Here is a 57035-nt window from a genome sequence, read left to right as displayed (position 1 = left end):
GCGGCACGACGATCCGGCCGACGGCGACCTTCGACGTGCGGTCGGGGCGCAACGCGGCGAAGCGCTCGCGGTACGCCACGATCTGGTCCGCCTGCGCCTCGGCGAAGGGTGCGCCGGTGTCCTCGGTGTTGAGCGTCGAGCAGTGCAACAGCAGACCCTTCTCGGCCGTGCGCACCGCGGTGCCCATGCTGCCGCCACCCCACCAGACCCGGTTCCGGAGCTCGGGGCTGAGTGGCTGGAGCGTCAGGTCGGCACCGGCGGGGATGCTCTCGTAGCCCTTGCCCGCGCTTCCGAGCGGCTCGCCCTGCAGTACCTCGAGCAGGCGTGCGGCCCGCGCCTCGGCCTCGTCGCGGAAGCTCCGCTCCGATCCGCCGAACACCGGGTCGAGGATCGGTCCGTAGCCGGCGATGCCCGTGCTGATGCCGAGCTGCACGCGACCGCCGCTGAGCAGGTCGACCGTGCTGGCGTCCTCGGCGAGGCGCACCGGGTCCTCGTAGCGCATGCCGAGCACGGCGGTGCCGAACCCGATCGTGCTGGTCCGCTGCGCCGCCGCCGCGAAGAACGTCATCGGGCTCGTCAGGAACGGCTCGAAGTGCCGCCCCCGGACCCAGCCGGTGCCGTAGCCGAGGGACTCGGCCGTCTCGAACAGGCGAAGCCCGTCCTCGAGCGCGGCAGCCGCGCCGGCGGTACCGCCGTGGTTCGGGACGAAGGAGAGGAAGCCGAGTTCGCGCACGACGCGAGTCTATGCGCACGCATCGAGGGACGCTCTGGTCCGTCACGGATCGGACTGGAGGCGCGGGGCGGCCCCGACCCGCGCCTCCCGTCCGCCCCGGTGGTACCTGGGAGGATGGACGCATGACGGACGTCACCACCCTGCCACCGCTCGTCGCGGCGCTCCCCGCGGCCGACGGCGGCGCCGTCGACCCCGACGAGGTCTACGAGGCCTTCGCCGCGTGGGCCGCGGAGGGCGGACGACCGCTCTACCCGGCGCAGGACGAAGCACTCATCGAACTCGTGTCCGGCAACAACGTGGTGCTCAGCACCCCCACCGGCACGGGCAAGTCGCTGGTGGCCGCCGGAGCGCATTTCGCGGCGCTCGCCGAGGGGAAACGCAGCTACTACACGGCACCGATCAAGGCGCTCGTCTCGGAGAAGTTCTTCCAGCTCGTCGACCTGTTCGGTGCCCAGAACGTCGGCATGGTCACGGGCGACTCGAGCGTCAACGCCGACGCGCCCATCGTCTGCTGCACCGCCGAGATCCTGGCGAACCTCGCGCTCCGACAGGGGTCGGACGCCGACGTCGACGTCGTCGTGATGGACGAGTTCCACTTCTACGGCGACCCCGACCGCGGCTGGGCCTGGCAGGTCCCGCTGCTCGTGCTCGAGCGGGCGCAGTTCCTCCTGATGTCCGCGACCCTCGGCGACGTGACGACCATCGCCGACGACCTGTCGCGGCGGACCGGACGGCCGACGGCCCGCGTGACCGGTGTCTCGCGCCCCGTGCCGCTCGCGTACGAGTACGTGATGACGCCCGTGCAGGAGACCGTCGAGCGGCTGCTGGAGGAGGGCAAGGCGCCGATCTACATCGTGCACTTCGCGCAGGCCGCGGCGCTGGAACGCGCACAGTCGCTCATGTCGGCTCGCGTCGCTGATCGGGCGCGTCGTGACCAGATCGCGGAAGCGATCGCGGGCTTCCGGTTCAGCGCCGGCTTCGGACAGACCCTGTCCCGCCTGATCCGCGCCGGCATCGGCGTGCACCACGCCGGCATGCTGCCCAAGTACCGACGGCTCGTCGAGCAGCTCGCCCAGCGCGGACTGCTGCCGGTGATCTGCGGGACCGACACCCTGGGCGTCGGGATCAACGTGCCGATCCGCGCGGTGCTGTTCACCGGGCTGACCAAGTTCGACGGCACGAAGATGCGGCAGCTGTCCGCGCGCGAGCTCCACCAGATCGCCGGACGTGCCGGACGTGCCGGGTACGACACCGAGGGTGACGTCGTCGCCGAGGCCCCCGAGCACGACATCGAGAACGCCCGGGCCGTGGCCAAGGCCGGCGACGACCCGAAGAAGAAGAGCAAGATCAAGCGGAAGAAGGCCCCCGAGGGGTTCGTCTCCTGGGGGCAGGCGTCGTTCGAGCGGCTGATCGGCGCCGAGCCCGAGCCGATGGTGTCGCGGATGCGGATCACCCACGCGATGGTGCTCTCGGTCGTCGCCCGTGGAGGGGATGCCTTCGCGGACGTCCGGTCGCTGGTCTACGACAACCACGAACCGCGCTCCCGGCAGCTCGCGATGGCCCGGCGGGCACTCGTCATCGCCCGGACCCTCATCAACGCGCGGGTGATCGAGAAGGTCGACGGCGCCTACCGACTCACGGTCGACATCGCGCCCAACTTCGCGCTCAACCAGCCGCTGTCACCGTTCGCGCTCGCCGCGTTCGAGCTGCTCGACCCCGATTCCCCCAGCTACGCGCTGGACATGGTCTCGATCGTCGAGGCGACACTGGACGACCCGCGAGCGATCCTGTCGCAGCAGCAGTTCAAGGAGCGCGGCGAAGAGGTCGCCCGCATGAAGCGCGAGGGCATCGAGTACGAGGAGCGGATGGAGCTGCTCGAGGAGGTCACGTGGCCCAAGCCGCTCAACGAGCTGCTCGAGGCCGCGTACGAGGCGTACGCGGCCGAGCAGCCCTGGGTCCTCGACTTCCAGCTGTCCCCGAAGGCCGTCGTGCGCGACATGTACGAGCGGGCGATGACCTTCGGTGACTTCGTGCGGTTCTACCAGCTCACCCGGTCCGAGGGGCTCGTGCTCCGCTACCTGTCCGACGCCTACCGCACCATGCGGCAGACCATCACCGAGGAACAGCGGACCCAGGAGCTCGACGACCTGATCGAGTGGCTCGGCGAGGTCGTGAAGCAGACCGACTCCTCGCTCGTCGACGAGTGGGAAGCGCTCATGAACGGGGACGTGCTGCTCGCCGCTGAGGAGCACGAGGAGATCGCGCCGCCACAGCCCGCGCGGCTCACCGGCAACGTGCGGGCCTTCCGCGTGCTCGTCCGCAACGCGCTGTTCCAGCGGGTCCTGCTCGCCGCCGCGGACGACCCCGACGGTCTCGGTGAGCTCGACGCGCAGGACGGGTTCGACCGGTCCGCGTGGGACACCGTGCTCGAGGAGTACTACGAGTCGCACGACGAGGTCGGGACGGATGCCGACGCCCGGTCGATGCAGTACCTGGCGCTCGATGAGACGGGCGCGGCGTCGAGCCCGCGCGTGTGGCGGGCGCGGCAGACCTTCGCCGACCCGTCGGGTGACCGGGACTTCGGGTTCTCGGCGACGATCGACCTCGACGCCTCGGACGAAGCGGGCGAGGCCGTCGTGCGGGTGACCGAGATCGGCCGGTTCGACGGGTGGTCCGAAGTGGACGTGGACTGAACCCCGTGGCGGTGACCGTGCGTGACCTCGGCGCGGACGACGTCGATGCGCTGCAGGAGTTGCTGGAGAGCATCCCCGACTACGCCGAGCGGATCACCGGGTACCCGCCCGGGCCGTCGGACGGGCTCAGCGCGCTGCTGTCGGTGCCGGACGGGTTCGGGGCCGGCGGTCCGGGCGTCGGCGGTCGCGACGCCTCTGGGAAGTACGGCATCGGACTGTGGGACGGCGCACAGCTGGTCGCGTTCGCGGACGTGCTGATCGGGTACCCGTCGGCGTCGTTCGCCTTCATCGGCCTGCTCGTCGTGCGGGGCGACCGGCAGCAGGAAGGGCTCGGGGCGGCGATGCACGAGGCCGTCGTCGATCGTGCCCGCTCGGCACCGGGAGTCGCGCGGCTCCGGCTCGGCATCGTCGCCACGAACGCGGAGGTCGCGGAACCGTTCTGGCGGGCACTCGGCTACGAGCCGACGGGGGAGCGGAAGCCGTACCGGTACGACCACCTCGAGAGCACCGTGGCGCTGTGGGAACGGCTGCTCTGACGACCGGGTAGGTTCGACGCCAGCCCCGGGCCGCCCGGTCACGGGGCCATCGAGAGGACACCCCACCGTGCGCATCGGATCGAGCATCGCCCTGATCGTCATCGGCGCCATCGTGGCGTTCGCCCTGAACATCCAGCTCGCCGGCGTCGACCTGCGACTGATCGGCTACATCCTGATGGCGGCCGGCGTCGTGCTGCTCATCATCAGCCTCGCCGTGGCCTTCGGCGGGCGCCGGACCACCACGACCACCCGCTCGGGCGTCGACCCGGCGTCGGGGGAGCAGATCACGCGGCAGGACCGCCGCGACGGCACGTACTGAGTGACGCGCTCGCCGCGGTCGGTCGTTCGAGCGGACGCGGCGGGCGTTCAGGTCGTTGCGGCGCTGGTCAGAACGTCGCGGCGCTGGTCAGAACAGGGTCGCGGGCGGGGTCGCCTCGGGGAGCGCGGCGGGTTCGGTGACATCGACGCCGGGCCAGCCCGGGCCGTGCGGCACGTCGGTGCCCTGCTGGTACGCCGTCGCGGCACCGCGGGCGCGGACGTCAGCGGCCTCGTTCATCTCGTGACCCATGTGGCCGCGCACCCACTCGAAGGTGACCTTGCGGCCCTGCAGCTCGGCGTCGAGCTCCTTGATGATCTCGACGTTGAGGACCGGCTTGCCGTCGGCCTTCCGCCAGCCCTTGCGCTTCCAGCCGGCGAGCCACTCGGTGCAGGCCTTGATGGCGTACTGGCTGTCGCAGAGGATGTGCAGCGGCTCGCCGGTGTCCTTCGTGGCACGCAGGAGCTGCAGCACGGCGGTGAGTTCGCCCTGGTTGTTCGTCCCTCGGGGCCAGCCGCCGGCTGCCCACCGGTCGTCGTCGACGTACCAGGCCCATCCGGCGGGGCCGGGGTTGCCGAGGGCTGAGCCGTCTGCTGCGGCGACGATCGTCACGGGGGACCTCCTGCTGGTGCGAGTGCTGGTCAACCGTAACGGACGGCACCGACCCCCATCGCTCAGCGCGCGGCCGGGTCCAGGTCGAGGACGGTGTCCTCGTAGATCCAGCCGTCGTTCCCGATCTGCATGGTCGGGTTCAGCCAGCGGAGCTCCGGGACGGTGATCCCGAAGCGCTTCGCGACCGTCGTCTGGTCGTCACCGTGGGCCACCTGGTACCGCGTGGGCGTGCCGTGCTGCCCGTCGTAGTGCTCGCCGTCCTGGTCGAACACGTACCCGTAGGCGCCGGGACGGGCCTTCCCCACGGTGACCCGCATGTCCGGGAACGGGTTCGGGATCTTCCAGTCGAGCGTGCCGAGCCCGAGGACCGACCCGACCCACGGCCGCTCCGCGTCGACGCCGTTGCCGGACGGAGCGGGGACCAGGACCACGTCGTGCAGGAAGTCCGGGTGCTGCCCGGCGGTGCGCAGGCTCACACCGGTGGGGACCGGCCCGGCGACGTCCCAGGTCGTCTTCCCCATCGCCTGGTTGTCCCAGTAGTCGCCGTACGCCGCTTTCCGCCGGAACTCGACCGTCATCGGCTGCGGCTCGGTCGTGTGGTAGCCGGAGAACTCCGCTTCGAACGTCCCTCGGTCGTCGGCGACGACGCGCACGTGGATCCGGGTGTCACCGCTCTTCGACACCGCCTCGGTCTCGGCGACGACGGTCCCCTCGGGGAACGCCTGATCGGAGCTGGCCTGCTCGGTGCCGGGCGTCGCGTTCGGCCCAGGCGTCCCGCCGCCGCCGTCGACCGAGGCCTGCCGGGTCGGCTTCGGCACGCTGCCGTCCCCACCGAACGCCGTGCACCCGGTGAGCAGCAGCCCCGTCACCACCGTCCCGACGGCCAGCGCCGTGGCCGTGCGTCCCCGTCGCGTCGTTGCTCGTTGCATCGTCGTTCCCCCTCGCCGAGATCGTAGCGAGCATCCCGGCCCCGACCCGGACGTCGTGACCGAACTGGTACCCGGGACCCACGGACTACCGTCCGTGCCATGAGCGACAGCATCCCGAACGCACCCGGGCCCGAACCGTCCGACGACCGAGCCCGCACCGACGCCCTGCGCGAGCGGACGCAACACGACGACGAGCAGGGTTCGGGGGAGCGGGAGCAGCGCGCGGCGGACACCTCCTACAGCCCGTCGAGCGAGCGGGAGACGGAAGCGTCGCAGACCCAGCAGCGCGATCGAGCCGACCTGGAGGAGGACGGCATCGACCCGTCGCGGATCGTCGCGGCACCGGGGACCGGTGGCGCTGACGACGCGGGCGACGTCGAGCCGGAGCCGGGCGACCTCAACCTGCCGTGGCAGTCCGAGGAGGACCGGAAGGGCTAGCGCGACACCCGGTCGAGCTCCCGCACGAGTTCCTCGCCGTCGCGGACGTCCCAGAACGCGAACACCTGCGGGCCGAACAGTCCGTCGAGCCCGGTGTTGGCGTAGATCCGGGCGGTCGCAGCCCATCCGAACAGGGCCGACACCCCAGCGGCGCCGTCGGAGTTCCACTCGACAGAGCAGTGGCGTCGGCCACTGGTCCAGGTGACGGTCCGATCGGTCCGTCCGACCGGTACCTCACGCGAGCCGCGGGGCGTGATGATGAGCGCTCGGCGGTTCGTGAGGGCGTAGGTCGTCGAACGCTTCCGGTGTCGCTTGACGAGGAAGCGCCCGAACACGAGGTGCAGGCCGATGAGCACGAAGGCGCCCCCGAAGAGGGCGAAGAAGACTGGCGCGCCCGACGTCAGCGCGTTCGCCTCCCAGAACACGGCGAAACCGCACCACAGCACGGAGAAGGGGACGAGGAGTCCGTCTCTGCCGGAGAAGACCTTCGACGGATCGCCCGCGCCGGCCCAGTAGAGCTGCTCGTCGGGCCGGAGATGCTCCCGGGCAGTGCGCTGAGGATCGTTCACACTCCGAACCTACGGATGCGCAGCGGACCGTGTTCGGCGCTACGCCACCGAGTCCGGGTGCGATCCCGTCCGCTGCCCGGACTCGAGCGACGCGATCGCTGCGAGGTCGTCGTCGCTCAGCACGAAGCCGTCGACGTCGAGGTTCGACCGGATCCGTGACGGCGTGACGGACTTCGGCAGCACCACAACGCCCTGCTGCACGTTCCACCGCACGAGCACCTGTGCGACGGTCACCCCGTGCGCGTCGGCGATGCGGGTGAGGACCGGCTCGTCGATGAGGCGCCCGCGCCCGAGCGGCGACCACGCCTCGGTCACGATGCCGTGCCGCTGGTGGAAGTCCATCAGGTCGCGTTGCGGCAGCCACGGGTGCCGCTCCACCTGGTTGACGGCCGGCACCTCGCCGGTCTCACCAATGATCCGCTCGAGGTGCGGCACCTGGAAGTTCGAGACCCCGACGCTGCGCGCGCGGCCGGACTCCCGCAGCTCGACGAGCGCCCGCCAGGTGTCGACGTAGCGGTCGTTCGCGGCGGCCGGCCAGTGGATCAGGTAGAGGTCGACCGCGTCGAGCCCGAGGCGCTCGAGGCTGCCGTCGAACGCCCGCAGGGTCGCGTCGCGCCCCTGGTGGTCGTTCCACACTTTGGTGGTCACGAAGACGTCGTCACGGTCGAGCCTGGAGGCACGGATCGCCTTCCCGACGCCGGTCTCGTTGCCGTACATCTCTGCTGTGTCGACGTGCCGGTAGCCGGAGTCGAGCGCCAGACCGACGGCTGTCTCCGCCTCGGCGTCGTCGACCTTGTAGACGCCGAAGCCGATCGCGGGGATCGTGGCGCCGTCGCGGAGGGGGACTGAGGTGACCATGCACCCATCCTGCCGATCGTGGCGGGGGTGCGCCGCGCCTCCAGGTCGGCTCGTCCGTTCCGTTCGGGGGTACCTGGTGCTTTCGGGCGTACCTGGTGAGAAGAAACGACCCTCTACGCCTGATTCGACCAGGTGCGCGGGGGAGCCGGGTCAGGTCGGGAGGTTGACCGGCTCGGTGTCGGGGATGGGGCTGGCGTCGCGACCGCGCAGGTCGGGCAGCCACCGCTTCATGACGAGGGGCAGGACGACGCCGACGGCGGCCATGACAGCGCCGACGGTCATGCCGCCGCTCGCACCGTGCATGTCGATGAGGAAGCCGGCCACGGCGGATCCGCCGGCCGCACCGATGAGCTGCCCGGTCCCCATCCAGCCGTAGGCCTCGGCCGTGTCCGAGAACTTCACCGTGGCGGACACCGAGCCGAACATGACCGCGAGGGCCGGGGCGATTCCCGCACCCGCGATGACGAGGGCGAAGCAGAGCCACCAGAAGTTCGTGCCGCCGACGGCGAGTGCCAGGCCGGCGAAGACGATCGCCATGCGGGTCCACAGGGTGTTCCGCGAGATGGGGCGGTGTCCGAGGGCCAACCCGCCGATCAGGGAGCCGACCGCGAAGACGGCCAGGACGATGCCGGCGTTCGGGCTGCCCTCGCCGAAGACGCTCGTCACGCTCGCCTCGACCGCGGCGCACGCCCCGATGAGCAGGAGGCCGGTGAGGGTCGCCACGACCACGGACGGGCGCTTCAGCACGACGCCGAACGCGCGCTTGGAGCGGGGGATGCGGACGCGACCGAGCTCGGGGGAGGCGATGAACCACGTGCCGCCCACGACCAGGAAGACCATCGCGACGACGATCGCCTGGACCGTGCCGACCTGCGTGGCGACGAACGTGGTGATGACCGGGCCGGCGACCCAGATGAGCTCCTGCGCGCTGGCGTCGAGGGAGAAGAGGGGAGTGAGCTGCGACGAGGTCACCATCTTGGGGTAGATGGTGCGCACCGCGGGCTGCACGGGCGGGACCGCCAGGCCGCCGAGGAAGCCGACGACGACGTAGCCCCACAGCGGCATGAGGACGAACGCGATGACGCCCATGCTCACGAGCGCGACGAGGCTGGTCAGGACGAGGACGGGCCGCATGCCCCAGCTGCCCATCCACCGACTGGTGAGCGGGCCGGCGAGTGCCTGCCCGACGCTGGTGGTGGCGAGGACGAGCCCGGCCGCCCCGTAGGAGTGGAAGACGTGCTCGACGTGGAGCAGGTAGGCGAGCGACAGCATGCCGAACGGGAAGCGTGCGGTGAGCTGCGCGGCGATGACGCGACCGACTCCGGGGGTCTTCAGCAGGGGTCCGTACGTGCTCACGGGACGAGTGTACGGACCGGGCGGAGCAGGGTGTCACCCGTCCGGGGGCGGCGGTGGATCGTCCGTCCGGAACGCCCCTGTGGAGGACGAACGCGACACGCCGTCGTCCTGTCTCCACACCGGGGGACAATCTGCTCCACAAGGTGTGGATGGATGTCGGAGGTCGGTGCGAGAGTGGCGGAAAACCGGCCTTCGGGACGGGCCCGCAGACCATCCACACTGTGGACGGCCTGTGGAGAACTACACGGCTGTAACACTTTCTCTTGTGGTCGCTCGCGGTGTCGGCCACTAGATGTAGTATCGAGTCACCGGAAAGCACTCGCCCCGGAACTGCGCCCAGTCGGCTTCGACGGGCACCGTTCACCAGGCGCAGGGACACCGGTCCACAGGCACCAGAACAACCACCACAGCATCAGCAGAACCAGGGGAGATCATGGCCGTCACCGTCTACACCAAGCCGTCCTGCGTCCAGTGCACCGCGACGTACCGTGCGCTCGACAACAAGGGCATCGAGTACGAAGTGCACGACGTCTCCACCGACGAAGCCGCGCTCGAGCACGTCAAGAGCCTCGGCTACATGCAGGCCCCCGTCGTCGTCACCGATGACGACCACTGGTCGGGCTTCCGCCCCGACAAGATCGCGACCCTCAGCGCCGAGCTGGCGTAAGGCGTCTCCCGTCCGGCGGACGGTGACCGAGCTCGTTCAGGACGCTCGACTCATCGCCGCCGGGCACCCCGGTCCGTCTGTCCGCACCTTCTCACCCGGAGGGGCACCATGAGCCGACTGGTCTACTTCTCGAGCGTGTCCGGGTACACCGCGCGCTTCGTCGAGAAGCTCGGCCGCGACGCGGACCGGATCCCGCTCTACCCGAGCGAGCCCTTCCTCCACGTGGACGAGCCGTACGTGCTGTTCCTGCCCACCTACGGTGGCGGCAACGGTGAGGGCGCGGTCCCCAAGCAGGTCATCAAGTTCCTCAACGACGCCCACAACCGCTCGCTCATCCGCGGGGTGGTCGTCGGCGGCAACACGAACTTCGGCGAGGCCTACGGTCTCGCCGGGGACGTCATCGCGCGGAAGTGCAACGTCCCCCTTCTCTACCGTTTCGAACTCTTCGGGACCCCTGACGACGTGTCGGCGGTCAACTCAGGATTGGATGCATTTTGGACGCAGCAGTTGCAGACGTCGATCTGACGTCGCCGCAGACGGGGATGGACTACCACTCCCTCAACGCGATGCTCAACCTCTACGACGCGGACGGGAACATCCAGTTCGACAAGGATCGTGAGGCCGCCAAGCAGTTCTTCCTGCAGCACGTCAACCAGAACACCGTCTTCTTCCACAACCTGAAGGAGCGGCTCGACTACCTGGTCGAGAACGAGTACTACGAAAAAGCCACGATCGACATGTACTCGCTGGACTTCATCCAGCGACTCAACGACCTGGCGTACTCGAAGAAGTTCCGGTTCCAGACGTTCCTCGGCGCGTTCAAGTACTACACGAGCTACACGCTCAAGACGTTCGACGGCAAGCGCTACCTCGAGCGCTTCGAGGACCGCGTCGTCATGACCGCCCTCGGCCTGGCACAGGGCAACGAGCAGCTCGCCATCGACCTGGTCGAAGAGATCGTCGCCGGCCGCTTCCAGCCCGCGACCCCCACGTTCCTCAACACCGCGAAGGCCCAGCGCGGCGAGCTCGTCTCCTGCTTCCTCCTCCGCATCGAGGACAACATGGAGTCGATCTCGCGCGGCATCAACTCCTCGCTGCAGCTCTCGAAGCGCGGCGGCGGCGTGGCCCTGCTCCTCTCCAACATCCGCGAGGCCGGCGCACCGATCAAGCAGATCGAGAACCAGTCCTCGGGCATCATCCCCGTGATGAAGCTGCTGGAAGACTCCTTCTCCTACGCGAACCAGCTCGGTGCGCGTCAGGGTGCCGGTGCCGTCTACCTGTCGGCGCACCACCCCGACATCATGAAGTTCCTCGACACCAAGCGCGAGAACGCCGACGAGAAGATCCGCATCAAGACGCTGTCGCTCGGCGTCGTCGTGCCGGACATCACGTTCGAGCTCGCGAAGAACAACGAGGACATGTACCTCTTCTCGCCGTACGACGTCGAGAAGGTCTACGGCGTCCCGTTCGGCGACGTCCCGATCTCCGAGAACTACCGCGCGATGGTCGACGACTCGCGCATCAAGAAGACGAAGATCAAGGCGCGTGACTTCTTCACGACCATCGCCGAGATCCAGTTCGAGTCGGGCTACCCGTACATCGTGTTCGAGGACACGGTGAACAAGGCCAACCCGATCAAGGGTCGGATCAACATGTCCAACCTGTGCTCGGAGATCCTGCAGGTCAACACGCCGACCACCTTCAACGAGGACCTGTCCTACAAGGAGATCGGCAAGGACATCTCCTGCAACCTCGGCTCGCTGAACATCGCGCTGACGATGGACTCGCCGGACTTCGGCAAGACCATCGAGACCGCCATCCGCGGCCTGACCTCGGTGTCGCAGATGTCGCACATCAACTCGGTGCGTTCCGTCGAGGACGGCAACGACAAGTCGCACGCCATCGGCCTCGGCCAGATGAACCTGCACGGCTACCTCGCTCGTGAGCGCGTCTACTACGGCTCCGAAGAGGGCATCGACTTCACGAACATCTACTTCTACACGGTGCTGTTCCACGCGCTTCGTGCGTCGAACAAGATCGCGATCGAGACGGGCGAGACCTTCGACGGTTTCCGCGACTCGAAGTACGCGTCGGGCGAGTTCTTCGACAAGTACACCGACCAGGCGTGGACGCCGGCGACCGCCCGTGTCGCGTCGCTGTTCGACAACGCGAGCATCACGATCCCGACGCAGGACGACTGGAAGGCGCTGAAGGCGTCCATCCAGCAGTACGGCATCTACAACCAGAACCTGCAGGCCGTCCCGCCGACCGGTTCGATCTCGTACATCAACCACTCGACGTCGTCGATCCACCCGATCGCGTCGAAGATCGAGATCCGCAAGGAAGGCAAGCTCGGCCGCGTCTACTACCCGGCGCCGTTCATGACGAACGACAATCTGGACTACTACCAGGACGCGTACGAGATCGGCCCGGAGAAGATCATCGACACGTACGCCGCGGCGACGCAGCACGTGGACCAGGGCCTGTCCCTGACGCTGTTCTTCAAGGACACCGCCACCACGCGCGACATCAACAAGGCGCAGATCTACGCATGGCGCAAGGGCATCAAGACGATCTACTACATCCGTCTGCGCCAGCTCGCGCTCGAGGGCACCGAGGTCGAGGGCTGCGTTTCGTGCATGTTGTGACGCCTCCGGCGTCGTGCATGCTGCGGCCCACTGGTCGCTGACGCGACTGCCCACATCCTGGAGGCGCGGTGCCAGTCCGCACCGCGCCTCCAGTCCGTCATCAGATCACCATCTCGAATCCGGAAGACAATCCCATGACCCTCACCGACCCGGTCCACGCCACGGGCAAGTCCATCCCGCTGATCAGCGCGGTCAGTGCCATCAACTGGAACCGCATCCAGGACGACAAGGACGTCGAGGTCTGGAATCGGCTGGTCAACAACTTCTGGCTGCCCGAGAAGGTGCCGCTGTCGAACGACGTGCAGTCGTGGAACACGCTCACGCCGGAGGAGCAGCAGCTCACCATGCGGGTCTTCACCGGCCTGACGCTGCTCGACACCATCCAGGGCACCGTCGGCGCGATCAGCCTGATCCCCGATGCGATCACCCCGCACGAAGAAGCCGTCTACACGAACATCGCGTTCATGGAGTCGGTGCACGCGAAGAGCTACTCGTCGATCTTCTCGACGCTGGCGTCGACGCCTGAGATCGACGACGCCTTCCGCTGGTCCACCGAGAACGTGAACCTGCAGAAGAAGGCCCAGATCGTCCTCGACTACTACACCGGCGACGACCCCCTGAAGCGCAAGGTCGCCTCGACGCTGCTCGAGTCGTTCCTGTTCTACTCCGGTTTCTACCTGCCGATGTACTGGTCGTCGCGCGCCAAGCTCACCAACACCGCTGACCTGATCCGCCTGATCATCCGCGACGAAGCCGTCCACGGGTACTACATCGGGTACAAGTTCCAGAAGGGCCTCGAGGGCCTTTCCGAGGAGCGCAAGCAGGAGATCAAGGACTACACGTTCAACCTGCTGTTCGAGCTCTACGAGAACGAGGTGCAGTACACGCAGGACCTCTACGACGGTGTCGGCCTGACCGAGGACGTCAAGAAGTTCCTGCACTACAACGCCAACAAGGCGCTGATGAACCTGGGCTACGAGCCGATGTTCCCCAAGGAGACGACGGACGTGAACCCGGCGATCCTGTCGGCGCTTTCGCCGAACGCGGACGAGAACCACGACTTCTTCTCGGGGTCCGGGTCGTCGTACGTCATCGGCAAGGCCGAGAGCACTGAGGACGAGGACTGGGACTTCTGATCCTGGTTTGACTCGTGGGGACGCCCCGCTGGCTTCGGCCGGCGGGGCGTTCCTGTGCTCGTCGGCCTTCGGCGGCGTCAGGCCCGGCGTGCGTCGCGGAACCACGCGGGCGTGCGCGGGGCGGGAGGTGCCAGGGAGTCCGCCGCGGTCGGGATCAGCCTCTCGTTCAGGATCGGTGGCTCCTGTTCAGTCCCAGATGGCGATCCAGTCAACTGACACACGCCCGGACGCGTTCTTCGGGACGGCACCCCTGTTGGTCCACGTTTCGCCTTGCAGGGTCACACGCATCGGCTTCGTCGGGACGGCCGACGTGGTGGAGGACACGAGCTCGTTGTCCCAGTAGAACCGGACGATCCCACGGTCCCACTCGGTGGTGGCGACGTGGTACGCGGTGGTGTCCGTCTTCGCGGGGATCTGCGCCGCGCGGTCGTACCGCATACTGCGGTTCGCGTACGTACCGGGGATCGCGGATGCGGGGCGCGGCTTGGCTCCGAGCGTGAGTGACTCGGGCCAGTCGATCTCGCCGTCGTTCCACTGGTCGGATGAGGGCCACAGCATCCCGACGAACTTGTACCCGTCGGTGGTGGTGGTCTTGTACCGGATGGAGACCCGTGCGGTGGTGTGTGGGGCGTATCCATCGGGCATGACTGCTGCGACGAGGGGTTTGCCGTTCTCCGTGTGGAAGTCGAAGTCGAGGTTGCCGTCAGCGACGGACAGCACTTTGTCGGGGGCGTACGTGCCGAGCCCGCTGGTGTCCGTGAAGCCGTCGTAGAAGCCCATGCCGGGGTAGACGGACGGGACCTGGCCGAGCGCGGCAGGCTTCGTGAAGTCCTCGGTGAACGACTGCCGCCACTCGCGTCCGTTCGACACGACGTCGCCCACTGGGAGAGCAGCTGCGTTCGTGGCTGCGGTCGGCGTCGGCGTGCCCACCGGTGTCGGGGTGGCGGTCACGGTGTCACCGGGTGCGGCCTGTGGTGGTGCAGTGGTCGGTGCTGCGGTCGGACCCGGTATCACGGTGGATGAAGCACAACCAGCGAGTGTGCAAGCAACGACAAGGGCGGCGACGACTCCGTTCGCTACGGCGGTGTATGTGCGAATCGTCACGACACGTTCCCTGGTGAGTTGGTAGAACTCCTGATCATGGTAATGAAGGAGCACCCCTCGGCGTGATGCCCGTGAGCGCCCCAGTTCGAGGGTGCCAACCACGAAGGCCCTCGACGTGGGACCCCAGACTCACCAGCTCCGCGCTCGGACACGGACATCCGAGAGCGGAGCGGGAACTGCGAGCCGTCACGGTACCCGGCAGGGATGTTCGGATCGCAGGCGTTCGCCGAACAGCCGGTGGGAGCCGTTCTCGCTGCGCGTGCGAGAACGTTGCAGGATCTGTCCGGCATCACCACCGGTCACGTCGAGAAGCCGTGACCGGTGCATGAGACGATGCCAGACGTGGGGAACAGATGATCGAGCGGCAGGCACAGGGCGCGTCACAGGGGCGGTCGAACGCGTGCCGGTGCGTGCCGGTGCGTGCCGTGAGCATCCTCCAGCGAGTCACCCGCTTCCGGGAACGACGCACGCTCGAGCGGTTCGCCGTCGCGTGCATCCGCCTGGACGACTACCTCACCGCGTTCGATGGCGCACCCACCCGGTACGGCACCCTCGCCGTCGCCGCCACGGAACTCATCGAACACGGGTGGATCCACGACGACCTCCGCGACCTCGGCGTCGCCGGCATGCGCCCTCGTCCCTGGCCCACCGGGAAAGCCGAAGACGCCGGTGCCGACGTCCCCAGCTGGGTCGCGAACGCCAACCCCCTCGCCGACGACGTCGAGAAGGCAGCCCTCAGTCTTCGGGCGCTTTGAACAGGGCTGCTGGGCGTGCGGGGCGGCGCGCCACGTAGCCGCGGTTCGGAAGGCCGTGTTGCGAAGGTCGTCGCCAGGCACTGTTCACGCCGGCGGCGTCGTTCCCGCGCCCTCGGTGTCGTCAGCGCCCGCCGGACCGGCCCCGGCCTGATCGAGGTTCTCGTGCGGGTCGCCCATGTCCCCGGTCGCGTTACCGGCGGGGGACAGCCCGAAGTGCTTGCGGACGGCGTTCGCCTCAGCAGGGGACAGGGTCTGTCCGGCGCCGAGTGACGGCGCGCCCTTGATCGCACTCTTCGTGTACCCGACGTGCAGATCCGTGCCGTCGAACGTCGCGTCCTCGACCGGGACGAGCGCGTGGTGACTCCCGAGCAGTCCCGTTGCGACGCTGACGAACGCCGCGCTGCCGTCCTCGTCGGAGGGGAACACCCGCGCCACCTTGCCGACCGACGCGCCGTCGCGATCTCGGACGGTCGCGCTCTCGACCTCGTGGATCTTGCTCTTGGTGATCATGGGCGTAGTCAACGCCCTTCCGGCTGACGCTTCGATCGGACGCTCGAGTCAGGCTGAGGTGTCGTTCTCCGTGTTGCAGCGGCGCACAGCGCGATGCGCCACCGGGATGGACAGGAGCGCGCCGCCGAGGAGCACCGCCGTGGCCACGAGCACCGAGACCGGATTGCGGAGCGGCGCGACACCGATGCTCGCCAGGCTCCACAGCACGGTCAGGATTCCGGCAATGACCGTCGGGCGGAGTGCTGCTTGGTGCCCGGTCCGCCAGGCTTCATCGCTGGACATCGTGACCCGCGTTCGGACGCCAGCGAGATCGTTCCGAGGCAGGGATCCGTTGGCAGCCCTCCACGTCAGCCAGGTCGCGAGGACGGCGCCGCCGATCACGAGTGCCAACGCGAACGCCATTGCTCCGACCATGCAACCAACGCTAATGTCACGGAATTGAAACGGCAATGTACTACCGCCTCGTCGGTGTGACGATACGACGGAGTGGTGCCCTCGACCAAGGAGCAGAGCGTGAATCCACTCGTCCCCACGGCACTCGACGGCGCGCTGACGGCGGTCTCTCTCGTCGCGCTGATGCTGGCCCTCGCAGCCTTCATCTCGCTGATCCGCTCTCCGTCGCCTTCCGGATGGCGTTTGCTCACATGGGCGGTCGTCGTCCTCATCGTCCCGTTCGTCGGGCCCGCGATGTGGTTCGTCGCCCGACAGCGCGATCGGTCAGTGACGCCCACGCGGGCCGGCAACGACACATGAGGGGCACGGACGCCTCCCGGATCTACCGGGCAGCCCGAGTGATCGTCCGCACGATCCGCTCCTCCGCCACTGCCCGCACCGCCGCATCCGGATGGTGCCCGACGATCGCCAGCTCCACCCACAGGTCGTAGAACGCCAGTCGCGCCCGGAGCGACGGCCGAGCGAACAACTCCGGGTACGCCTCCTCCAACCACCCGGGCACCGGTGCCAGCGAAGCGGCGTCGAGCCCCCGCGACGACGGCGTCGGCGGGAACTCCTCGGGCCGAGCGCACCACCGCAGGATCGTGTCGAGCTCGACGTCCGCCGGCTGCGCCACGGCCTCGGCGAAGTCGATCAGCCCCGTGACCCGTCCGTCGTCGACCATGATGTTCGACCCGTGCAGATCCCCGTGGACGAGCGCGTGCGGATCGGCATCGAACAGGGGCAAGTGGGATGAAACCCAAGAAGTGAGCGACGGCGAGGAAAGCCCGGCAGCCGCCGCATCCTCGACGAGCGACAGCGCCGCACCCACGACGGGCGGGTGGTACGCCGGCCACGACCCGCCGGCCAGGGCCCCACGAAGCCACGGCGGCATCAGCCCAGCGGGAGCCGGCACGCGGTGGAGGGCGCGCAGTGCGTCCCCGAGCGAGTGGATGATCGACCGACGCTCGGCGACCGAGGCGGTCGGCCACGTGTCGTGCAGTGTCCGCCCGGGCAAGCGGGAGGACACGTACCAGGCACCCTCAGCCGTGGTCCCGTGCGCGATGTGCCGGGCGTGCGGGACATCCGTGCCGGCAAGCGAAGCCACGACGGATGCCTCGTGTTCGTACGCGTGCGCAGCCGCGTCGTCGCCGACCCGCACGACGTACGTCGACCCCACCCACGCTCGACTGACCCACCCGCCCTTCGCCTCGTAGTGCCCATCGGTCGGCAGACCTGCCGCGGCGAGGACCTCCTCCAACACGATCACGTCGACTGCCGCGGCACGAGGAAGCACTCCGCTGTCCGGACCCCGCCCTCGACGGCCTCCCCGGCGATCTTCCGCATGAGCAGGTCCGCCGCCTGCCGCCCGACCTCGCGCAGGTTCAGGTCGACCGACGTGATCGAGGGCCGTGCGGCGTCGGTGATGACGCTCCAGTTGTCGACCCCGACGACCCCGACCTGCGTCGGCACCGCGATCCCGGCTTCGCGCAGGCAGTCGACGACGCCCCGTGCGATCTGGTCACTCGTGCAGAACACCCCGTCGAACTCGGTGCCGAGCAGTCGCGTGGCGGCTTCGTACCCCCACCGCTCGCTCCACTCGCCGTACAAGGCGTCGCCACCGGCGAGCGTGGCTCCCCCCGCGGCGATCGCGCGCTTGGCGCTCTCGACGCGGTGCGCGCTCGCGGTGTGCCGTCGCGCGCCCGAGATCACCGCGATGGAGCGTCGGCCGGAGCCGATCAGGTGGTCGATCGCGCGCGCGGCGCCGGCTTCGTCGTCGGGCACGATGGAGACGTCATCCGGGTCGAGCGACGGCGAGAGGGCGTACACGGCGGGCACGCCGAGCAGTCCGGTGATCGAGGGCCGCGGATCGCTCGAGCGACCGGTCACGACGATCCCGTCGACGCGCTGGTTCAGGAACGTCTGCACGTAGTGCGCCTCGCGGATGGGGTCGCCGCGGCTCTCGGCGAGCAGCATCGACACCTCGCCCGGCCCGAAGGTGTCCTCGGCTCCGGTGAGGATCGGGATGGTGAACCGTCCGTAGGCGTCGGTGGAGAGCACCCCGACCAGGAAGGACCGGCCGGGAGGCACGGCTCGCGTCTCGGCGCGCACGCTCAGTCCCAGCTCGGTCGCCGCTGCAGCGACGCGTTGCCGCGTCCCCTCGGCGATCTGCCCGCGGCCGTTGAGGACCTTCGAGACCGTGCCGACGGAGACGCCGGTCTGGGCGGCGACGTCGGCGAGCGTCACTTCACGACGATTGACCATCACGTCCTCCTTGCACTCCGAGCGTACGGCACTCGGCAAACCTTGCCGTATCACGATTCCGGCGTCAAGCATTGACACGGCTCGAACCGCACTCTAGCGTCGGCAAACACAGCAAACCTTGCCGCAACGGTGCGGCAAGTAGTGACTTGGAGATGACGATGAAGACATCCACGATCCGGCGGACCGCGACCCTGGCCGCCGCCCTCACGGTCGCGGCACTCGGGTTGGCCGGGTGCTCCTCGAGCGGGACGGCCGACAGCGGAGGCTCCGCGAAGGGCACGGTGACGCTCTGGCAGCGCGACGGAGGCGTCGACCTGACCGACCAGGTGAAGGCCTACGAGAAGGCGAACCCCGGCATCACGGTGAAGCTCTCCACGATCCAGGCCGACCAGTACCTCACGAAGCTCGCGAACTCCGCTCGTGCGGGATCGGTCCCGGACCTCGTCAGCTACGACATCGTCAACACCCCGCTGCTCGCGACCCAGGGGCTGCTCGCTGACGTCACCGACAAGGTGAAGGGCCTGTCGAACAAGGGCGACCTCGCGCCCGCCGGTGTCGAGATCGGCACGCTCGACGGCAAGAACTACGCGCTGCCCGTGGCGCTCACCGGTTCCCAGATGTTCTGGAACAAGTCACTGTTCACGAAGGCCGGCCTCGACCCGACCAAGCCACCGACGTCCCTCGCCGAGGTGAAGGCCGCGGCCGAGAAGATCCAGGCACTCGGCGGCGGCGTCACCGGGTTCTCGACCCTCGGCGGAGTCGGGCAGGCGTGGACCGGCTTCCCGAGCTCGTGGGCGAAGAGCGGCAGCGTCCTGACTGCTGCCGGCAAGAGCCAGAAGGCGGAGTTCACCAGCCCGGAGCTCGTCGGGATGGTCGACTGGTACCAGGAGATGTGGAAGTCCGGGCTCATGCAGAAGACCGACCAGCCCAACCAGGACCCGGGCAACGTGGGGCAGGAGAACGCCCTCAACGGCAAGGTCGGCATCGTCTTCGGCGGCGCGAATACCCTCACCGCCAAGAAGGCGGACTTCGGCAGCGCGGTCGGGATCCCCGGCGTGGACGGCGGCTCGGGGTCGTTCCTCGGCGGCGACGAGATCGGCATGACCGCCGGTGCGAAGAACGCCGACGGCGCGTGGTCGCTCATGAAGTGGCTCGTCAGCTCGAAGAAGGCCGCCGAGATCGACCTGTCGCAGGGCTGGATCGCGCCGGACCTCACGGTGGCGAAGAGCCTCGCGACGGACGACTGGTCGAAGGACATCGTCGACACGCTCGCGATCGGCAAGCTCCCGAAGAGCATCGCGTACAACGCGGTGATCAACGACCCGAACGGCCCGTGGGCGCAGCAGTCCCAGAAGGTCATCTTCCAGGGCGCTGAGGCGAAGACCGCCCTGGCGAGTGCCGAGAAGCAGGCCAATTCGCTCATCGAGCAGGCGTACAGCCAGGTCGGACAGTGACAGCCGTCACCTCCTCGGCGCTCGCCGGGGTCGCGGACGGGGGCAAGCGCTCCCGTCCGCGGTCCGCGAGCCGTCGTCGCCAGACGCTCGCGTGGGTGCTCGTCGCGCCGGCGCTCGTCCTCGCGGTCGTGTTCTTCGTCGTGCCGATGGTGCTGCTCGTCGGGATGTCGTTCTCGAACTGGCCGCTGCTCGGCAAGGTCAGCGTCGCCGGCGTCGCGAACTACACGCAGGCGTTCCAGGACACCGCGTTCTGGCGCTCCCTCGGGTTCTCGCTGCTCTTCACCGTGGTGTCGGTGCCGCTCGGGATGGCCGCGAGCTACGCCGCCGCGACGATGGTCCGCGGCGAAGGGCGACTCGTCTCCTTCGTGCGGACGGCGTTCTTCATGCCCGTGGTCATCGGGTTCACCGCCGCCGCGTACATGGCGAACGTGCTCCTCGTGCCGGGAACCGGCGTGATCAACGTGCTCCTGAAGTCGATCGGCCTGACCAACGGGGACACCGCCTGGTTCACGTCCCCGGACACCGCGTTCTGGGCGGTCATCGTCCTGACGGTGTGGAAGTCGATGGGCGTCGCGATGATCCTGCTCATGGCCGGCATGCAGGCCGTGCCGACCGAGGTGATCGAGGCGGCGAAGATCGACGGTGCCGGGTGGTGGCGACGCGAGGGCTCGGTGGTCTTCCCGCTCGTCCGGCGACAGTTCGCGCTGTGCATGCTGCTCGCGGTGTCCGGGTCGATCCTGGTGTTCGACCAGTTCTACGTGCTGACCAAGGGCGGCCCGAGCGGGTCGACCACGACGACCGTGATGTACACGTACCAGCAGTCGTTCGTCCGCTACGACCTCGGCTACGGCGCCGCCCTGTCGATGATCCTCACCGTGATCATCCTCGTCATCGCGATCGTCCAGCTCCGGGCCCTGCGCTCCACCGGACAGGAGGACGAGCGATGAGCGCCACCGACGTGACCAGACGGACGACCGCAGCGTCCCGACGCGACGCGAGCCGCGCCTCCAGACCGGACTCGCCGGGTGCGCCGGGCCGGACCGACCTGCCGGGCGTCACCCCGCCGCGACGTCGTCGGGTGCACGCGAGCGGCGTCGCGTACGTCGTCGTGGGGACGGTGCTCGCACTGCTCTTCATCGCCCCGGTCCTGTACATCCTGTTCCGGTCGTTCCTGCCGGCCGACGCCGACGCCCGGGGGATCGGGTTCGAGTCGATCGCGACGCTCACGCTCCGGAACTACACGAAGGTGTTCGACCCCTCGGTCGACCTGCGGCAGAACATCGTCAACTCGTTCGTGGTCGCGATCTCGGTCGCCGTACTCGTCGCGATCGTGTCGACGCTCGCCGCGTACGCGCTGTCGAAGATCCGGTTCCGCGGGTCGACGCTCGTGTTCGTGCTCCTGCTGGCGCCGCTCGTCGTGCCGTTCCAGGGGCTGCTCACGCCGCTGTCGATCGTGCTCGGCAAGCTCGGGCTGCTCGACTCGCTCGCCGGGGTGGTGCTGGTGCTGGTGACGCTCCAGCTGCCGTTCTCGGTGTTCGTGATGCGGAACACGTTCGACGGCATCCCGTCGGAACTCGAGGACGCCGCGGCCATCGACGGTGCCGGCACCGGGCGGATCCTGCGTTCGGTGATGCTCCCGCTCGCGTGGCCGGGGCTCGTCACGACCGCACTGTTCGGCTTCATGGCCGGCTGGAACGACCTGCTCAGTTCGGTCACGTTCCTGTCGACCGACAGCAAGTACACACTCCCGCTCGCGCTGTCGAGCATCAGCACGTCCTTCAAGATCCCCGGCGTGCCGGTGATCGACCCGGGGCTCCTCACCGCCGTCGCGTGCGTCGCGACCGTCCCGGTGGTCGTGCTGTTCCTGGCACTGCAGCGGTACTACACCAGAGGTCTCATCGGAGGATCCATCAAATGACCATCACGGACACCCCGACCACCGGCACCGCTGCCGACGCTCCCAGCCCCGGCGGTCGGCCGCACCGGCCCCTGCCGCTCGGGAGCATCACACCCGGCGGCTGGCTGCTCGACCAGCTCCGGCTGCAGGCCGACAACATCACCGGGCAGCTCGAGGCGCTCTGGCCCGACGTCGGACCGGACAGCGGCTGGCGCGGCGGAGCAGGTGAGAACTGGGAACGCGGGCCGTACTACCTGGACGGACTCGTGCCGCTCGCGCACGTGCTGCACGACGACAGACTGCTGGCGCTCGCGTCTCCGTGGATCGAGTGGATCCTCAGCTCGCAGCGCGAGGACGGGTTCTTCGGTCCGACCGGCAACGACGACTGGTGGCCGCGGATGGTCGCGTGCAAGGTGCTCACGCAGCACGCCGACGCCACCGGGGATGATCGCGTCGCACCGTTCCTCTCGCGCTACTTCCGCCACCAGCTGTCGCACCTGCCTGCCCGGCCGTTGACGTCCTGGGGGCGTGCCCGCGGCGCCGACAACGTGCTGTCCGTGTGGTGGCTGTACGAGCAGACCGGCGAGGACTGGCTGCTCGACCTCGTCGACGTGCTCGCGGCCCAGACGATCCGGTGGGACGAGTACCTGACCGGTGACCTCATCACCGGCGCCGCACGAGTGTTCTCGCACCGCACCCACGGACCGAACGTCGCGATGGGGCTGAAGACCGGCGCCGTGGACGCCCTCCGTGACCGCGACCTCACCGGACACGCCGCCCGTACGGAGTCGGCGTTCGGGAACCTCGATCGGTGGCACGGGCAGGCCCACGGATGGTTCTCCGGCGACGAGTGGCTCGGGGGACCGACTGCGACGGCGGGCGTCGAGACGTGCCAGGTCGTCGAGATGATGTTCACGCAGGAGGTCCACGCGCAGGTGTACGGCCGGGCGATCGACGGCGACCGGCTCGAGCACCTCGCGTACAACCTGCTGCCGGCGTCGAGCGACCCGGAGATGCGCGGACACCAGTACCACCAGCAGGCGAACCAGGTGTCGGTGTCGGTGGCCCGTCGGGAGTGGAGCTTCTCGTCCGACGACGCCGGGATCTTCGGCCTCGAGCCGCACTTCGGCTGCTGCACGGCGAACCTGCACCAGGGGTGGCCGAAGTTCGTCGCGAACTCCTGGTTGCGTGATGACGACGGGCTGCGGGTCGTGGCCTACGCGCCCGTGACCGTGCAGACGGCCGTCGGGCCTGACCCGGTGACGATCCAGGTCGACACGACGTACCCGTTCGACGAGACCGTCACCATCCGTGTGGCGACTGAGCGGACAGCACCGTTCGCGCTCCGACTCCGGATCCCCGAGTGGGCGGACGACGCCCGGCTGACGGTCGGCGGTGCCCCGGTGGCGCTCGCCGGTGAGGCGCGACTCCCGGCCGAGGACGGCTACGTGACCCTGGAACGCGATTGGTCGACGGCCGGTGACGTCGTGCTCGTCCTGCCGATGCGGGCGAGGGTGACGCGACGCGAGCGGCAGGCCGCATCGGTCCGGCTCGGGCCGCTGACGATGGTGTACTCGCCGGGGGAGCGCTGGGTGGAACACGAGGGCGCACCGGGCATCGGGGAGTGGGAGATCCACCCGCGCGGGTCGTGGAACTGGGCGCTGGACCAGGTCGGATCAGCCACCTCGTGGCGGGTGACACGCGGAACCGTTCCGACGACGCCGTGGTCGCTCCGGGACCGGCGGAGCGCTGCTGTCGTGCTGCACGCGCCGGGCGCCCGGGCGACCGAGTGGCGGATGGCGGGGGCGCAGGCGGACGTTCCCCCGGCGAGTCCGGTGCTCGACCACGGGCCCGATGACGACCTGCGCCTCGTGCCGTACGGGTCGGCGCGGTTGCGGGTGACGGAGTTCCCGGTGATCGGGAACTGGCGGGACGTGGACGATGTGGAGGAGCCGGGGCGGTAGCGGGAGGCAGCTTTCCGGACTGGAGGCGCGGTGCCGGTTGGTGCCGCGCCTCCAGTTCGGCGAGGCGGGCAGCGCCCATGTCACGCGTCGAGCCGGTGATCCGGAAGCCTGCCGCTCGGAGTTGGCGGTTCCGCGGCTCCTCGGCCGAAGGCACCGCGTTGTCGCCGCCGAGCGACTCCGAGCCAAACGAGCATCGCCGCGATGACGATCCACCCCGTCACTGAGAGAGGGCCGACCAAGCGTGGGTCGAAGGGCGGGAAGAGCGCTGACTGGTAGGTGGTGAAGACGTTGAGGCCTGCATGGGCGAGGACGCAGGGCAGCAGTGATCGGCTGTGCAGCCGCAACCAACCGATGAGTACTCCGACGCCCGTGCACGCCACGGTCATCATGCAGACGCCGAGCAGATCCCGCTGGTCGTAGTTGAGGCCGAGCAGGATCGCCGGCGTGTGCCAGACGCCCCAGATGAGCCCGCTGAGCGGGAGCGCCCACCGTGGCGCGAGCTCCACGAGACGTGGCAGGAGCCAGCCGCGCCAACCGACCTCTTCTCCTGCCACCGCGATGCTCGTCACGGCGAGACCGATGGGGAGGTTCACGAGCTGGAGGGCGGCGAGAGCGGCCATCGGTAGCGGCGGCTCGACGCCGGTGAGTTGCACGATCAGGATCTTGAGCGGCGATCGTTCCGGGTCGAGTTCGAGCCATCCGAAGGACAGGCCCAGCGCCCAGCTCCCCACCACGAGAGCCGCCGATGCCGCCGTCGCCCAGAGCCCGATCCGCCAACCACGTCGAGTGAAGAAGGCGTCGAGGCCGACGCCGCGGAGCAGTGCGCGGCCGCGGCGCCGCTCCAGGACGACGGCGACGAGCAGTGCGCTCGCCGCAGGGGTGAACATCATCGCAACCGTGGCGAGATACGTCCCGGGGCTGCCCGCCGGATCGGTGAGGTCGGCGCTGGTCAGGAGCGCCGGTGTGAGGAGGGCCCAGGCACCGCCGTGCGCCAGCGTGATGAACATGATGATTCGTGCGACTTGCAACCTAACCGCCCCCGATGCGTAACATGTCGCACACATTATTGGAACTGTTGCCGAGGGCGCATCCCCGGCGGTTCTCCCGTCGGTCGCAAGCCCAGCGCAGATGGAGGCCGACGATGCCCAGTGGGGGCTCCCGCCCGCTTGATGGACCTTTCCCAGCGGATGGGCCTGGTGGGGAATCCGCTTGAGAGTTCCGGTCACTGGCGCGCGAGTCTTCGCGCAGGCGATGGCCGGCGCGCCGTTCGTGGTCCCCGCGGGCCCTACGCCACCGCCTGGATGCTCGAGTGGGGGAGCATCACGAAGGGACCTGTGGGCACGACGGCCTGGCTCGCACTCGAGGTCGAGCGGCCTGTCGTGCACTACCTTCCCGGCGTGCCCGATGCCGACACGACCGTTGCTGATTTCGTCCACCACACCTCGGGTTTGCCCCGGCTTCCGGCCACGATGCGCGACCGCCTGTTCGGCGACCCGTACCGAGAGCCTGTCGGGGTTCCTCTGCATCTGGCAGCAGCGGTGCCGGCCACGCCCCGAGGCCAGTTCGTGTACTCGAACCTCGGGTACGCGCTGCTCGGCGCATTGCTCGGCGCATTGCTCGGCGCCTTGCTCGACGAGGTGCACGGCGACTGGTTCGCCGCCGTGCGCCAGCACGTCCTCGACCCGGCGGGGATCAGCTCTGCGGCCCTCGTGCCGGCAGACGCAGACCGGGTGGTGGCGAAGCTCTTCGGTCGCACGATCCAGCCGTGGGCGCTCGGGGAGTCGTCGTTCGCGGCGGCCGGCGGCGTCTGGTCCACGTTCGACGATCTCTGCCGCTACGCGTTCTCGACGAACACGGGCTGCCGGCGGCTCACCGCACGGGACTCGTCGTCTGGTCGCAGGCAGGTAGGCCCTGCGGTGGGAGGTGCTGAGTTGGTCAGCGTCAGTGGCGCCAGGAACGGCGTGCGTCCCGGAACCATCGGGGCGTGAGCGGCGGCGGGAGGTACCAGACGCTGCTGGCCCCGACGATGAGTGCGACGATTCCTGTGATCATCAACCAAGTAGGAGTGCCCCGGATGCTCGTGCTGGCACCGATCCAGAAGAGCCCGATGCCGATCCAGAAGAACCCGAAGACCCAGTAGCTCATCCCTTCGTGAGCCCAACGACGCCAGACGCTGGTGTATCCCAACAGGCCGATGATGAAGGGCACGGTGCCCAGCACGAGGAACTGCATCACGAAGCTCCGCGGGATCGGTGACGGCCGACGAGGTCGAGAATCCCCAGGAACACGGTGTCGGACGGAACTGGCCGGAGCAGCGAACCGCCCCCGGTCGCGTCGCGGTGGAAGTACTTCCCGTTCGCCTGAATCAAAGGGAGCCCATCAGTCGAGTCGTGCATCCCGATCTGTACCGAAACCCAGTCCGCTGACCAACATTCCTCAAGGACAGGACCGAGACGCTTCGGACTGGGGACACGCTCGCCGCAAAGCTTCGCGTTCAGAAGATCGTCGTCGAAGACCCGGTCACGATCCGCTTCATCGATCGCTGCCCAGTACGGGTCGAGTGGTAGCCAGGCGATCAAGCGTGCGATCGCCGCCGGGAGCCCCACGATCGACAGCGATTCGGGCGATGTCGCGTGAACTGTAGTCGACTGACTGCGAACGAGTGCTAGGCCGTCCGGGGCAGCGAAGCACGACCATTGCTGAGTCTCGCCTGCGGATTGAAGGACGGAAGCGAGCCGGAATGTCGAGGTCTGCAGCGGTGCGATCACCTCACGCGCCTTGGTCGTTGAACCGCCGAACCGGCTGGTGAGGCCGGCTTCTCGAAGCGCGGTTCCCACCTCCGATGACCGTGTGGCAGTGGAGACCAAACCGCGGTCCTTCGTCGACCAGAGCTGATCGAGCGAGCCAGCCGGTAAGACGTAGTCAGCCGAAGGAGCGACTTGCGAGCCTCGCAGGAAGTCAAGTGATTCCAAAGGCTCGCCGAAGCGCGCCGTGGCCGCTGCGTCGAGCACTGGCAACTGATCGCCAGACTGATTTGTCAGCTCCCGCTCAGCAGTGTTCGAAAGCTCGCTGAACGCTGCAATTTCATCGAAGATCGGGAGCAGGGTGGTGAACGTCGTGAGATCAGCGCTGCACGTCAGATCGATGCGCTGATCGCCGGAGGTGAAGGTGTACTTCGCCACTGCTACGACGACGCGATCGATCTCGTACAGGAAGATCATTCGTCGCCCACGGTTGCCCTGCGCCCAGGGTGAGACCGCCACGATGTGCGTCCAGACCTGGGCCCTCCGGGTCTCGTCGATCGCTGCGAGTGAGTCGGCGGTGATCGAGCCCTGTGTCGGTACGGCGGAGAGAACGACGTTCTCGCGAAAGGCAGGGGTGAGGGGATCGGCCGATGTGACGACCGCGATGGCGTCTTCGTGAGTGTCGTCGACCCTCGTCGCCGGAACTCGAAGGACGCCGACATCCGTGACCCGGGGACGCCAGCCCTCAGTCGAAGCCGTTGCGTCGTCGTCCATCGCCACAGGTTGTCCCACAAGTCCTTTGCTCCTGCACCGATCTTCTCACCAATTCCACTTCCGATCGCGCCGCCGATGAGCCCTCCGACGATGCCCCCGATCGCGGTGCCGGGTCCGGGGAAGACACTGCCGATGACGGCCCCGGCTTCGGCGCAGACCACGGCTCCGCCCCACGCGCCGGCAACCGCTCCACCGCCTTCGAACACGGTGGCCTTGCCTGCGCTGACGGCCTTCTGCTCCGTGGACCATTCGGGATGCGTCTGCGAGTCTTCCTTCCACTGATCCGCGGCCGCTGTACCGAGGGTCAGCGCGGCGCCGGCGACACCCAACGCCCTACCTCTTTTCGCAGCCATCGCAGCTGCGTTCCCCGTCGTCGTCGAGGTTGCGCTCACCAGCGCCTGGTGGGATCGGCTACCCGAACGGATCGCCACGTCGTTCGGCCCCGACGGCAGCCCGAGCGGGTACGGAACACCGTTGGGAACCGCGATCCTGCTCGCGGCGATACAGGCGCTCTTCCTCGTGGCGGCTGTCGGGTCCGCCTTCGCTCGAGACCGGCGCTGAGGGCGCATCTCATGCGCGGTCACCGCGGGGTTCGTCGCCGCGCTCGCGATGAGTTGGTTGATCGTCGTTGGATTGGCGTCTTCGACGTTGAGTCCGACGGCTTGGTGGCTTCCCGCGGCGGCGCCCGTGTGGGCGTTCGTTGCGTACTGGCTGCTCCCCCGCGAGGGGCAGTGGAAGGTGATGCCACTGCCAGCGCGACCTGTCAGCCGGACGGCAGCCGCGCCTCCAGGCCGGATCGACAGCCGCGCACGGGTCGGACGCAACGAACAGAGCGGCCCTCCTCCTTCTGGAGGGGAGCCGCCCTGTGGTTGATGACGACTAACGCGCCGACGGGACCGCCGAGCCGACGAACTCAGCTCGGACGATGTCCGCGCCAGCGGACAGCGCCCCGAGCTTGTCCAGCGCAGCACCCCGCGCCAGCGGAGCCATCCCGCAGTTGGAACTCGGGATGAGCTTGTCCGCGTCGACGAACTCGAGCGCCCGACGGAGCACCTCAGCCACTTCTTCCGGCGTCTCCACGGTCTCGGTCGCGACGTCGATGGCCCCGAGCATGACCTTCTTGCCCCGGATCAGCTCGACGAGCTCGAGCGGAACGTGCGAGTGGATGCACTCCAACGACACGATGTCGATCGACGACTGCTGCAACAGCGGGAACGACTGCTCGTACTGCCGCCACTCCGCCCCGAGCGTCTCCTTCCACTTGTTGTTCGCCTCGATGCCGTAGCCGTAACAGATGTGCACGGCGGTCTCGGCGCGCAGGCCCTCGGTCGCGCGTTCCAGCGCTGCCACACCCCAGTCCTGCACCTCGTCGTGGAAGACGGTGAAGGCGGGCTCGTCGAACTGGATGATGTCGACGCCGGCGGCTTCGAGCTCGCGCGCTTCCTGGTTGAGGATCGTGGCGAACTCCCACGCCAGCTTCTCGCGGCTCTTGTAGTGCTGGTCGGAGAGCGTGTCGATCATGGTCATCGGGCCGGGGAGTGCCCACTTGATCGGCCGGTCCGTCTGGGCGCGCAGGAACTTCGCGTCCTCGACGAAGACCGGCTTCCGACGGCTCACGGCACCGACGACGGTCGGGACGGCCGCGTCGTACCGGTCACGGATCCGGACGGTCTCCTTGCGCTCGAGGTCGACACCGTCCAGGTGCTCGATGAACGTCGTGACGAAGTGCTGACGGGTCTGCTCGCCGTCGCTCACGATGTCGATGCCGCGGCGTTCCTGCTCGTGGACGGCGGAGCGGAGTGCGTCCTGCTTGCCCTCGGTCAGCGCTGCCCCTTCCAGCAGCCAGGGGGACCAGAGCCGCTCGGGCTCGGCGAGCCAGGACGGTTTCGGCAGGCTGCCGACGATCGAGGTGGGGAGGAGAGAACTCATGGAGGTGATGGTCCAGACGGTCAGCGGGCGGGGACGGAGTCGGCAGCGAAACGCGAGAGGAGCGCGTGGTGCGGCGTCACGAGGTGCTCCTCGGTCCACCGACCCTGGGTGATCCCGAGGCGGCTGCGCTCCTCACGGTCGTAGGTGACCGGGGTGGGCGTGAAGTCGGTGTGGTCGAGGGTGGGGTGGTAGGTGCTCCCGGCCGGGGTGTTCGCGGCGTAGATCTCCGGGCGGTAGATCTTCTGGAACGTCTCCATGGTGGCGATCGTGCCGATCAGCTGGAGGTCCGTGTAGTCCCCGGTCAGGTCGCCGCGCGTGTAGAAGGCGAGCGGGGCCGACGCTCCGGCGGGCTGGAAGTACCGGACCCGCATGCCCATCCGGCCGAAGTAGTCGTCGGTGAGCGACGAGTGCTCGTGCTCGTACTCGGCGCCGAGGACGGGGTGGACGTACTCGGTCCGGCGGTAGGTCTGGCTCGTCGAGACGCTGATGCAGACGACGGGCTCGCCACTGAAGTGCGAGTGGAACGCGGACGACTCCAGGAAGCGCTGGAAGAGGGCCCCGTGCAGCGCCCCGAAGTCAGACGGCAAGCCCGGCGATGACGGCAGCAGCACCGAGAAGTCGTAGTCGCGCAGGTACGACGAGAAGTTGTTGCCGAGGATGCCGTGGTGGTGCTCGCCGGTGTGCTGGTCGACGATCGTGACGTCGAGCATCTCGAGCAGCGGGAACACGGCGTCCGCTCCTCCGTCGGAGAACGCCAGTGCGGCCGAGACGATGTCGAGTTGCAGGCGGTAGCGGTCACCGGCAGCCAAGAGCTCGTTCGCACGCCCGTCGATCATCGCCAGCGCAGCACGGAGGTTCTGCTGACGGTGCTCGCCGCGCGCCAGGTTGGCGAAGTTCGTGGTCAGCCGGGAGCTGTCCGCGGGGGAGTAGTCCTCGTCGAAGCGGGTCCTGGTGATGCTGAAGGTGAGGTCGTTCGCCATGGTCGGCAATCTGTTCGTCGAGCGCCCGAGGGCACTGGGGAAGGGGTACGTCGATCATGACGGGAACGGCAGGCCATCAGGTAATACCGAGACGCTATAGGGCGGTATAGCCTCGGCCTATGGCTCGGGTCCCGAACGACATCACCCTGCAGCAGCTCCGCTACTTCATCGAGGTCGCGACCGAGGGCTCGATCAGCGCCGCTGCCGATCTGCTCTACGTGTCGCAACCGACGATGTCCGCGGCGATGAAGGACCTCGAGACCCGGATCGGGCGTCCCCTCTTCGTCCGATCGGCCAGGGGAGTCGTCCTCACCGTCGACGGCGTCGAGTTCCTCGGGTACGCCCGGCAGGTCATCGAGCAGGTCTCCCTGCTCGAACAGCGCTACGTCGGCCGGCAGCGGTCGCGTCGGCTGCTCGGGGTGTCCTCGCAGCACTACTCGTTCGCCGTCGAGGCCTTCGTCCGCATGGTCGAGGCGGCGGCCGCGGACGAGTACGAGTTCTCGCTGCGCGAGACACGCACCTGGGACATCATCGAGGACGTCCGCACCCTGCGGAGCGAGGTGGGCATCCTCTACCGCAACGACTTCAACAAGCAGGTGCTCGGCAAGCTGCTGCGGGACGCCGGGGTCGTGTTCACGCCGCTGTTCGTCGCGCAGCCGCACATCTTCGTGGCCAAGCGCAACCCGCTGGCGTCACGGGAGCGGGCGACTCTCGAAGACCTCGCGGACCTGCCTCGGCTGACCTTCGACCAGGGCGCGAACAACTCCTTCTACCTGGCCGAGGAGATCCTGTCGACGATGTCGAGTAAGCGGGAGATCCGCGTGTCGGACCGGGCGACGATCTTCAACCTCATGATCGGCCTCGGCGGCTACACGATCTCCACCGGGCTGATCAGTGACGACCTGGACCCCGAGATCGTCGCCATCCCCCTCGACGTCGACGAACGCATCGAGATCGGCTGGATCGCGCACGCTTCGGTTCCCCTCACCGTGCAGGCGCAGACCTACCTGGACGAGTTGCGCGCGGTGGTCACCAGTTACGGCGTCGAGCCGCTCGGGTAGGCAGGCGGCGGACCCGCGGGTCCGGTGGATCCGGCGGGTCCGGCGGTCGGCCTGGAGGCCCGTCACGCGTCCGTCAGGAGGCTGCGGTCTCGATCATCGCCGTCACGTGCGGCGCGCTCCACCGCAGGAGCGCGTCAGCAGGTGGACTCTCGAGGTCCTCGCCCCAGATCGCGACGGCCGCGCCCGACATCGGAGCAGCGAGACGTGCTCCGGAGTCGCCGTCCCACGTCCGGAGCGACCAGTGCTCGCGGAGGTCCGTGACGGTGTACTCGCTGTCGGCCGGGTCGAGGTCGGTCGGCACCTCGTAGAGGTAGTACGAGTTGTAGTTGAGCAGGTCGATCCCGGCCTTCTGCAGGTCGACCGCACTCGCCCGGTGCGCTCGGCGTTCGCGGCGCTCGGCTGCGTCCCCGGTGTCGCCGTCGAAGCTCCAGTACGTGACGTGGATGCGCGGATCCAGTCGCCCGACCGCAGCACGATCGATCCCGTCGTTCCAGGCCCACACCTCGCGGTTGCCGAGCGCGGCCGCCATCGCGTTCATCCATGCGACGCGTTGGGCGGCGGTGACGTCGCCGCCCCATTCGTCTCCGCCGATGTGCACGGTGCGGCTGGACGGGAACGTCCGCTGCACCTCCGCGTACAGCTGGGTCGCCAGCGTCAGACTGCCGGGCGCCGAGGGATCGAGCTCGCTTTCGTCCGAACGGATGCGATCGACCCACTGCTTGCCGTGTTTCGCCTCGAGCAAGTCGAAGGCAGCAGCCATGTGGCCGGGAGTGTCGATCTCGGGCACGATCGCGATGCCCCGCTTCGCCGCGTGGTCGGCGATCGCGCGTGCCTGTGCGGCGCTGAGGAACGGACGACCGGTCACTCGACTCGTGTAGACGCCGTGATCGAGATCAGCGTTCGCGAGGGTCTGACCGAGGACCTTGCTCTCGATCCCGACGTTCTGGTCATCGGTGAGGTGGAGGTGCAGGAAGCGGCCACCGTTGCCGGCGAGCAGGTCGATGTACCGGTTGATCAACGCCACCGGGTAGTAGGCGCGAGCGACGTCGAGCATCACACCCGTCTCGGGACGTGCGCGTTTCGTGGGTGTGGTGGTGACGGTCGAAGCAGACGTGCGGCAGTGCTGCCCGGAGTACGCGCCCGCGCAGGCGAGGACCGAGTACTTCCCGGCCGTGGCACGGGAAGGCGCCCGGTGGGTGGCGTGGACCGTGGTGCTCGCACCCGCGGCGAGTGCCTTCACCGTGGCCGGGCCGAGCGTGTACTTCTTGCTGCCGGTGGACAGGGACAGCCACGCGGAGGACGCCGGCAACCGCGCGGAAGTGGTGTTCTCGACCTGCAGGGTGGTGTGCACGGCGGTGCCGGTGGTGGACGCGGTGACCTTCGTGACCGTCACCGTCGAGGCTGCGGTGTCCGCTGATCCGGCCGTTGCACGGATGCCGATCAGAGCTGCGGCCGACAAGGCGATCGCCAGACCGACCGCAAGCATGCGTCTGGCAGACGTTCCGGGAACCACGTTCCCCTGCTGACGCACCACGATGTTCTCCCCCTCGGGCACCCCTTGCCCTCGCTGGGTCAGGATGCGCGCACGATCGTATCCGCACCGCGGAAAAGGCACACACCCAGCGACGTGCAGACGGGCTTCTCAACGGACCTCCGCGCTCGACCACAGCTCACGCACGAGACTCCGACCTTCACGGCTGCACACCTGTACGCACCACGACCTCGCAGCCGCGATGACACCGTGAAGTCGCCCTTGACTACGTAGACAACGGCGTGGTTGTCTTGCTCCCACACCCGGTTCCGGCCGGTCCCACGGAGCAGCGAAGGAGCTGACGATGAGCGGCAATGCATCGGTGCACCGCCTCCGTCCGGCCTCCATGACCGACGTCGCGACCCTGGCCGGCGTCTCCCAGAAGACCGTCTCCCGCGTGGTGAACGACGAACCACACGTCACCGAGGCGGTCCGCGCCCGCGTCCTCGAAGCAATCGACGAACTGGGTTTCCGCCCGAACGCCGCGGCCCGCTCCCTCAAGTCGCAGCGCTCCCGCCGCATCGGCCTGATCACCATCGGCACGGACCTCTACGGCCCGACCTCGATGCTCACCGGCGTCGAGCAGGCCTGCCGCGCCAACGGCTACAGCCTGGCCATCGTCCGCACCGTCGCGGCGACCGCGTCCGAGCTCCAGCCGGCGGTCGACTCGCTCGTCGGCCAGGACGTCGAGGCGATCGTCTTCTCCGAGCCGGTCGAGAACCAGATGGACCAGCTCCGCCTGCCCCAGGGCGTGACGGTGCTGACGCTCGGGCCGCCGGACGTGGCTGACCGGGAGAACACCCTGGCGGTCGGTCTCGACGAGAGCGGCGCTGCCTTCGCGGCCACCGATCACCTGCTGGCCCTCGGCCACGAGACGGTGTGGCACATCGCGGGTCCGGCCGACTGGACCTCGAGTTCACGTCGGCTGGCGGGGTGGCGGGCGGCGCTGCGGGACGCCGGCGTCGCCGAGCACGCACCGGCCGAGGGGGACTGGTCGCCGCAGAGCGGTTACGAGGCCATGCGTTCGTTGCTCGGACGTCCGGACCTGACGGCGGTCTTCGTGGCGAACGACCAGATGGCGATCGGCGCGATGTCCGCCATCCAGCAGCACGGGTTGTCCGTGCCGGGTGACGTCAGCATCGTGGGCTTCGACGACATGCCGATCTCCGCCTACCTGCCGACACCGCTCACGACCATCCGTCAGGACTTCGACGAGGCCACCCGCCTCGCGATGCACCGCCTGTTCCGCACGCTCGACGGGTACCCGCCGGCCGAGCGTCACCGCATGCTGCCCGGCCAGCTGATCACGCGTGCCACCAGCGCGCCACCGTCGCCCGAGCGGAGTCACCTCCGCCCCACCGGCTGAACCCCCGGACGGGAGGCGCAGCGTGCGTCCGTCCCGTGAGTGAGCGCTCACGAGCGCTCGCCGCCACCTCCGTAATCACCTCGACGACGACGTCAGGAGACCTCCGTGACCCCAGTACCCAGGCGACTTTCCCCACCTGCGCCACCCGCGCCTCCGGGTCGTGGGCCGAGCCGACGCGACCTGCTCCGGTGGGGCGCCGCCGCTGGCGGCAGCATTGCCCTCGGCGCGCTGCTCGCCGGCTGCTCCCCGCAGTCGACGGCCGCCGTCCGTTCCGGACACGCCGACCTGTCCTTCTGGACGCACGACCCCGGCTACGAGAAGTTCTTCACCGAGGCGCTGCCGGTCGCCGACCGGAAGTCGGACTTCGACTTCGCACTCGACATCACCACGATCGCAGCGGCGGACATCCCGACGAAACTCATCGCGCAGGCCGTCGCCGGCACCGGGACGCCGGACGTCGCCGGACTTGAGATCGGGGCGTTCTGCCGGATGCTCCGCGGTGACATCGCGGCCGAGCTCCTGAGCGACCTGTCGCCGTCGGTGGCCTCCCGCAAGGACGACCTGATCGGTGCGCGACTCACGCCGTTCTCGAAGGACGGGCACCTGTACGCGCTCGACTCCGACACCCCACTGTGCGTCTACTATCACCGCGCCGACCAGTTCAAGGCCCTCGGGATCCCGGACGACCTGACGACGTGGGAGGAGTACATGGACGTCGGGGCAAAGCTCAACAAGAGCAAGGGTGTCTCGCTGCACGCCGTGGCGGTCACCGACCCGGGCGGGACACTGCAGAGCTACCAGATCCTGCTGCTCCAGCGCGGCGGCGACCTGTACGACGAGGACGGCGGCATCGCCATCCAGACGCCCGAGGCCGAGCGCACCCTGCGGTTCCTCGTCGACGGGGTGCAGTCCGGTGCGATCGCGACGGTCGCCGACATGTACGGACCCAGCCTGCAGTCCGGGCTGAAGGGCGGCACGATCCTGGCCGTCGACATGCCGTCCTGGTACGCCAGCTACGGCATCAAGCCGAACGTGCCCGAGCAGAAGGGCAAGTGGAAGGTGCGGAACCTGCCCCGGTTCGCCGGCGGTGGCAGCACGACGAGCGTCGGCGGCGGGACGGGGTTCTCGGTGCTCCGCGACAAGCCGCTCACGAAGGCGGGGATCGACCTCGTGCTCGCCGCGTACCTCGACCCGGACCAGCAGGTGAAGCGGTACCAGGACCTCGGGTACCTGCCGACCCTGCGCTCGGTCTACGACGACCCACGGCTCGCGGCGCTGAGTGACCCGTACTTCGGCGGGCAGCAGCTGTTCGGCGTTTACAAGTCCGTCGTCGACGACGTGCCCTCGCAGCACCAGAGCGCAGACGCCTCGATCCTGCAGACCGTCCTGAGCGGCTACCTCATCAAGGCCTACAAGGGCCAGATCTCCCCGAAGCAGGCGCTCGACGCCGCTGCGGCCGACTTCCGCGGCCAGACCCGCGCCTGAGGAGGACGACGTTGTCCACATCAACCGCCACCGGCATCCCGGTGTCCGCCACCACGACCACCACCGATCCACCCGATCGGCGTCGCCGCCGCCTGAACACGAACGGTGGCAGCGCGCCGTACCTCTTCATCGCGCCGTTCTACGTGCTGTACGGCCTGTTCATGATCGTGCCGGTGCTCGCCGCCGTGTACCTGTCGCTCACCGAGTGGGTCGGCCTCGGCACACCGAACTGGGTGGGCCTGTCGAACTACGTGAACCTGTTCCGGGACACCAGCTTCGGCACGGCCCTGGTCAACTCGCTGATCTACACGCTCATCGCGGTGTTCGTCATCGTGCCGTGCTCGTTGCTCGTCGCGCAGGCGCTCAACGCCAAGGGGCTCCGCGCCCGGGACCTCTTCCGGGTGACGTTCTTCATCCCGATGGTGCTGTCGCCGATCGTCATCGCGCTCATCTACAGCCTGGTGTTCGACACGAACTACGGCCTGCTCAACGCCACGCTCAAGGCGCTGTTCGGGCTGCCGAACACCGACTGGCTCGGTGACCCGACGCTCGCGAAGGTCGCCATCGGCTTCGTGCTCCTCTGGCGCACGGTCGGGTACCTGACGATCTTCTTCCTGGCGGCGCTGCAGAACGTGTCGCCCGAGCAGTACGAGGCGGCGTCGCTCGACGGCGCCGGCACCTTCCGGAAGTTCACCAACGTGACGCTCCCGGCGATCCGCCCCGTCACGGCGTTCGTCGTCGTGACGAGCTTCATCAGCGCCGCCCAGCTGTTCGACGAGCCCTACCTGCTCACCAAGGGCGGCCCGGGCGAAGCCACGCTGTCCGTCGCCATGTTCATCTACCGCGCCGCCTTCGAACGGCAGCAGTTCGGGTACGCGGCAGCCGCCGGTGTCGTGCTGTTCGTCATCGTGTTCGGGGTCAGCCAGATCCTCAACCGCGCACTCGCCATCGGGAGGGACGCATGACCGCCACCACCGACCGCCTGGACACCCGGGCCGTCACGACCGCCGGGGGCCGACCGCCCCGCTCCGGACCGCCGCGCACGAAGGGATGGCTCGCCCGCCGCGGTCTGCTCTACGCGACGCTCGTGGCGCTGCTGCTGGTGTTCGTCTTCCCGCTGCTCTGGGCGCTGTCCGGCTCCTTCAAGCAGCGCGGTGACATCTTCGCGACGCCGCCTACGCTCATCCCGAACCCGGCGACGGGGGAGAACTACACGAACCTGCTCGCCACCCAGCCGTTCTGGGCCTGGTTCGGCATCAGTGTCGGCACCGCCCTGATCGCGACCGTCGTGTCCGTGTTCGTCTGCGCGATGGCCGGGTACGGGTTCGCGAAGTTCCGGTTCCGGGGCAAGCGGATCCTGTTCGCGGTGATGTTCTCGTCGCTCTCGGTGCCGTTCGCGGTGATCCTCGTACCGCTCTTCATCCTGGTGGTGAAGTCCGGGCTGACGAACCCGTGGTTCTCGCTCGTCGTACCGTGGGTGGCGCCCGCGTTCGGCATCTTCATGATGCAGCAGTTCATCGTGCAGGCGATCCCCGACGAACTCATCGAGGCGGCCCGCATCGACGGCAACTCGGAGTTCGGCACGTTCCGCCGCGTCGTGCTCCCGCTGCTCCGGCCGTCGCTCGGCGCCCTGGCGGTGTGGAGCTTCCTGCAGAGCTACAACTCGTTCCAGTGGCCGTTGGTCCTGCTGTCCGACTCGAGCCAGTACACGCTGCCCCTCGGCCTCAACGCGATCTTCGCGTCGGAGAACCGGTCGTACGACCTGGTGCTCGCCGGCGCCGTGCTGGCCAGCGTGCCGACGATCCTCGTCTTCCTGCTCCTCCGCAAGCAGCTGCTCGACGGCCTGACCGCGGGGGCGGTCAAGGGATGACCGCAACCCCTCCCTCCCACCGCACCTTCTCGAACGGAGCACCCCGCACCATGCAGCACGACCGCGTCCTCTTCGGCGCCGCCTACTACCACGAGTACCAGCCGACCCCTCGGCTCGACGAGGACATGCGCCTCATGCAGCAGGCCGGCTTCTCGGTCATCCGCGTCGGCGAATCCGTCTGGAGCACCTGGGAGCCGGAGAACGGCCGTTTCGACCTCGAGTGGCTCGCACCGGTGCTCGACGCCGCCCGCGAACACGGCATCCGGGTGGTGCTCGGCACCCCGACCTACGCCGTCCCGATGTGGCTCGCGCGCATCGTGCCCGAGATCAACGTCCGCCGCCGGACCGACGGCGAGGCGATGGGGTGGGGTGCCCGGCAGGAGATCGACTACGCCCACCCGGCGTTCCTGTTCCACGCCGAGCGGGTCATCCGGAAGATCGTCGCCCGCTACGCCGACCACCCCGCCGTGATCGGGTACCAGGTCGACAACGAGCCGGGCAACGAGCTGATCGCCAACCCCGAAGTGTTCCAACGGTTCGTCGACCACCTGCGTCACACCTACGGCAGCGTCGAACGGCTCAACGAGGAGTGGGGCCTCACCTACTGGTCGCACCGCCTGTCCACGTGGGCGGACCTGTGGACCCCGGACGGCAACGCGCAGCCGCAGTACGACCTGGCGTGGCGGCGGTTCCAGGCCTCGATCACCACGGACTTCATCGCCTGGCAGGCATCGGTCGTGCGGGAGTACTCGCGTGACGACCAGTTCGTCACGACCTGCATCGCGTACGAGCGGCCGACCGTCGAGGACGAGGTGCTCACCCGGGCGCTCGACGTCACCGCCGGCAACCCGTACTACCGGATGCAGGACGCCCTCGAGCTCCCCAGTGCCGACGAGCCCGCCCAGTTCTGGACCTCGTCCGGCGCCTGGTCGATCGTCGTTTCGGGTGACCGCATGTACGGGTCGAAGCAGGCGCCGTTCCTGGTCACCGAGACGAACGCGCAGGCCATCGGGTTCTCGTGGATGAACGAACCCGCCTACGAGGGGCAGTGGCGCCAGGCGGCCTGGGCGCTCGTGTCTCGCGGGGCCTCGATGATCGAGTACTGGCACTGGCACACGCTGCACTACGGCGTCGAGACGTACTGGGGCGGGGTGCTGCCGCACTCGCAGCAGCCCGGCCGCACCTACGAGGAGATCGCCCGCATCGGCGCCGAGTTCGCCCACGCGGGGGACCGGGTCGCCGGACTCCGCCCGCACGCCGACGTCGCCCTGCTGTTCTCGAACGAGTCCAAGTGGGCACTCAACGAGCACCCGGCACTCGGGGACGGCATGGAGCCCGACCGGCGCTCGTGGCAGACCGTCTACGACGCCTTCGCCCGCGGGGTGTTCGACGCCGGACTGCAGGCGAACACCGTGCACCCCTCGCAGGTGTTCGACCGCGACCCGGCGTCCGTCGCCGCCGAACGACCGGTGCTCGTCGCTGCGGCGTTCACCATCGCGACCGACGCCCAGCTGCAGTGGCTCGCCTCCTACGCCGAAGCCGGAGGCCACCTGGTCGTCGGCATCCGCACCGGCTACGAGGACGAGGAAGCGCGCGCCCGACTCGAACGGAAGCCGGCGTTCCTCGACGTCGCCGCCGGCGTGCACTACGACGAGTTCAGCAACCTCGAACGCCGCGTCCCCGTTTCGGCCGGACCGGCCGCCGCGGACCATGGGTTCACCTTGCCGGCCGGGGCGACGGCCACCCGGTGGGCCGACGGCCTGCTCGTCGACGACGCCGACGTGCTCGTCGGGTACGACCATCCGCACCACGGTCGCTTCGCCGCGGTCACGACCCGCGCGCACGGCGCCGGTCGGGTGACCTACGTCGGCACGGTGCCGGACCCGGCGCTCGCCGCGGCGGTCATCGACTGGGCGGCTTCGCGGGAGAGCGGGGCGCCGGACTGGCGTCCGCAGGTCGACACCCAGTCGGTGCAGAGCGCGGTCAACGGACGTGGGGAGACCGTGCACGTCGTGCACAACTGGTCGTGGACGCCGAGCACCTTCCAGCTGCCGGTCGAGGCGGAGGACGTCCTCGACGGCACGACGCTCGCCGCCGGGTCCGAGCTGTCGCTCGGGGCGTGGGACGTGCGGGTGGTGGCCGTGCGGTAGGGGACCCGCACGGGACGGGAGACGCGGTGCCGGTCGGCACCGCGCCTCCTGTCCGCCGTCAGGTCACCTGCGGTGGTCAGACGATGGTGCTGCCCCCGTCGACGAGGAGCTCGCTCCCCGTCATGCCGGAGCTCTGTTCGGACGCGAGGAAGAGGACGGTGGCAGCGACCTCCTCCGGGCGCAGGAGCCGACCGAAGGGGAGTCCGCTCGCGACCTGGTCCACCCACGCGGCAGAGTCGCCGGACGCCAGTCCCACGACCCCGGGTGTCTCGGTCGGACCGGGGACGGCGGTGTTGATCCGGATCCCACGGGGCGCGAGTTCCGCGGCCCACGTGCGGGTCAGTGCTGCGACCGCTGCCTTCGATGCGCCGTACAGCCCGAGCACGGTCCGACGTCAGCCTCCTGGCGTGGATTGGAGGTCGGGCAGTGGCTTCGTCGGCTGCGGGGGCGTCAGCGAGATCTCGGTCACGGAGCCCGTGGTGGTGAACTCAGGGCAAGGGGCCGACTCGGTCGGCGTCTCCCACGAGCCCGGGGAGAGAGTCGCGCTGAAGCAGCCGTAGACGGATGCAGCGTTGGACAGCCCCCCACCTTGCGCTGTTCCGGACGCGTACGACAAGGCCTCCACCCTCGTCTTGTGAACCGAGGTCTTGTAGACCGCAGTACGGAGATCGCCGCGCTTCTCGTCAAACTCCCCGGATGCCCACGACTCGACCTCTTCGAAGGCGCCGGTGTCCACGGTTCGGATCGCCTCCTGGAGCTCTGTGGCGCTCCGGGCACCACGGGCCACATCACTGAGCGCTTGGAGGATCCGAGCCCCGTTCTCTTCCGCGATCTCCTTCGCCTCTGAGCTCGACGTGTGCACTTGAATGCCGCATCCCGCCGTCCCGACAGCGAGGATGCACACGCACAGGGCGGATCCGAGGAGTCTGCTGGCGGTCATCGTGTGGCTCCGAGCGCTTGTTCCATGACATGGGCGTAGAGAGCGGTGCCCTTGGCGTTCGGGTGGATGCTCGCCTGAGCGATGCCTCCCTTGATCCCGCCCCACGGCGCCGGGATCGTGAACATCGGCTTGTCGCCGTTGGTGCGGGATCCGTACACGTAGTCAACGTAGGGGAGCAGGTTGTTGATTGCCGGATCCTGCCCGCATATCGAGCGTCCGTCGAAAGCGCTCGTGGGGTTGGCAAACACGATCTTGGCGTCACCGACCGCGGTGACCCGGGTTTTGATCGTCGTGTTGAGGTCGTTGTTCATCTGTTGCAACCACTCGACGTCATTCGCGGTGATGGGCATGCACTTCACGCCGTCGCCGAACAACGCCGGATACCCCATCACCAGGATCTTCGCATTCGGTGCCTTGGCGCGGATGGTGTTGAGTGTCTTGTCGAGCTGCCCCTCGAGTCTCTCGAGCTTTTCGTAGACGCTCGGTTTCGCACCGCGGCAGTCGCCTGCGCCAGAAGTGACGAGATAGGTGATGACACATCGCTCGAGCACGGGACTGAACCCGACGTCGTTGCCTCCGATGGAAAACGTGACGAGGGTCGTGTGCACGTCCAGGTACCCCTGCTGCAGCTGCGGTGCCTCATATTGCTTGTCTTCCGCTGTCTCGCCGAACAGATGCCTGGTTTCGGCGCCAGAGCAGGAGATCCCGTGGTAGTCGAGGCTGGGGTCGTTGCTGTCGTCCCGAGCACCGATGGTTGTGCTGGAACCCGGGAGTTTTGCGAGGCGGCTCCACGCATTCGATGAGCGGTGGCAGGCGTTGCGCATTCGGTTGTCATCGCCGTTGTTGTCAGTGACGGGCTCGTACTTCCCCGCTCCCTCCCCGGAGGAGAAGGAGTCCCCAAGGGAAACGACGATGTCCTTGGGCTTGTTCGGCAAGGGCTGGAATGCGACCGCGTCCCAGGCGATGTCGTCGCGTGCGTCGATGTCGTCGGCGTCACCGGTGATGTTTGTCAGCGACACGGTCGGGGCGCCAGTGAAGTCGAACACCCCGAGGGATACCCATTCGTTGGCGTACCGGCGTTGGGGGAGACTGCGGGTGACGACCCGTCCGTTTCCGAGGTCAACCGTGTACTTCGCGTCCGGTGCCCACGCAGCGTGGTCGGGCAAGTGCACGAACACGCGACTCCACTGCGAGAGGGACCGTCCGAGGCTCCAGGTGCCTGTTATTGCACCTTGGCGCGAATCCTGTCGGGCGTTCCAGGTGTGTGAGAAGTAGAAGTGTCCGTTCAGGCCGGCTCCGAGTTGATGGGTGTCGATCTTGGACTGGTGGCTACCAGACCCGCCCGGGGCTCCGAAGTCGAACCGGAACGACCCGGTGGTGGCAACGGTGGTGCAGGCCGGGTTGGCGGGGGAAGCGTGGATCGGACCGGCGTCTGTTTGCAGGGGCACATCGTCAACGATCAAGGAGCCGGATGGCAAACCGGCGCGGGTGCAGCTGGGCGGAAAGCTCTCACCGTTGGCTTGCTCGGCCATGTAATCCGCGGCGGGGGCGAAGCGTTCGAACTCGTTCCCACACGTGTACGAGCAGTCGTTCTTCCAAGTTGCGTTTCCGGTCCACCAGCACTTGAAGTCATCCCGAGAGCAGACCGCCGGGTGAACGGCAGAGCAGTCGTTCACGCTGACGCTGCAGAACGTCGACAGCGGCGGCTTCACCGCTGTGCGGTTCGCTGGACCCGAGGTTCCATTGCCGTTCCACCAAGCGGTGCGGAATCCGACGACCTCGACGGCGCCACCCTCGACGGTTTGCTTCTCGATGAGCCCCAGACTGTTCGCGGCGAACCCCATCACTTTCTCACCGTACGGCCAGTCTTGCGGGTGGGCGGCATCGGCGGCGTTGCCGTCCAGGAAGGAATGTCGGGAGGGGTTGTAGATGGGGTTGACGGGATTGTTGAACCAGCCGAGCCCTTCCGCCCCGTCTTCAGCAGTGTGATAGCCGGTGTTGTACGCCCAGACCGCGGCGAACCAGTTCTCGATCTTCGAGCTGTCGCCATCGTTGACTGTGGTCCCTCCTCGACGGGTCTCATTCCACTTGTCGGTCAGCATCTGCGCCGCACGGGCGATGTTCGCCGTGTAGTCGAGGGCAATCGCTTGTTGTTGCGCAGCCGGGAGGGCTGGGGAGTGGCCGTGCTCACGCCCTGCGAGCCGCATCCCGTCGGTGATCTGGCCGACGCCGTACCCGCAGTCCGCCTTGCTGAAGTCGACCCACCAGAACGCGGTCCCGTCGACGCCCCCGGAAACGTCGGTGCCGTAGAAGTTCCCGATGAGGGGGTTCCCGGCCTCGCCGGGGCTCGTGTAGCGGGATGCCTGCCACAGGTTCGATTCTTGAGCCAGGACTCCCAACAGCACCTGCGAGGGGATCCGCCCGCCGCCTTCGAGGGGCTTCTTCGGAAACATCGCCCCAGGACTGTAGGCAGCCATTCCGGTACCGTTCCAGTTCGCCGGCCGACTGATCGACAGCTGCCCGGACACAATCCGGTTCACTGCCCATTCGACCTGACGGGGTTTGGGCTGCAGCGCCTGCCGGCGTGGGTCGTTCCGCGGAATCGCGCACACCCTTTCGGCTTCCGACGGATTCGACGATGATCCTCGCGTCCCGGACGCACCAGGGCGACCAACCGGTGTCGTGGCCAGACGGCTGCCGCCGTCGTTCGGCGCGACTCGTAGCTGGACGACATCGCCGGTGTTCACGGCGGTGGCATCGACCAGCAGCGGCGTCTCCGAGGCTGTGGTCGCACCGTCGCCTGGCGTGGGCGGGGGCGCGGTGACCGTATTCACGGCGAGTCGACCGCCGGTGGAAACTTCGAAGGCGGCGTCAACACCCTCGATACGGTGCATCGACGGAGGCAGACTGGCTGTCGAGTCGATGCCTGCGATGTACGTGCCGCCGGTGGCGTCGCGCGCGAGGCCGACCTTCGTCAGTTCGCCGGAGCCCACCCGTTCTGCATCCTCTAGGGTGCCGTTGTGTTCGAGGATCCCGGTGCGGATGGTTGCGTCTACGCCGTTGTGCTCGGCAAAGGTCAGTCGATCTCCGGCGAGGGTGAGGTCGTAGGCAGCTCCGTCCGTCTGCACCGTTTTGCTGGAGTCGCCGTCGCTGCTGATGCGTTCGATGCCGCCAGGGCCCGCCGCGAGGATGGTCCCGTCGGGGGCAGCAACTGCCGAGGTCACTTGGTGATCGACCTCCGTGGTCCACACCGGCCCCGCGGCAGCGTCGGCTGCGTCGAAGCTGCCGAGCTCCGTGCCGGTGCCCGTGTGCCGGGCGAGGACCGCGTTCGTTCCGGACCCGCATCCTGGATTCGAGTAGGACAGCGAGTAGCCACGCCCGAGGCTTTGGACGTCGCTGGTCTTGGTGTTCACGACGGCCGCCCATGCACCCTCGTTGAAGAGCCGTTGATCATTGCTGAACGCTCGGGGTGCGAACACCGCAACCGCGTACGCGCCGTCAGTGGTGAGGCAGGTGTTGCCTACCCACTGATCCGCCTCGACCCCTGGCACTGCCAAGGTGGCCAGCGCATCCCACGCGTATCCCTCGGAAGCCCTCGCGCTCAGTAGCTGGAGACCGGAAGCTGTTCCGACACTCGCGAATGCGATGTCCGCATCGGTCGGAGCACCCCGACCGAACAGGGACGCCCTGTCTCGTTCCGGCACGGTGAACGGCGCGTCCTTCGCTGCCGACGGCGGTGGCGTCAACGACGCGTCCGGGTCTCCTCGCCGCGGCGACGCCGTCGACGCCGACTCTCCGGCGATCGCGGTCAGCGGAAGCAACGTCGCCGCGGTGATCACGGCAGCGATCCTCGTGGCACGCACACGGGCATGGCGAAGCAAACGATTCATTGAACAGGTCTCTCTTGGACGGCTCGATCGGACGTGCGCGCTCGGCCCCGGCTCAGCCGGCGGGGACGCTGTACGTGAGGTTGCCCGCGAAGGAGCCGGTGCACGGTCCGCAAGCCCCGGCCTGGTGTCCAGTCACGTAGAACGTGCCGCCAGAGATGTAGGAGGCGCCGTTCGTTGCCTTGAACTTGAACGTTGATGACGTGTTCGTCACGGTGACCTTGGCATGAGACGCGGCGGCCCCCTTGGTCCCTCGCAATCCCACCGTGAGGGTATTGGTGCCGCAAGGGCCCAGTCTCGTCGCCTTGAAGAAAGCGCTGTTCTGGTTCAGGGCATTCACGCGGCCTGTCGCGTAGTACTGATTGTGCCCGCACGGGGTGATCGTCCCGCTGATCGCCGAACTGGCCGCGGTCGCTGGAGTCGACAAGGTGAAGAGGAGGGTTGCGCTGAGGATCAGAGCGCTCAGGCTCGACCAGCCAGCAGTCTTGCGGATGCTCATTTGCTGCTCCCCGGGGTGTACAGGTCCGAGCCGCAGTCCACGCTGAACTCGGTCTCGAAGGGCGACTTGCCGACTTCTTCAGCGAGCGCATGCATCTTGCTGTCGTAATCCGACAGGCCGTCGAAGTTGGTCACGGCCGAGAATGAGTCCCATCGGGCGATCGCGTCCCGCGCTGCCTGCATCTTGGAGGCACGAGACGTGGTTGCGGAAAGCGCGTGGTCGAGCCATGCGCAGCGCCAGTATCGGGCAGCGATGTGCTCCGGAAATCCCTTCTCGTAGACGTTCTCCGCTGTCGTGTCCCCACGCAGCAACGCCGGAGGCTCCGTTGGGTAGTCGAACCCCGCCGGCAAGGGATCCGGAACCGCTTGGGTCGCCGCTGCCCACACCGCTGGGATCTGGTCCTGCGAGTAGAAGCTCGTTGGTCCTCCCGTGATCTTCGGCTCGGGCATCGGATCTCGTTCAGCCGCGATCGCGGCGGAGACTCCGGAAGCCACGAGCGTTAACGCCAGCGTGACGCCGACCAGAACAGTGGATGTCTTGTGCACGTGTTACTCCTCATTGAGCGCATCAGAAATCGAGCCTGGTGGCATGACAAAAGCAGGCGCTCGAGTGTCTGCCCGTGCGCGCTGCGGCGTCGAAGCCCCAGGGGGTGTGAATCTGTGGCGCTAGCCGCCCTGCGTCCTGCTGATCCCGACGGGGCTCTCGGACGCCTGGCACTCGGCACCGAGCCTGTCCACAAGCTCACCCCACTCGGTCGCGCCCGGATCGAACGCGGTATCACCCAAGCTCGATAGGTAGGCACCCGCGTTACCGAATGAGTTCTGAGGTTCCGGGATGGTCGGGATCTGCTCGACGCCGAATTGCACCGCATCGAGTTGAGCCCGGTAGGCCTCATCGCCGATGACTCCGGCTGCTTTATCGGCTCGTGCGTTTTCCTGCACGGTCAAGAGTGCTGACAGCTGCCCGCACGCCGCGGACATCGATGTGTCCACTTCGAGCGCGTCTTCGGCTGAGGCGGTCGAGCTGACCGTCGGCGTGCTCGACCTTGATGGAGCACTGGTTGTTGCGCATCCGGTCAGAGCAATCGCCGTGAGCATTGTTCCGCCAAGTGTCAGCATCGGCCGTTTGGTTGGTCGCACGAGCTTTCCCCTTTCTCGTCGTCGAGAAGCTCTCTGGGGAAACTACCGGAACATGAAACACCAGAAGAACACATTTCACATGCTCGTTATGGATCCGTTATCGTCCACCGCGGCTAGCGCCGACGGTTCACGTCACGTCCGCCGCCGCCGCCGCACCCGACTACGAGCCGAGTCGGGCGACCCGTCGAGGTGGGGAACGCCTCACGGCGTGATCAGGCGGCGTTGAGCTCCGCCCGCAACGCCCCCACGAAGTCGTCGATGTCCTGCTCCGTCGTGTCGAAGGAGCACATCCACCGCACCTCGTTCCGGCTGGCATCCCAGTCGTAGAACCGGAAGTGCTCACGCAGCCGCTCGGCCACACCGGCGGGCAGCGTCGCGAACACCCCGTTCGCCTGGGTCTCCTGGCTGAAGGCGACCCCGCGGATGCTGCCGTCGGCGATGCCGGCCTCGAGCGCATCACGGAGCCGCGCCGCCATGGCGTTGGCGTGCGAAGCGGAGCGGAGGTAGAGGTCGTCGGTGAGCAGGGCGATGAGCTGCGCCGATACGAACCGCATCTTCGACGACAGCTGCATGTTCATCTTGCGGAGGTAGTGCAGCCCCTCCGAGGCGGAGGGGTTCAGCACGACGATCGCTTCGCCGTAGAGCATGCCGTTCTTCGTCCCGCCGAAGCTCAGGACGTCCACGCCGGCGTCGGTCGTGAACGATCGGAGCGGGACCCCGAGCGTGGCCGCGGCGTTCGAGATGCGCGCACCGTCCATGTGCAGCGTCATGCCGAGCGGGTGGATGTGGTCGGCGATCGCCCGGATCTCGTCGACGGAGTAGGCCGTGCCGAGCTCGGTGGTCTGGGTGATCGAGACCACGAGCGGCTGGGCCCGGTGCTCGTCGCCCCAGCCCCAGGCCTCGCGATCGATCAGCTCGGGCGTGAGCTTGCCGTCCGGGGCATCGACGGGCAGGAGCTTGATCCCCGCGACGCGCTCGGGCGCCCCGGCCTCGTCGGTGTGGATGTGCGCGGTCGAGGTGCACACGACGGCGCCCCACCGCGGGAGCATCGACTGCAGCCCGACGACGTTCGCCCCGGTGCCGTTGAACACCGGGAACGCCTGGGCCTGCGGCCCGAAGTGCGAGGTGATGACCTCCTGCAGCCGTGCCGTGTAGACGTCCTCGCCGTAGGCGATCTGGTGGCCGGCGTTGGCCGCGGCGATCGCGTCGAGGATCTCGGGGTGGACGCCGGCGTAGTTGTCGGAGGCGAAGCCCCGCAGGTCCAGGTCGTGGAGTCGAAGGGTCACTGGTTCATCCTAGGGAGACGGGGAGAGGGGGAGTCTGGCGCCGTTGACGTCCGAGGGCGCCTCCGACCAGAGCCGGACGACCTCGTCACCGAGTCGCTGCTCGAGCCCGGACAACGCCCCGACGACGAACAGGGTGGCTGCCGCCGAACCCGGCGCGTCCTTCCCGAAGCCCTGCGCGACGGCACGGACCCAGGCGTCGGATGCGGCCTTGGCGGCGGCGTAGTTGGCGGCGCCGGCGGTGGGGGAGTCGACCGCGGTCGACGAGACGAACGCCAGGCGCCCGGCCGGGGAGGCCACGAGGTCGTCGTAGAACACGCGGGTCGTGTTCCGCAGGGTGCGGAATGCCCCGTCGAAGAAGTCCCAGTCCTCGTCCGTCTGTCCGGCCAGACCGCCGCCGCCACGCCACCCTCCGACGAGGTGGACCAGGCCGTCGACGCGGCCGGAAGCGCTGTGGACGGCGGAGGCCAGTGCGGTGACCGCACCCAGGTCCGAGAGGTCGCACGTGTGGGTGGTGACACCCGGGACGGACGCGCGCAGTGCCTCCAGGGCGTCGAGTCTGGTGCCGACCGCGACGACGGCCGCACCGGCGGCGGTGAGTGCCCGCGCGACCGCCGCGCCGCTGGTGCTGGTCGCTCCGGCGATCAGCACCAGGCGGCCGGCGAGGGACCCGCCGCTCACGCGGCGTCCGCCACGAGAGCAGACGCGACAGACGACGCCCCGGTGATCCCGGCCGTCGACGCGATGACCGCGGCCATCTTCTTGTTGAGCGCCTCGTAGAACATCGACAGCGGGAACTCGTCGTCGAGCACTGCGTCCGTGTAGCCCTTCGGCAGTCCGGCGAGCGTCTCGTCCGGCAGTCCACGCGCCCAGGCCGACGCGGGGTGCGGCGTGAGCGTGCGGGTCAGCATCTCGTACGCGGCGAGCCAGTGCGCTGCCTTCGGCCGGTCGATCGACCGCCGGTACAGCTCGTTGATCTCGTCGCTCAGGGCGATGATGACGTCGGGCACCTCGTCCCAGTCGATGGCGAGCCGCGTGTCCGTCCAGTGCAGGACGTGGTGCTGGTGCATCCAGGCGAAGAGGAGCTGGCCGCCGAGCCCGTCGTAGTTCCGGACGCGGCTGCCGGTGATCGCGAAGCGGAAGATGCGGTCGAACACCACCGCGTACTGCACCAGGCGTGCGTGGTCGCGGATCTCCCGCTGCGCCGCGGACAGTTCGTCGTCGGGGACCGCCGACAGCGTCCGGTCCAGGCGGACCGACTCGCGGAACGCCGTCAGGTCGCAGCGCAGCTCCTCGAGCGAGTAGAGGAAGAACGGCATCCGCTGCTTGATCATGAACGGGTCGAACGGCAGATCGCCGCGCATGTGCGAGCGGTCGTGGATGATGTCCCACATCACGAAGACCCGCTCGGTGAGCTGCTGGTCGTCGAGCATCGCGGCGGCGGCGTCCGGTAGTTCCAGCTTGGTGATCTCCGCCGCGGCGCGGACGACCCTGCGGTAGCGGGCGGCTTCGCGGTCCTGGAAGATCGCGCCCCACGTGAACGACGGGATCTCCCGCATCGCGACCGTCTCGGGGAACAGCACCGCCGAGTTCGTGTCGTAGCCCGGGGTGAAGTCGACGAACCGCAGCGCGACGAAGAGCGCGTTGCCGTGGTCGCCTGCCTCGAGCTCCGCGATGAACTCCGGCCAGATCACCTCGACCAGCAGGGCCTCGACGAGGCGCGAGGAACTGCCGTTCTGCGTGTACATCGGGAACACGACGAGGTGGCCCAGCCCGTCGACGCGGTGCTGCTGCGGCTGGAACTCGTTCAGGGAGTCGAGGAAGTCGGGGACGCCGAACCCCTGGTCCTCCCACCGCGCGAAGTCACGTTGGACGGCGGCGAGGTACGCCGCATCGTGCGGGAAGAACGGTGCCAGTTCGGCGACGGCCTGGAGGATCGTGGCCAGGTCCTCGGAAGCGGCCCCGTGATCGGACGGGTCGGGTACCGAGCCGTCGGCCGTCTGCAGCGCACGGAACGACACGACGGCGGCCTTCAGCCGCAGCCACGCCGGGTGGGTGGCGACCGCGCGGACGGGCAGGCGGTCCTCGACGACCTCGGGCTCACCGACTATGGCGTCCTGTGTGAACCCCTGGACGAACTGCGACATGTCGAACCTCCCGTCATCGGGTCGGCCGCGGCGGTGCGGCGGGATCGTGCTTGCGACGAGCCTAGGGAAGAGCGGCGGACGGATGGTTGCTCATCCCCGGCGGAATCGTGCGCGTTCCCGGGTGCTGCGCCCGAAGTCGGACTCTCCGCGCACGGATTCGCCGGACGGAGCGTTCCGTGGTCACCAGGAGCCGGGCGCGTAGTCCTTCAGGAAGACACCGAACAGGTCCTCGCCCGCTTCGCCCCGCACGATCGGGTCGTAGACACGGGCGGCTCCGTCGACGAGGTCGAGCGGCGCGTGGAACCCCTCCTCGGCCAGTCGCACCTTCGTCGGGTGCGGTCGTTCGTCGGTGATCCAGCCGGTGTCGACGCTCGTCATCAGGATCCGGTCGGTCTCGAACATCTCCTGCGCGCTCGTACGGGTGAGCATGTTCACCGCGGCCTTCGCCATGTTCGTGTGCGGGTGGCCCGCTCCCTTGTAGGCGCGGCCGAACACGCCTTCCATGGCGCTGACGTTCACTACGTAGGTGCGGCGTGCGGCGCTCGCGGCCATCGCGGGACGGAGCTTCGAGATCAGGACGAACGGCGCCGTCGTGTTGGCCAGCTGGACCTCGAGCATCTCGAGGGGGTCGACCTCGTCGACGCGCTGCGTCCACGAGTTCGCGTCGTGGAGGTCCGGGACCAGTCCGCCGGCGTCGATCGCGGTCCCCGTCGCGAGGCGTTCGAGCGAGCTCGAGCCGGGGGCCATCGCCTGCTCGGTGAGCTCGTCCGCCCGGGCAGCCGCGGCCGCGAGGATCGGGTGTGCCGTCACCGACCGAGCGAGTGCCAGCGGGTGCCGGTCGTTCGTGTGGCCGAAGGTCACGAGTTCCGGCAGCGGTCCGTCCGGCAGCGGTGCGAGCTCGGCGTCCACGAGGGGCTGGTACGCCCCCGGCGACCGCCGGACCGTCTGCGTGGCGTTGTTGACCAGGATGTCGAGGGGCCCGGAGGCCGCGACGTCGTCGGCGAGCCCGATGACCTGGGCGGGGTCGCGCAGGTCGATGCCCACCACCTTGAGGCGGGACATCCACTCCGCGGAGTCGGGCAGGCTGGCGAACCGCCGCACCGCGTCGCGGGGGAACCGCGTCGTGATGGTGGTGTGTGCGCCGTCCCGCAGCAGCCGGAGCGCGATGTACATGCCGATCTTCGCGCGCCCGCCGGTGAGCAGCGCGCGCTTGCCCGTCAGGTCGGTGCGGGCATCGCGCTTCGCGTGGCTCAGGGCAGCGCACGCGGGGCACAGCTGGTGGTAGAAGGCGTCGACCACCGTGTACTGCTGCTTGCACATGTAGCAGGGGCGTGCCTTCAGCAGCGTGCCGGCCGTGGACGTCGCGCTCGAGCTGCTGATCGGGACACCGCGGGTCTCGTCGTCGATCCGGTCGGCGGCCCCGGTGGCGGTGGCGGCGATGACCTGGCGGTCGGCGGCGGCGATGACCGCTCGCTTCTCGAGCCGGTGCGCACGCTTGACGGCCTTGAACATCTTCGCCGTGGCCTGTCGGACGCGGATGAAGTCGGGGTGCGTCTCGTCGATCTCGGTGAGTTGCTCGAGGACCTGCAGCGTCACGCTGAGGTCGGCGGGGGAGATGCCGCTGGGGTCGGCGCGCTCGGAGATCACACGGAATCTTACGAGATCGAGACTCCGGATGCCCTGCGACCGGGCGTCTGCGTCAGGCGGCGGGGCCGTTCGACCGGTTCAGGCGGTCGGCCGCGCGTCCGAACAGCCAGTTGACGGCCCACCCGAGCACGCCGATCACGGGGAGGGCGATGATCACCACGGTCCAGAGGACCTTAACGACGTCGCTGCGTCGACGGTCCCGCCAGACCTGCACCAGGGCGAGCGCGTCCAGCGCCAGGATCACCAGGATGATCAGCAGGTGTGCGCCGGCCAGGTTCTCGAGCATCGCGTTCCCCTTCTGTCGTGTTCCTCGCGCAGCAGCGCGGTCCCACGATAGGACTGGGCGCTTCGGGCATCGTCCACCGGTCGGATGACATCGCGAGGGGCGGTGCGGCGCGCGGGGGCCGTGCACTCGCGGTCCGCGCCGCTCGTGGCAGGCTCGGTCCGGACGATCGGGAAGTGGGGGACACCGGTGGACGAAGCACTCTTGTACGACCTCTGCAGTCGGGCGCGGCTCGTCGAGGTGCGGTTCGTCGGTTCCGACGCGGGACTCCGCGGGCTGACGGACTTCATCGCCGAGGCGACCGGGTCCGCCGATCGGTTCGGGCACGAGCAGCTCGTGCAGATGATCGGGGCCGCTCCGAGACCGATCGGCTTCCGCTACGGGCTCCGGCGACTCACCGCGATCACCGCGGTCCGAACCACGCCCCCCGACGACTTCTCCGGCGAGGAGCGTGGCGAGTACGAGGCCGCACAGACCGCCTTGCGCCGGTCCCTCGGGCGGGACTCGGGCGAGCCCGCGCACGGGGTCGTGGGTGTCGCACGGAACGTGCTGGAGCAGTTCGTCCTCCGCTGGTTCTGACCCGGGTCGCGACGCCGACATCGGAGCCGGGTCCGTTCAGCCCGAGCGACCGTCGGTCAGCACCTGGATCGCGACCACGGCGATGACGAACACGACGACCACGCCGAGCAGCGTCGCCAGTGCGGGCGGCCACCCCGTCCGTCCTCGGAGGCGATGAGCGACTGTCCCGCCGATCCCGCCCACCAGCACCACGAGGGTGCCGACGAGGTGCCAGTTCCGCACGGCCTCGCCGCCGTCGACGTCACACCGCGCGGACGGGTCCGCGCACGCCGTGAACGCCAGCTGCCCGATCACGACGGCGAACCAGGCGGCGGAACCGGCCAGGACCGCCGCGCCCAGGAGCAGGACCGAGGCGACGAAGTCGGCCAGACCGGGCGACGGACGCGGGCGGTCCGGCGCGGTTCGCCGTCGGCCGAGGTCCAGGTCGTCACCCGGATCGTCCCACCAGTCCTCGCGAGCCCCCACACGTCCACCGTATGTGGCGGCGGTGGGCGTTCGTCGACGACGGCCTGGAGGCGCGTGGTCGGTCAGAACCGGGTGGACCCGCGCGACCGGCGGGGCCGCCCGTCGGGGTCGACCGCGAGCCTCGCAGCCGGCGCAGCCCACAACCGCTGCAGCGCCGACACCGGCTCCGTGTGGTGCTGCCGGATGCGACCGGGCGGCCTCGGCCCCGGCTCGCCGTCCTCGTGCCAGTGGTCGAGCGCGCGGGCCCGGGACCGCCAGAGCGCGAGGAGCTCGGTGCCGGTGCCGTCCAGCCGCGGGTCGTCCGGCGTGGTCGCCAGGTGCTCCGCCCACAGCTGCCGCCGGAGGTCCCGCGCGAGCGACCCGTCGCCCGCGCCGGAGTCGACCACGGCGCAGGTGAGCTCGCTGTCCGACGTCCACGAGCGGCGGTTGAAGTTGTCCGACCCGATCGTGAACCACTCGTCGTCGACGATGCAGACCTTGGCGTGGATGTAGATCGGCCGGCCGGACTCGTGCTCGAGGTCGAAGACGCCCACCCGGTCCGGCGCGGTCTGGCGGAGGGTCTGCAACGCGTCGATCTGGCCGAGCCGACTCGGGGGGCCGCTCAGGGCGCCGTCGGAGTTCGGGTACCGGGGAACGAGGACGATGACGCGCAGTTCGGGGTTGCGCTCGAGGGCCTCGGCGATGCCCGAGGCGACCTCGCGCGACCAGAGGTACTGGTCCTCGATGGAGATCAGCGTCTTCGCCGTCCGGAACGCCTTCGCGTAGGCCCGGGCGATGCTCCGCTCTCCCTGCGGTGCGAAGGGGAACGGCGGACGCTTCACCCCGTACGTCCGGAGGAGCTGGACGGCGTGGTCACCGGCGGGCGGCGGCGGGGGAGTCCGCTCGGGTAGGGGCTCCGGGTGGCGGGGCATCCGGGTCAGGCGCTGCAGGAGCATCCGGTACGGCAGGCTCCGGTCGAGCGGGTGCGGGTCGTCCCACCGCTCGGCGAAGACCGCGAGCACGTCGGCGACGACCGGGCCGCGCAGCTCCATCGAGGCGTCGTGCCACGCGGGGCGCTCGCCGTAGCGGGCGTCGATGGAGACGTGCTGCGGGTCGCCCTCGTGGTCGGCGTCGTCACGGCGACTGTGGCACAGGTCGATGCCGCCGACGTAGGCGACGTCGCGGGCGGGGTCGTCGTGGTGCTGGATGACGAAGAACTTCTGGTGGTGCGATCCGAACACGCGGACGCGCTGGTCGAGCAGGACCTCGCCGCCGGCGTCGTTGATCTTCCGTCCGAGCATCTCGTTCGAGCGGGCGCTGAGCGAGGCGGAGACCCGCTCACCGTGGGAACGCCAGATCAGCCCGCGGACCTCGACGCCCGCGCGTGCACGGTCGGCGAGCAGGTCCCCGATGGTCGGGCCGTCGGGCAGCAGTCGTTCGTCGGCGTCGCCGCGCCAGTCGGTGAACCACACGCGGTCGCCGGGGCCGAGCGCGGACAGCTCGGCGTGGAGCCGCTCGAAGTACGGGCCGCCGTGCACGAGCGGGCGGACGAGGTTGCCCTCCGACCACGCGGGTCCGTCACCGCTGCCCGAGTGCACCTCGGTGGCGGTGTTGCCGCGCTCGTGGCGGGCGAGGAACCAGTGGGCCGGGTCGGTGGGCACTCCTGGAGACTACGGGGCGGGGTCGTCGACGGCACCACCGGGGAGGCAGGGTGCTGTAGAGGTCTTCAGATCGCCCTGCGAGTCGGACGGGAAGCGCACTCCCCGCGGACGCGGGACAGGGCCGCGCCTACCGTGAAGGCGTCATGACAGCTGAACACCGCACCTCCGCCGAGCCCGACGCGGCTCCCACCGACCAGCCGGACCCGAACCGTTGGAAGGCACTCGTCATCTGCCTGCTCGGCGGCGGGATCGTGCTGCTCGACGTGTCGATCGTCAACGTCGCCCTGCAGTCGATCTCGAAGGGGCTCCCCGGCGCCTCACCCGAGGCGGTGCAGTGGATCCTGTCCGGGTACGCGCTGTCCTTCGGCCTGCTGCTCGTCCCCGGCGGACGGCTCGGTGACGCCACCGGACGCCGCCGGATGTTCGTCATCGGGGTCGGCCTCTTCACCGTGGCGAGCGCGCTCTGCGGCTTCGCCCCGAACGGCATCGTGCTGGTGGTCGCCCGCCTGGTGCAGGGCCTCGCCGGCGGCCTGCTCACCCCGCAGGTGACGGCGCTCATCCAGCAGCTGTTCCGCGGCAAGGAACGCGGGACGGCCTTCGGGCTCTTCGGCGCGACGGTCGGCATCGCCACGGCGATCGGCCCCCTCGTCGGCGGGCTGCTCATCACGGCCTTCGGCACCGAGAACGGGTGGCGGTTCGTCTTCTTCGTGAACCTGCCCGTGGGACTCGTCACGATCCTCCTGGCCTTCCGGTACCTGCCGAAGCCGCAGCGGACCGAAGCCGGGCGCAAGCACGACTTCGACCCGGTCGGCATCGCGCTCCTCGGGGCTGCGGTGGTCGCCCTGCTGCTGCCGTTCGTGCAGTCCGAGCAGTGGAAGGGCAGCGCGAAGTGGTGGCTCGTCGTGGTCGCCGTCGTGCTCGGAGTGCTGTTCGTGCTCTGGGAACGCCGGTACCAGCGGACGAAGGAGCCCGTGATCGACCTCCGGCTCTTCCGCCGCCGCTCGTTCACGCTCGGGGTGGGCTTGGCGACGGTCTACTTCGCCGGGTTCACTCCGCTGTTCTTCGTCCTGACGCTCGCGCTGCAGTCCGGGCTGCACTACTCGGCGCTGCTGGCCGGCCTGTCGTCGGTGGCCTTCGCGATCGGATCCGGCGTCGCCTCGACGGTCGGCGGACGGGTCGTGCACCGGTTCGGGCGGCAGCTCATCGTCGTCGGGACGGTCCTCGTCCTGCTCGGTCTCGGCGGCGTGATCTGGGTCGTCGCGAACCACTACGAACCCGACCTCGGGTGGTGGCTCGTGATCCCGCTGCTCGTCGCCGGCGTCGGCTCGGGGCTGACCATCTCGCCGAACCAGACGCTCACGCTGTCCGAGGTGCCGGTCGAGCAGGGCGGATCCGCGGGCGGTCTCATCCAGGTCGGCGCCCGGGTCGGGTCCGCGATCGGGATCGCCGCGGTCGGCAGCGTCTTCTACTCGTCGCTCGCCGACTCCCGGGGCGACTACTCCGAGGGGCTGCCGCTGGCGCTCGGGGTGTCCCTCGGGTTCGTCGCGGCGGCGCTGCTCGCGGGCGTCGTCGACGTCGTGGTGGGGAAGGTGCGGGGGACCGAAGCGTCCGTGTAGGTGCGCGCGGGACGGCCACCGGTTCGCGGGTGGGCGAATCATCGGGGACACTGGACTCCGCTGTCCACGTGGCTGCGTGAACTCTCACTCTGCAAGGAAGGCTCCGGATGCCCGAGCTCCCCGTCGTGTTCGAAGTCGGGTCGATCGTCGCGCTCGTCGTGATCCTGCTCGCCGACCTGCTCATCGTCGCCCGCCGCCCGCACGTCCCGACGCTCAAGGAGTCCGGGATCTGGGTCGGCGTCTACGTCGGCCTCGCGCTCGTGTTCGCCGTCGCGATGTTCGTCTTCGCCGGTGGTGAGCCGGCCGGGCAGTTCCTGGCGGGCTGGCTGACCGAGTACAGCCTGAGCATCGACAACCTGTTCGTGTTCGTCATCATCATGGCGCGCTTCTCGGTGCCGAAGAAGATCCAGCAAGAGGTGCTCATGCTGGGCATCATCATCGCGCTCGTGCTGCGGGGGATCTTCATCCTCGTCGGCGCGCAGCTGATCGAGAACTTCTCGTGGATCTTCTACATCTTCGGCGCGTGGCTCGTGTGGACGGCGATCCAGCAGCTCCGTGGCGAGGACGAGGACGAGGAGCAGAAGGACAGCTTCATCGTGCGGCTGCTGCGCCGTCGTGTGCCGATCACCGACACGTTCGACGGGATGAAGTTCCGCACGCACCAGGACGGCGTCCGGCACTTCACGCCGCTGCTCATCGTCCTGATCGCGATCGGCACGACGGACCTGCTGTTCGCGCTCGACTCGATCCCGGCGATCTTCGGCATCACCGAGAGCCCGTTCATCGTCTTCACCGCGAACGTGTTCGCGCTGATGGGCCTGCGGCAGCTCTACTTCCTGCTCGGCGGGTTGCTCGAGCGGCTCGTCTACCTCAAGTACGGGATCGCGTTCATCCTCGCGTTCATCGGCGTCAAGCTCGTCCTGCACGCACTGCACGGCAACGAGCTGCCCTTCCTCAACGGCGGGGAGCACATCGAGTGGGCGCCCGAGATCCCGACCTGGGTCTCCCTCGTGGTGATCGTCGTCGCGATGGCCGTGTCGACCGTCGCCAGCCTCGCGAAGATGCGGCGGGATCCGGCCCCGGCCGACGAGGAGACCGCCCGGGCGTCCGACTGACGTTCCGGGGTCTCCGCAGACGGACTGGAGGCG

At 68.7% G+C, this 57035-nt stretch carries 54 protein-coding genes and 1 pseudogene (1 of these 55 running past the window's edge); 25 read left to right on the top strand and 30 right to left on the bottom strand.

Annotation, left to right across the window (positions count from 1 at the left end; genetic code table 11):
* Positions 1-733, bottom strand: partial view of an LLM class flavin-dependent oxidoreductase gene (locus tag BIU96_RS03545; protein ID WP_071291237.1) — the 5' portion only. The gene continues 287 nt to the left of window position 1, outside the view; only the first 733 of its 1020 coding nucleotides appear in the window; the start codon lies at positions 731-733; its stop codon lies beyond the left edge, outside the window.
* A gap of 122 nt (positions 734-855) precedes the next feature.
* Here BIU96_RS03545 and BIU96_RS03540 point away from each other — a divergent pair, with 122 nt between their 5' ends.
* The 3 genes from BIU96_RS03540 to BIU96_RS03530 all read left to right on the top strand — a co-directional run bounded on the left by BIU96_RS03540 (position 856) and on the right by BIU96_RS03530 (position 4281).
* Complete coding sequence (locus tag BIU96_RS03540; RefSeq protein WP_071291236.1) at positions 856-3426, top strand: RNA helicase; 2571 nt, start codon at positions 856-858, stop codon at positions 3424-3426.
* A gap of 5 nt (positions 3427-3431) precedes the next feature.
* On the top strand, positions 3432-3962 hold the full coding sequence (locus tag BIU96_RS03535; protein WP_071291235.1) for a GNAT family N-acetyltransferase: 531 nt from the start codon (positions 3432-3434) through the stop codon (positions 3960-3962).
* A 67-nt stretch (positions 3963-4029) separates the two neighbouring features.
* The gene (locus BIU96_RS03530) at positions 4030-4281 is read left to right on the top strand and encodes a DUF6458 family protein (protein ID WP_071291234.1); all 252 of its coding nucleotides are present in this window, start codon (positions 4030-4032) and stop codon (positions 4279-4281) included.
* Positions 4282-4428: 147 nt separating this feature from the next.
* Here BIU96_RS03530 and BIU96_RS03525 read toward each other — a convergent pair.
* Both BIU96_RS03525 and BIU96_RS03520 read right to left on the bottom strand, forming a co-directional pair.
* Positions 4429-4890 (bottom strand): annotated as a pseudogene (locus tag BIU96_RS03525) (ribonuclease H); the annotation flags it as partial.
* Positions 4891-4952: 62 nt separating this feature from the next.
* Positions 4953-5819, bottom strand: coding sequence for a LysM domain-containing protein (locus BIU96_RS03520; protein WP_071291232.1), 867 nt, complete (start codon positions 5817-5819; stop codon positions 4953-4955).
* Between the two features lie 99 nt (positions 5820-5918).
* Between BIU96_RS03520 and BIU96_RS19305 the strand changes: the two genes are divergently transcribed.
* The gene (locus tag BIU96_RS19305) at positions 5919-6257 is read left to right on the top strand and encodes a hypothetical protein (RefSeq protein ID WP_071291231.1); all 339 of its coding nucleotides are present in this window, start codon (positions 5919-5921) and stop codon (positions 6255-6257) included.
* Here BIU96_RS19305 and BIU96_RS03510 read toward each other — a convergent pair.
* The 3 genes from BIU96_RS03510 to BIU96_RS03500 all read right to left on the bottom strand — a co-directional run bounded on the left by BIU96_RS03510 (position 6254) and on the right by BIU96_RS03500 (position 9040).
* The gene (locus tag BIU96_RS03510; protein ID WP_071291230.1) at positions 6254-6826 is read right to left on the bottom strand and encodes a hypothetical protein; all 573 of its coding nucleotides are present in this window, start codon (positions 6824-6826) and stop codon (positions 6254-6256) included. The genes BIU96_RS19305 and BIU96_RS03510 overlap by 4 nt on opposite strands.
* Positions 6827-6865: 39 nt before the next feature.
* A complete protein-coding gene (locus BIU96_RS03505; RefSeq protein ID WP_071291229.1) occupies positions 6866-7684 on the bottom strand; it encodes an aldo/keto reductase in 819 nt (272 codons plus the stop codon).
* Positions 7685-7834: 150 nt separating this feature from the next.
* Positions 7835-9040: an MFS transporter gene (locus BIU96_RS03500; RefSeq protein WP_071291228.1), complete on the bottom strand. Its 1206-nt coding sequence runs from the start codon at positions 9038-9040 to the stop codon at positions 7835-7837.
* A gap of 433 nt (positions 9041-9473) precedes the next feature.
* Between BIU96_RS03500 and nrdH the strand changes: the two genes are divergently transcribed.
* The 4 genes from nrdH (at position 9474) to nrdF (ending at position 13491) form a co-directional block, all read left to right on the top strand.
* Positions 9474-9707 carry a glutaredoxin-like protein NrdH gene (gene nrdH, locus BIU96_RS03495; RefSeq protein WP_017886897.1) on the top strand — a complete coding sequence of 78 codons (234 nt, stop codon included), beginning with the start codon at positions 9474-9476 and terminating at the stop codon, positions 9705-9707.
* A 108-nt stretch (positions 9708-9815) separates the two neighbouring features.
* Entirely contained in the window at positions 9816-10232 is a 417-nt protein-coding gene (nrdI, locus tag BIU96_RS03490) for a class Ib ribonucleoside-diphosphate reductase assembly flavoprotein NrdI (protein WP_071291227.1), read from the top strand.
* Positions 10233-10249: 17 nt separating this feature from the next.
* Positions 10250-12355 (top strand): class 1b ribonucleoside-diphosphate reductase subunit alpha, encoded by a 2106-nt coding sequence (gene nrdE, locus BIU96_RS03485; RefSeq protein WP_139199758.1) that lies wholly within the window; start codon positions 10250-10252, stop codon positions 12353-12355.
* A 134-nt stretch (positions 12356-12489) separates the two neighbouring features.
* Positions 12490-13491, top strand: coding sequence for a class 1b ribonucleoside-diphosphate reductase subunit beta (gene nrdF / locus BIU96_RS03480; protein ID WP_071291225.1), 1002 nt, complete (start codon positions 12490-12492; stop codon positions 13489-13491).
* Positions 13492-13677: 186 nt separating this feature from the next.
* Here the strand turns inward: nrdF and BIU96_RS03475 are convergent, their stop codons facing one another.
* On the bottom strand, positions 13678-14442 hold the full coding sequence (locus tag BIU96_RS03475; protein ID WP_139199756.1) for a glycoside hydrolase family 16 protein: 765 nt from the start codon (positions 14440-14442) through the stop codon (positions 13678-13680).
* A 578-nt stretch (positions 14443-15020) separates the two neighbouring features.
* Between BIU96_RS03475 and BIU96_RS03470 the strand changes: the two genes are divergently transcribed.
* Positions 15021-15350 (top strand): hypothetical protein, encoded by a 330-nt coding sequence (locus tag BIU96_RS03470; RefSeq protein ID WP_139199754.1) that lies wholly within the window; start codon positions 15021-15023, stop codon positions 15348-15350.
* 84 nt (positions 15351-15434) lie between these two features.
* Here the strand turns inward: BIU96_RS03470 and BIU96_RS03465 are convergent, their stop codons facing one another.
* Complete coding sequence (locus BIU96_RS03465; RefSeq protein ID WP_071291222.1) at positions 15435-15860, bottom strand: hypothetical protein; 426 nt, start codon at positions 15858-15860, stop codon at positions 15435-15437.
* Between the two features lie 48 nt (positions 15861-15908).
* Positions 15909-16274: an SdpI family protein gene (locus BIU96_RS03460; protein WP_083402624.1), complete on the bottom strand. Its 366-nt coding sequence runs from the start codon at positions 16272-16274 to the stop codon at positions 15909-15911.
* A gap of 75 nt (positions 16275-16349) precedes the next feature.
* Between BIU96_RS03460 and BIU96_RS03455 the strand changes: the two genes are divergently transcribed.
* Positions 16350-16613 carry a PLD nuclease N-terminal domain-containing protein gene (locus BIU96_RS03455; RefSeq protein WP_071291258.1) on the top strand — a complete coding sequence of 88 codons (264 nt, stop codon included), beginning with the start codon at positions 16350-16352 and terminating at the stop codon, positions 16611-16613.
* Positions 16614-16635: 22 nt separating this feature from the next.
* Here BIU96_RS03455 and BIU96_RS03450 read toward each other — a convergent pair whose 3' ends face one another.
* Both BIU96_RS03450 and BIU96_RS03445 read right to left on the bottom strand, forming a co-directional pair.
* A complete protein-coding gene (locus BIU96_RS03450) occupies positions 16636-17562 on the bottom strand; it encodes a phosphotransferase (RefSeq protein ID WP_254785933.1) in 927 nt (308 codons plus the stop codon).
* The gene (locus BIU96_RS03445) at positions 17559-18557 is read right to left on the bottom strand and encodes a LacI family DNA-binding transcriptional regulator (protein ID WP_071291219.1); all 999 of its coding nucleotides are present in this window, start codon (positions 18555-18557) and stop codon (positions 17559-17561) included. The genes BIU96_RS03450 and BIU96_RS03445 overlap by 4 nt, the downstream gene beginning before the upstream one ends.
* 158 nt (positions 18558-18715) lie before the next feature.
* Here BIU96_RS03445 and BIU96_RS03440 point away from each other — a divergent pair, with 158 nt between their 5' ends.
* The 4 genes from BIU96_RS03440 to BIU96_RS03425 are packed head-to-tail and all read left to right on the top strand — an operon-like array spanning position 18716 to position 23872.
* Complete coding sequence (locus BIU96_RS03440; protein ID WP_175477445.1) at positions 18716-20011, top strand: ABC transporter substrate-binding protein; 1296 nt, start codon at positions 18716-18718, stop codon at positions 20009-20011.
* Positions 20008-20958: a carbohydrate ABC transporter permease gene (locus BIU96_RS03435; RefSeq protein ID WP_071291217.1), complete on the top strand. Its 951-nt coding sequence runs from the start codon at positions 20008-20010 to the stop codon at positions 20956-20958. The genes BIU96_RS03440 and BIU96_RS03435 overlap by 4 nt, the downstream gene beginning before the upstream one ends.
* The gene (locus BIU96_RS03430; RefSeq protein ID WP_083402622.1) at positions 20955-21929 is read left to right on the top strand and encodes a carbohydrate ABC transporter permease; all 975 of its coding nucleotides are present in this window, start codon (positions 20955-20957) and stop codon (positions 21927-21929) included. Before BIU96_RS03435 ends, BIU96_RS03430 begins: the two co-directional genes overlap by 4 nt.
* On the top strand, positions 21926-23872 hold the full coding sequence (locus BIU96_RS03425) for a beta-L-arabinofuranosidase domain-containing protein (protein ID WP_083402621.1): 1947 nt from the start codon (positions 21926-21928) through the stop codon (positions 23870-23872). The genes BIU96_RS03430 and BIU96_RS03425 overlap by 4 nt, the downstream gene beginning before the upstream one ends.
* 80 nt (positions 23873-23952) lie before the next feature.
* Here the strand turns inward: BIU96_RS03425 and BIU96_RS03420 are convergent, their stop codons facing one another.
* Positions 23953-24879, bottom strand: a complete 927-nt coding sequence (locus BIU96_RS03420) for a CPBP family intramembrane glutamic endopeptidase (RefSeq protein ID WP_071291216.1) — start codon at positions 24877-24879, stop codon at positions 23953-23955.
* A gap of 162 nt (positions 24880-25041) precedes the next feature.
* Here BIU96_RS03420 and BIU96_RS03415 point away from each other — a divergent pair, with 162 nt between their 5' ends.
* On the top strand, positions 25042-25860 hold the full coding sequence (locus BIU96_RS03415; RefSeq protein WP_139199750.1) for a serine hydrolase: 819 nt from the start codon (positions 25042-25044) through the stop codon (positions 25858-25860).
* Here BIU96_RS03415 and BIU96_RS03410 read toward each other — a convergent pair.
* Positions 25814-26104, bottom strand: a complete 291-nt coding sequence (locus BIU96_RS03410; protein WP_139199748.1) for a hypothetical protein — start codon at positions 26102-26104, stop codon at positions 25814-25816. The genes BIU96_RS03415 and BIU96_RS03410 overlap by 47 nt on opposite strands.
* The gene (locus tag BIU96_RS03405) at positions 26104-27390 is read right to left on the bottom strand and encodes a hypothetical protein (RefSeq protein ID WP_139199746.1); all 1287 of its coding nucleotides are present in this window, start codon (positions 27388-27390) and stop codon (positions 26104-26106) included. The genes BIU96_RS03410 and BIU96_RS03405 overlap by 1 nt, the downstream gene beginning before the upstream one ends.
* Positions 27391-27741: 351 nt before the next feature.
* Here BIU96_RS03405 and BIU96_RS20470 point away from each other — a divergent pair, with 351 nt between their 5' ends.
* Positions 27742-27951, top strand: a complete 210-nt coding sequence (locus BIU96_RS20470; protein WP_083402618.1) for a DUF1648 domain-containing protein — start codon at positions 27742-27744, stop codon at positions 27949-27951.
* A gap of 318 nt (positions 27952-28269) precedes the next feature.
* On the opposite strand, the gene BIU96_RS03400 is transcribed toward BIU96_RS20470, so the two are convergent.
* On the bottom strand, positions 28270-29319 hold the full coding sequence (locus tag BIU96_RS03400) for a methionine synthase (protein WP_071291212.1): 1050 nt from the start codon (positions 29317-29319) through the stop codon (positions 28270-28272).
* A 20-nt stretch (positions 29320-29339) separates the two neighbouring features.
* Positions 29340-30299 carry a putative oxygenase MesX gene (locus BIU96_RS03395; RefSeq protein ID WP_071291211.1) on the bottom strand — a complete coding sequence of 320 codons (960 nt, stop codon included), beginning with the start codon at positions 30297-30299 and terminating at the stop codon, positions 29340-29342.
* A gap of 119 nt (positions 30300-30418) precedes the next feature.
* On the opposite strand from BIU96_RS03395, the gene BIU96_RS03390 reads away from it, so the two are divergent.
* Entirely contained in the window at positions 30419-31360 is a 942-nt protein-coding gene (locus tag BIU96_RS03390; protein WP_071291210.1) for a LysR family transcriptional regulator, read from the top strand.
* Positions 31361-31433: 73 nt separating this feature from the next.
* Here the strand turns inward: BIU96_RS03390 and BIU96_RS03385 are convergent, their stop codons facing one another.
* On the bottom strand, positions 31434-32753 hold the full coding sequence (locus BIU96_RS03385; RefSeq protein ID WP_175477444.1) for a family 20 glycosylhydrolase: 1320 nt from the start codon (positions 32751-32753) through the stop codon (positions 31434-31436).
* 442 nt (positions 32754-33195) lie between these two features.
* Between BIU96_RS03385 and BIU96_RS03380 the strand changes: the two genes are divergently transcribed.
* From BIU96_RS03380 to BIU96_RS03360, 5 genes are all read left to right on the top strand, one after another.
* Positions 33196-34257, top strand: a complete 1062-nt coding sequence (locus BIU96_RS03380; RefSeq protein WP_071291208.1) for a LacI family DNA-binding transcriptional regulator — start codon at positions 33196-33198, stop codon at positions 34255-34257.
* Between the two features lie 105 nt (positions 34258-34362).
* Entirely contained in the window at positions 34363-35742 is a 1380-nt protein-coding gene (locus tag BIU96_RS03375) for an ABC transporter substrate-binding protein (protein WP_083402617.1), read from the top strand.
* Between the two features lie 11 nt (positions 35743-35753).
* Positions 35754-36707 carry a carbohydrate ABC transporter permease gene (locus BIU96_RS03370; protein ID WP_071291207.1) on the top strand — a complete coding sequence of 318 codons (954 nt, stop codon included), beginning with the start codon at positions 35754-35756 and terminating at the stop codon, positions 36705-36707.
* On the top strand, positions 36704-37612 hold the full coding sequence (locus tag BIU96_RS03365; RefSeq protein WP_083402616.1) for a carbohydrate ABC transporter permease: 909 nt from the start codon (positions 36704-36706) through the stop codon (positions 37610-37612). The genes BIU96_RS03370 and BIU96_RS03365 overlap by 4 nt, the downstream gene beginning before the upstream one ends.
* On the top strand, positions 37609-39762 hold the full coding sequence (locus tag BIU96_RS03360; protein ID WP_254785931.1) for a beta-galactosidase: 2154 nt from the start codon (positions 37609-37611) through the stop codon (positions 39760-39762). The genes BIU96_RS03365 and BIU96_RS03360 overlap by 4 nt, the downstream gene beginning before the upstream one ends.
* A 76-nt stretch (positions 39763-39838) precedes the next feature.
* Here the strand turns inward: BIU96_RS03360 and BIU96_RS03355 are convergent, their stop codons facing one another.
* The 11 genes from BIU96_RS03355 to BIU96_RS03305 form a co-directional block, all read right to left on the bottom strand.
* Positions 39839-40147, bottom strand: a complete 309-nt coding sequence (locus tag BIU96_RS03355) for an SDR family NAD(P)-dependent oxidoreductase (protein ID WP_083402615.1) — start codon at positions 40145-40147, stop codon at positions 39839-39841.
* Positions 40148-40156: 9 nt separating this feature from the next.
* Complete coding sequence (locus BIU96_RS03350) at positions 40157-40702, bottom strand: hypothetical protein (protein WP_071291205.1); 546 nt, start codon at positions 40700-40702, stop codon at positions 40157-40159.
* The gene (locus tag BIU96_RS03345) at positions 40699-44541 is read right to left on the bottom strand and encodes a GDSL-type esterase/lipase family protein (RefSeq protein ID WP_139199744.1); all 3843 of its coding nucleotides are present in this window, start codon (positions 44539-44541) and stop codon (positions 40699-40701) included. Before BIU96_RS03345 ends, BIU96_RS03350 begins: the two co-directional genes overlap by 4 nt.
* A 103-nt stretch (positions 44542-44644) precedes the next feature.
* The gene (locus tag BIU96_RS03340) at positions 44645-45088 is read right to left on the bottom strand and encodes a hypothetical protein (protein WP_071291203.1); all 444 of its coding nucleotides are present in this window, start codon (positions 45086-45088) and stop codon (positions 44645-44647) included.
* Positions 45085-45633, bottom strand: a complete 549-nt coding sequence (locus BIU96_RS03335; protein ID WP_139199742.1) for a hypothetical protein — start codon at positions 45631-45633, stop codon at positions 45085-45087. The genes BIU96_RS03340 and BIU96_RS03335 overlap by 4 nt, the downstream gene beginning before the upstream one ends.
* Positions 45634-45753: 120 nt before the next feature.
* The gene (locus BIU96_RS03330; protein WP_139199740.1) at positions 45754-46206 is read right to left on the bottom strand and encodes a hypothetical protein; all 453 of its coding nucleotides are present in this window, start codon (positions 46204-46206) and stop codon (positions 45754-45756) included.
* 233 nt (positions 46207-46439) lie between these two features.
* The gene (locus tag BIU96_RS03325) at positions 46440-47513 is read right to left on the bottom strand and encodes a low specificity L-threonine aldolase (protein ID WP_071291200.1); all 1074 of its coding nucleotides are present in this window, start codon (positions 47511-47513) and stop codon (positions 46440-46442) included.
* A 9-nt stretch (positions 47514-47522) separates the two neighbouring features.
* Positions 47523-48191 (bottom strand): SDR family NAD(P)-dependent oxidoreductase, encoded by a 669-nt coding sequence (locus BIU96_RS03320; RefSeq protein ID WP_071291199.1) that lies wholly within the window; start codon positions 48189-48191, stop codon positions 47523-47525.
* A complete protein-coding gene (locus BIU96_RS03315) occupies positions 48188-49657 on the bottom strand; it encodes a DUF6421 family protein (protein ID WP_071291198.1) in 1470 nt (489 codons plus the stop codon). The genes BIU96_RS03320 and BIU96_RS03315 overlap by 4 nt, the downstream gene beginning before the upstream one ends.
* A 180-nt stretch (positions 49658-49837) precedes the next feature.
* Complete coding sequence (locus BIU96_RS03310) at positions 49838-51304, bottom strand: SDR family NAD(P)-dependent oxidoreductase (protein WP_071291197.1); 1467 nt, start codon at positions 51302-51304, stop codon at positions 49838-49840.
* A gap of 52 nt (positions 51305-51356) precedes the next feature.
* The gene (locus BIU96_RS03305; RefSeq protein WP_071291196.1) at positions 51357-51590 is read right to left on the bottom strand and encodes a PLD nuclease N-terminal domain-containing protein; all 234 of its coding nucleotides are present in this window, start codon (positions 51588-51590) and stop codon (positions 51357-51359) included.
* A gap of 186 nt (positions 51591-51776) precedes the next feature.
* Here BIU96_RS03305 and BIU96_RS03300 point away from each other — a divergent pair, with 186 nt between their 5' ends.
* A complete protein-coding gene (locus BIU96_RS03300; protein ID WP_139199738.1) occupies positions 51777-52166 on the top strand; it encodes a hypothetical protein in 390 nt (129 codons plus the stop codon).
* A 36-nt stretch (positions 52167-52202) separates the two neighbouring features.
* Here the strand turns inward: BIU96_RS03300 and BIU96_RS03295 are convergent, their stop codons facing one another.
* Positions 52203-52631, bottom strand: a complete 429-nt coding sequence (locus BIU96_RS03295) for a hypothetical protein (protein WP_071291194.1) — start codon at positions 52629-52631, stop codon at positions 52203-52205.
* 62 nt (positions 52632-52693) lie between these two features.
* Positions 52694-54271 (bottom strand): phospholipase D-like domain-containing protein, encoded by a 1578-nt coding sequence (locus BIU96_RS03290; RefSeq protein ID WP_071291193.1) that lies wholly within the window; start codon positions 54269-54271, stop codon positions 52694-52696.
* Between the two features lie 143 nt (positions 54272-54414).
* Between BIU96_RS03290 and BIU96_RS03285 the strand changes: the two genes are divergently transcribed.
* On the top strand, positions 54415-55887 hold the full coding sequence (locus tag BIU96_RS03285; protein ID WP_071291192.1) for an MFS transporter: 1473 nt from the start codon (positions 54415-54417) through the stop codon (positions 55885-55887).
* Positions 55888-55994: 107 nt separating this feature from the next.
* Positions 55995-57002 (top strand): TerC family protein, encoded by a 1008-nt coding sequence (locus BIU96_RS03280; protein WP_071291191.1) that lies wholly within the window; start codon positions 55995-55997, stop codon positions 57000-57002.
* The last annotated feature ends 33 nt before the right edge of the window (positions 57003-57035 follow it).

This window comes from Curtobacterium sp. MCBA15_008, assembly GCF_001865065.1.
GTDB lineage: Bacteria > Actinomycetota > Actinomycetes > Actinomycetales > Microbacteriaceae > Curtobacterium.
The sequence above is the reverse complement of the archived record's forward strand: the minus strand, read 5'-3'. Positions and strand labels throughout refer to the sequence as shown.

Bases quoted from the DNA above. Each gene is read 5' to 3' on its own strand.
- BIU96_RS03540 (WP_071291236.1), top strand. From the start codon at position 856: ATGACGGACGTCACCACCCTGCCACCGCTCGTCGCGGCGCTCCCCGCG.
- BIU96_RS03520 (WP_071291232.1), bottom strand. From the start codon at position 5,819: ATGCAACGAGCAACGACGCGACGGGGACGCACGGCCACGGCGCTGGCC.
- BIU96_RS19305 (WP_071291231.1), top strand. From the start codon at position 5,919: ATGAGCGACAGCATCCCGAACGCACCCGGGCCCGAACCGTCCGACGAC.
- BIU96_RS03505 (WP_071291229.1), bottom strand. From the start codon at position 7,684: ATGGTCACCTCAGTCCCCCTCCGCGACGGCGCCACGATCCCCGCGATC.
- nrdH (WP_017886897.1), top strand. From the start codon at position 9,474: ATGGCCGTCACCGTCTACACCAAGCCGTCCTGCGTCCAGTGCACCGCG.
- nrdI (WP_071291227.1), top strand. From the start codon at position 9,816: ATGAGCCGACTGGTCTACTTCTCGAGCGTGTCCGGGTACACCGCGCGC.
- nrdE (WP_139199758.1), top strand. From the start codon at position 10,250: ATGGACTACCACTCCCTCAACGCGATGCTCAACCTCTACGACGCGGAC.
- nrdF (WP_071291225.1), top strand. From the start codon at position 12,490: ATGACCCTCACCGACCCGGTCCACGCCACGGGCAAGTCCATCCCGCTG.
- BIU96_RS03465 (WP_071291222.1), bottom strand. From the start codon at position 15,860: ATGATCACCAAGAGCAAGATCCACGAGGTCGAGAGCGCGACCGTCCGA.
- BIU96_RS03460 (WP_083402624.1), bottom strand. From the start codon at position 16,274: ATGGTCGGAGCAATGGCGTTCGCGTTGGCACTCGTGATCGGCGGCGCC.
- BIU96_RS03445 (WP_071291219.1), bottom strand. From the start codon at position 18,557: ATGGTCAATCGTCGTGAAGTGACGCTCGCCGACGTCGCCGCCCAGACC.
- BIU96_RS03440 (WP_175477445.1), top strand. From the start codon at position 18,716: ATGAAGACATCCACGATCCGGCGGACCGCGACCCTGGCCGCCGCCCTC.
- BIU96_RS03430 (WP_083402622.1), top strand. From the start codon at position 20,955: ATGAGCGCCACCGACGTGACCAGACGGACGACCGCAGCGTCCCGACGC.
- BIU96_RS03425 (WP_083402621.1), top strand. From the start codon at position 21,926: ATGACCATCACGGACACCCCGACCACCGGCACCGCTGCCGACGCTCCC.
- BIU96_RS03420 (WP_071291216.1), bottom strand. From the start codon at position 24,879: ATGTTCATCACGCTGGCGCACGGCGGTGCCTGGGCCCTCCTCACACCG.
- BIU96_RS03415 (WP_139199750.1), top strand. From the start codon at position 25,042: ATGGACCTTTCCCAGCGGATGGGCCTGGTGGGGAATCCGCTTGAGAGT.
- BIU96_RS03410 (WP_139199748.1), bottom strand. From the start codon at position 26,104: ATGCAGTTCCTCGTGCTGGGCACCGTGCCCTTCATCATCGGCCTGTTG.
- BIU96_RS03405 (WP_139199746.1), bottom strand. From the start codon at position 27,390: ATGGACGACGACGCAACGGCTTCGACTGAGGGCTGGCGTCCCCGGGTC.
- BIU96_RS03400 (WP_071291212.1), bottom strand. From the start codon at position 29,319: ATGAGTTCTCTCCTCCCCACCTCGATCGTCGGCAGCCTGCCGAAACCG.
- BIU96_RS03395 (WP_071291211.1), bottom strand. From the start codon at position 30,299: ATGGCGAACGACCTCACCTTCAGCATCACCAGGACCCGCTTCGACGAG.
- BIU96_RS03390 (WP_071291210.1), top strand. From the start codon at position 30,419: ATGGCTCGGGTCCCGAACGACATCACCCTGCAGCAGCTCCGCTACTTC.
- BIU96_RS03380 (WP_071291208.1), top strand. From the start codon at position 33,196: ATGAGCGGCAATGCATCGGTGCACCGCCTCCGTCCGGCCTCCATGACC.
- BIU96_RS03365 (WP_083402616.1), top strand. From the start codon at position 36,704: ATGACCGCCACCACCGACCGCCTGGACACCCGGGCCGTCACGACCGCC.
- BIU96_RS03360 (WP_254785931.1), top strand. From the start codon at position 37,609: ATGACCGCAACCCCTCCCTCCCACCGCACCTTCTCGAACGGAGCACCC.
- BIU96_RS03350 (WP_071291205.1), bottom strand. From the start codon at position 40,702: ATGACCGCCAGCAGACTCCTCGGATCCGCCCTGTGCGTGTGCATCCTC.
- BIU96_RS03340 (WP_071291203.1), bottom strand. From the start codon at position 45,088: ATGAGCATCCGCAAGACTGCTGGCTGGTCGAGCCTGAGCGCTCTGATC.
- BIU96_RS03330 (WP_139199740.1), bottom strand. From the start codon at position 46,206: ATGCTGACACTTGGCGGAACAATGCTCACGGCGATTGCTCTGACCGGA.
- BIU96_RS03315 (WP_071291198.1), bottom strand. From the start codon at position 49,657: ATGTCGCAGTTCGTCCAGGGGTTCACACAGGACGCCATAGTCGGTGAG.
- BIU96_RS03305 (WP_071291196.1), bottom strand. From the start codon at position 51,590: ATGCTCGAGAACCTGGCCGGCGCACACCTGCTGATCATCCTGGTGATC.
- BIU96_RS03285 (WP_071291192.1), top strand. From the start codon at position 54,415: ATGACAGCTGAACACCGCACCTCCGCCGAGCCCGACGCGGCTCCCACC.
- BIU96_RS03280 (WP_071291191.1), top strand. From the start codon at position 55,995: ATGCCCGAGCTCCCCGTCGTGTTCGAAGTCGGGTCGATCGTCGCGCTC.